Raw genomic sequence first — 55,837 nt, forward strand, 5'->3', positions numbered from 1 at the left:
CCGCATCAGGATTCTGTCCTGGACGGTGGCGATTGCTTTATCCGCAGAACGCCGTAGGAGCCGCTCTAACGGCCGCTGCGGTCCTTGAACGACCGCTTGGCGGCCCAGATGAATCCGATGACGCCTGCGGCCTTCAGGCTGAACTTGGCGGCGCGCTGCCCGGTGCGGAAGTCGTAGACCTGCCAGCCGCGGCGCTTGGCATAGGCACGCAACCGCGCATCCGGATTGATGCAGACTGGATGCCCCACGGCTTCGAGCAGGGGGACATCGTTGTAGGAGTCGGAGTAGGCCCACGACTTGGACAACTTGATCCCGCGCTCCTTGGCCAGGGCGCGGACCGCCTGGGCCTTCTCCGCTGCGTGGAGGATGGGGCTGGCCAGCGCACCGGTATAAACTCCGTCGACGCTGTCCACCACGGTGCCCAGGGCGCCGGACAGCTTGAGCCGGTCGGAGATGACGTTGGCCACTTCCAGCGGCGTGGCGGTGACAAGCCAGACTTCGCGGCCTACCGTCAGGTGCTGGTGGGCGATGGCGACCGTGCCGCGCCACAGCTTGGGTTCGATGTACTCGTCGAAGATCTCGTTGCCGATTTCCTCGATCTCGGAGACCTTGATGCCCTGGGCCATGAGCAGCGCGCGGTCCCGGATCTGGTGGATATCTCCCAGATGCTCGCCGCGGGCGGCGAAGCGCAGTTGCTTGAGCGCGAACCACAGGATTTCCCGCATGCGGAAGAACCGGTGCTCGTGCAGCTTGCGGGCCAGGAGATAGAGGGAGGCCCCACGAACCAAGGTGTTGTCGACGTCGAAGAATGCGGCGACGATTTCGGGATGCTGCTCGGGTTCGGACGCGAAGGCTGAATCGATGGAAGACATTTGCTCCAGTTTATTTCATCGCGAAGTTTAAGACCCGTCGGGGCTCATGAGAATATGAAGGGGTGAGTACATTGCATGAGATTCAGTTGTTGGTGCGCCAGGGATGCCACCTTTGCGAGGCCGCACGGGCGACCGTCAGCAAGGTCACCAATCGACTGGGGATGCAGTTCACCGAGCTGGACATCGACAGCGATCCCGAGCTGCTCGAACGCCACCATGAAGAAGTTCCGGTACTGGTGATCGACGGACAGGTCAGGGATTTCTGGACCATCGACCCTGTCCGTCTTGAACGTCTGCTCAGCAGCTGATGAATACGACTGCGCGCTACCAGCGCGTCTTGGGGAATCGTACCGATCGGGGGACGCAGCATGTCCGAGCTTGAAGCAAAGGTGCTTCCCGAAGCCACGGTTGCACGCTTGACGCAGTATCTGAGGGCGCTGAACGCCCTTGAATCTCGCGGCCTGGAGCGCACCAGCTCCGGGGTGCTGGCCAAGGAAGCCGGCGTGAATCCGGCGATCCTGCGCAAGGACCTGTCGTGGCTGGGCTCCTACGGCACACGAGGCGTGGGCTATGTGGTCCGCGAGCTTTCGGAACACATCAACAACACGCTGGGCCTGAACCGGGACTGGCGAGTACTGATCCTCGGCGCCGGCAACCTCGGCCGCGCGCTCAGCGGTTATGCAGGCTTCACCACCCGCGGCTTCAAGGTCCGGGCGATTCTTGACGTCTCGCCTGAACTGGTCGGCACGGAAGTCGGGAACCTGCGCGTCGAGCCGCGCAACGATCTGGCCGAGGTGGTGCGCCGCGAGGAAATCAACATTGCGGTACTCGCGGTTCCCGGCGATGCGGCCCAGGACCTGGTCTACGAGTTGGGCGAGCTGGATGTGAATTCCGTGTTGTCCTTCGCGCCCAAGCCGCTGGTTGTTCCCCGCGGCATGAATCTGCGCAGGGTCGATTTGTCCACCGAGCTGCAGATCCTGGCCTACCTGGCAGTCCAACCATAATCTTTTCCGACAATGGCAGAGGCGGCCTGATCCCTCGTGGGATCAGGCCGCCTCTGCGCGTTACGCGTCGCTGATTTAGCGGTAGCCGGCCCGGCGCGCCATCCGGCGTGCAAGGATGTACTCCGAGGACGGTCGCAGCCATGCGAAGACGACACCGGCCACTCCGAGACCGGTAGCCAGCACGATCATCGCGTTCAGCGTGCCCGCCTGGGCATCGCCGAACATGGACACCGTGGCGATGGACATGGACAGCCCCAGCAGCGAGAGCACGGCCAGCACGGTGGCGATGATGCGCATGGCGCTCACACCGCGGCCCACGAAGAAGCCCACCAAGAAGTACAAGGCGATGCTGATGACAGCGGAAGTGATCATGAAGCCGGACATCACGGAGTTGAACTCGGCCATGAACGCCTCGGGGCTGCTGAGCATCTGCTCGACAAACGGATCCTCCGCCAGCTGCGGATTGGCCTGCAGGTCGGACCGCATCTGCTCCTGGAGCAACGACCACTGCGACGTGATCATGTTCGCGAACATGTTCGAATTGAACATGAACCAGGTGGCAATGGCATTGGCGATTCCGGAAAGCAGGATCAGGAGGAAAGCCCACTGCAGGGTCTTGGGCCGCTGCGCCGGAGGCTGGACCGGAGCGTATCCGCCCTGCGGCTGGCCGTAGGGGTCGAAAGACGGTGCCGGGGACTGCGGCTGTCCGTACGGATTCTGTCCATAGGGTGCCTGACCGGGCTGGTTCTGGCCATAGGGGTTTTGTCCGTAGGGATTCGGGTTCGAAGCATCGGACCCGGAAGTGGGGTCGTAGGGCTGGCCCGGCTGGTTCGGATCGTAGTTGCTCATCAGTGTCCTCAAAGGTTGAACCGGCAAGGAGCCAAATTGGCTCCCTCTGCTTGATTCCGTGTGCATTCTCGTACTATCCAGACTAGTCGCCGCGCTTTGTGATGCACCCCATCCGAAAGGATGGTTTTTCCATTTGCGAATCCCATGCAAGCCCTGTGAATCGTTGACGGTGAGCACATTATTCATCTTTTAGGTTGATTCTTTGAGACACTGGAAGCATGCCACTTTCGACTGTTCATTTGCTGCGCCACGGGGAAGTTTTCAACCCGGATCGCATTCTTTATGGTCGAATCCCAGGTTTCGGCCTGTCAGAGCTGGGATTCAAGATGGCCGATGGTGCCGGGGACTACTTTGCCAAGCACCAGTCCTCCGGTGGAAACATCGTCCGGATCGTCGCCTCGCCGCTGGTGCGGGCCCAGCAGACCGCAGCCCCCACGGCCCAAGCGCTGGAACTGCCGATTCTCACCGATGACCGGGTCATCGAAGCGGGCAACAAACTGCAGGGGCTTTCCAAGGTCGCGCAGCATCTGAAGAGCCCGCGCTACTGGCCGTTGCTGGTCAACCCCCTTAAGCCGTCCTGGGGCGAACCCTACGCAGAGCAGGTCGCCCGCATGCGAGAGGCCATGGACTTCCACCGCAAGGCCGCGCTCGACGAGCACGGCGACGGTGTCGAAATCGTGATTGTCAGCCATCAGCTTCCGATCTGGGTCACGCGTCGTTCCGCCGAGGGCAAGCCGCTGTGGCATGATCCGCGCAAGCGCGAGTGCACGCTGACCTCAATTACCAGCTTTGAATTTGATGGAGATGAAATCCTCTCCGTGCGTTACACCGAACCGAGCCCCGAGCTTCTTGCGGGCGCGGCAAACATCCCTGGAGCCTGAAGCAAAATGATTGATCCCGTGCAGAATCCTCGTCCGCTGTCTCGGCGCACCATGCTGCGTACCTTGGTGGCGGCGGCGGCAGTGGTTCCGTTGGCGGCATGTTCCCCCACTGAGGATAATCTCACCGCTCAGGCCAATAGCGGAGACGGAAAGAACTACATCGCAGGCGACGGCGCCGTGCAGGAATACACCCCGGATCGGCGCACCGACGCGGTGGAAATCAAAGCCGAAACCTACCAGGGAACCGCCGTTGATCTCGCCGAGTGGCAGGGCCAGCCGGCTGTCTTGAACTTCTGGTACGCAGCGTGCGCACCGTGCCGAATCGAGGCGCCGCACCTGAAGGAACTTGCCGAGGAATTCAAGGGCAAGGTCAATTTCCTCGGAGTCAACGTCCGGGACGAAGCGGAGGCCGCCATGGCCTTTGAACGGACCTTCGAAATTCCCTACGAGTCCGTCCAGGACACCAGCGGCGACATCCAGCTGGCCATGACGAAGTATGTCCCGCTGCAGGCCGTTCCGTCCACGATCATCCTGGACCGCAATGGACGGGTGCGCGCCCGTGTCATCGGCGCCGTCGAGCCAAGCACGCTGAAATCGCTGATCAGTACCGCTCTGACCGAAGAGTTGTGAGCTGAGCATTGACCGATAATCCATTCGCGGACATCGTCCTGGACGGCTCGCTGCTCCTTGCGGCCCCGGTGGCGCTGCTGGCAGGACTGGTCTCCTTCCTCTCTCCCTGCGTGCTCCCGCTGGTTCCCGGCTATCTGGGTTACGTCACCGGCCTGACCGGTGCAGACCTGAAGGACCACCGTCGCGGACGCGTACTGGCAGGTGTGCTGCTGTTCGTCTTGGGCTTCTCGGTGGTCTTCATCGCCGCCGGAGTGCTGTTCAGCCAGGCCACTGCATGGTTGCGTTTCAACGGCGGTTGGGTCACCCAGATCCTGGGCCTGGTGGTGATATTCATGGGCGTCGTGTTCATGGGTGGATTCTCCTTCATGCAGCGGGACCGCAAGATCCACCGCAAGCCGCCGGCAGGATTGTGGGGCGCCCCGGTGCTGGGTCTGACCTTCGGCCTGGGCTGGGCGCCGTGTATCGGCCCGACGCTGAGTGCCGTGCTGATCATGTCCACCGGCGTGGATGCGAATGTGGGTCGCGGTACGCTGCTGACCCTGTTCTACTGCTTGGGCCTGGGCCTTCCGTTCATCCTGATCGCGCTGGGGCTCCAGCGCGGCATGCAGGCATTGAACTTCTTCCGCCGCTATCAGCTGCTGATCATGCGGCTGGGCGGGGGACTCCTGATTCTTTTGGGTCTTGTCATGGTTACCGGCCTGTGGGGCACCTGGGTAACTGAACTGCAAAACTGGTTTGCCAATGAAGTGAGGTTGCCAATCTAATGGCGAAGAACAAGCAGAAAGCCAAGAACCGGGGCGATGCCCCGGCCCTTGGCTTTGTCGGATTCCTGCGGTGGATTTGGACCCAGTTGACGTCGATGCCGACGGCGCTGTTCCTGCTGCTGATGCTGGCGGTCGCCGCCGTGCCGGGATCGATTTTCCCCCAGCGGTCGGTGAACCCCGAACTCGTCACCCAGTACCTGGACCAGCATCCGGTGGCCGGGCCGTGGCTCGACCGCTTCCAGATGTTCGAGGTGTACTCCTCGGCGTGGTTCTCCGCCATCTACATCCTGTTGTTCATCTCGCTGGTAGGGTGCATCACCCCGCGCATCAAGAAACATGCAAAGGCCCTGCGCACCCCTCCTCCGCGCACCCCGGCCAAGCTGGAACGGCTGCCGCAGTACCACTCCATGGAGGTCATGGAGGACCAGCCGGACACCCCAACCGACGACCAGCTGATCGACGATGCCTACAAGATCCTGAAGAAGCGCGGCTACCGCGTGGAACGCCGCGATGACGCAACCGGCCGCTCGGTATCCGCTGAACGCGGTTACACCCGCGAGATCGGCAACCTGCTCTTCCACATCTCGTTGCTGGGCATCCTCGCGACGGCCGGCCTCGGCCAGGCCTACGGCTACGGCGGCCAGCGTGTGGTTGTCGAAGGCGAGACCTTCGTGAACTCGCTGGTCTCCTACGACTCGTTCAGCCCCGGCAGCAACTTCTCCGCCGACAACCTCCAGGGCTACTCGGTGAAGCTGGACAAGTTCGACATCCTCTTCGACCGCGATTCCAAGGACTACTTCGGCCAGCCGCTGGACTTCACCGCCCACGTGCAGGTCCGCGAAAATCCCGACGCCGAGCCGGTCAAGCAGGAACTGAAGGTCAACCACCCGCTGCGCATCGACGGGGCGGACGTCTATCTGGTGGGCAATGGCTACGCGCCGGTGGTCACCGTGCGCGACGGCGAAGGCAACGTGTCCTATTCCGGACCGCTGGTGTCCGTCCCCCAGGACTCCGTGTACACCTCCCTGATGGTCATCAAGGTTCCCGACGCCAAGCCCGAGCAGCTCGGTTTCCAGGGATTCCTGCTGCCTACTGCCCTGGTGGGCGAGGACAACGTGGCATTCTCCGGCGACCCGAACGCCATCAACCCGCAGCTGCAGCTGAACTCCTACTACGGCGATCTGGGGCTGAACTCCGGCGAACCGCAGAACGTGTACGTGCTGGACACCGAGAAGATGACGGAGCTGAACAGCCGGAACCTCGATGCCGGAGGCATCGTGCTCGGTGCGGGGGACACCTACGAGCTGCCCGACAACTTGGGCAGCATCACCTTCGACGACCTCAAGCGCTATATTGCACTGGACGTGAACTACGATCCAGGCAAGTGGCCGATCGCGATCTTCTCCGGGCTGGCGTTGCTGGGCTTGATCATTTCGATGTTCACCCCCCGCCGCCGCGTATGGGTGAAGCTCAAGAATGAGGATGGCAGGCGTAGTATCGAATACGCGCTCTTGGCCCGTGGTGAGGATCCGAGACTTGAACGTGAATCCGACGAATTGCAGAAAATCTTCGATAAGGCTTGGCCACTGGCAAGCCAGGAACAGGACCTAGGAGCCGTAAATGGGTAGCAACGCTGCACTCGAGCCAATCAACGAAACGCTGGGTGTCTACAGCCAGCTGTTCATGTTGCTGGCAGCCATGGTCTACATGGTCGTCTTCATCTTCTTCGCGCTGGATCTGGCCAAGACGAACAAGTCCATCAGCGAGATGGACGCCGCCGCGCTGAAGGAAGACGAGAAACTTCTGGTCTCCGCCGGCGCCGTGGCACGCCCCGGCCGAGGACGCCGCGGCGAAGACAGCCGTGCCGACAACGTCGGCGAGCACATCGTGACCGACAAGATGGAGTACACCAAGCTCTCATCGAGCCGCAAGATGGCCCGCATCGCCGTGGTCCTGATGTGCTTGGCCACCGCGTTGCACGGCTTCGCGGTCTTCGCCCGCGCCTTTGCAGCGAACCGCGTGCCGTGGGGCAACATGTACGAATTCATGTCCACCGGTGCCCTGGTGGTGTCCGTGGTGTACTTGGTCGCGTTGTTCTTCAAGGACCTGCGCTTCATGGGCAGCTTCATCTCCGGCCTGGTAACCCTGATGCTCTGCGGCGCCACTATCGGATTCCCGACCCCGGTCGGCCACCTGGTTCCGGCCTTGCAGTCGCCGTGGATCGTGATCCACGTGTCCATCGCCGTCTTCGCCTCGGCGCTGTTTGCCATCAGCTTCGCCATGAACGTCCTGCAGCTCATGCAGCATGCACGTATGAAGCGCATTGCCGAGGGCCAGCCTGACAAGATGCCGTTCATGCGCGTAGTGCCGGGCGCCGGCGCCCTGGAGAACTTCGCCTACCGGTTGAACACCATCGGCTTTGCCATGTGGACCTTCACCGTGATCGCCGGTGCGATCTGGGCTGAAGCAGCCTGGGGCCGCTACTGGGGCTGGGATCCGAAGGAAGTCTGGTCGTTCGTGATCTGGGTTGTCTACGCAGGCTACCTCCACGCCCGCGCCACCGGCGGTTGGACCGGCCCGCGCTCGGCATGGTTGTCGATCATCGGCTTCCTGTGCGTGGTCTTCAACTTCACCATCGTGAACATCTTCTTCAACGGCCTGCACTCCTACGCCGGCGTCTAAACGCCGCAACGGCAAAAAGGATCCGGCGGCCCACCATTGGTGGGCCGCCGGATCCTTTTTTGGCGCCTGTTCCAGCGCCGGCCGGGACAACCCGCAAGAGCCGGGACCGGCGGGCACCGCGGCACGACCCGGTGCCCGGGCAGGCAAGGTCCTTCCTGGACCGTCTACACCGACAAGCTGGCTGAGGCAAGAAGCAGGACGAACCCCAAAACGGCACAGGCCCATGGCTTCCACCGCCAGGACACGGAATCGGTGATGTCCTTGTGCTCGCCCGGGGGAAGGGAAGACGCCAGCTTCAGGGATATCACGCTGCAGTCCAGTGTGGCGATGGAAATGTAGGTGGCAACTGCCATGAGTGTTTGTCCTGCACCAGGCGAAGACACGCCGGCAATACTGCCTGCCAGGACGATCAGAACACCAGCTCCCAGCGACAGCATGGCCGCAATGAGCAACCAGGTAATACCGCAATGAGCATCCAGGTAATACCCCTGAATATGGAGGCGGATTCGTTCTTCTGCATCAGTTGTCCTCATATCAATAACCACCGTGGGCGCCTCTTGCCAGCGCGGAGCCTCCTGGGAAGGCGGCACGGTGCGTCCTGTTGCTGGCCGACCCGGATTCTGATCGCCTGCCGTAGCGCCGAAAGCGGGGAGATGGGTGTCCCGAATCGCCGCGGCGGGGAAGATAAACAAAACCCCCGCCAGCTGTACTGGCGAGGGAGAAGGCGCTGACGGCTGCCGGTAGCGCAGCGCCGATGCTAGCTATCGGGAGTGGCGGTGCCGTTTCCGTCTGACTTGTTCTTCTGGTCCTTGGCTTCCTTGGCTTCCTTGGCTTCCTTGGCTTCCTTGGAAGGGCGGTCCGTAGACTGGTTCTTTTTCTGCTCGGCTTCGCGGCGCTTGAGTTCTTCCTCACGTGCGGTCAGCTCCGCGTCGCGCTGCTGCTGGCGGCGCCACACCTCCAGCTGGCGCAGGAAGTCCTCGTCGTCATCGGGAGCCTTGGAACCCTGGACGGTGCTCGTCTCGGCGCTCAGCGGGCGGCCCAGCGTGAACCACAATGTGGCTCCGATCAGCGGTAGGAAGAGGATCACTGCAAACCAGGCAGGCTTGGGCAGCGAGCGTACCTGGTGTGCCTCGGAACGTGCGCATTCGATCAGGGTGTAGATCATCAGTGCAACCGAAATCACTGCGGCGAGAATTATGAAGCGGACCATGACTCCAGTCTAGTGACAATTTTCTTCACAGGTTCATCGGTAAACTTTAAACTATGCAGCTTCTGAAATATACCGTGCTTCGACTGGGAATTTTCCTGGTCGTTTTCCTGGGCCTCTGGTGGGGTCTGAAATGGCCGATCTTTGTGGCGGGCCTTGTCGGCCTGGTGATTGCCTTCGCGGTGTCCTACTTGTTCTTCAACAACCTGCGCCTGCGCGCCAACCAGGATGTGGGCAAGGCGTTCAACAAGACAACCGCCAGCAAGTCCGAAAAGCAGTTGGCCGACGAGGCCGCTGAGGATTCCTACGACGAATCACAGCGCCGCCCTCAGGATCCAACCGCGTAATCCGGCACCGCGTCATCCGACGCCGGACCGTTGGGGAAAATGACAACGCTCCATCCGCCAGGAAGCTGGCGGATGGAGCGTTGAATTTTAAGCGGAGGCTGCCGCGCTCAGCGAAGCCACATGGGAACCAGGATGGCGCCGGCGAAGAGCACGGCGTAGACCATGTTCACGATGCCGGTCTGCTTGAGCACGATCACCAGCTTGGACAGCTCGGCCTGGCGCAGCATGGTCAGGCTGGGCGCCGCCGCCGGCAGGAACGTGACGAGGACCAGCCACATCCACGGGAAGGTACCGGTCACCAGCAACGGCAGCAGGATCGCCACTGCGAGCATCAGCACGTAGGCCAATCGGGCGTTGTGCTCGCCCAGGCGCACCGCGAGGGTGATCTTGCCAACCTCGGTGTCCGTGGGGATGTCGCGCACGTTGTTGGCCATCAGCAACGCGCAGCCGATCAGGCCGGTGCCCACCGCGCCGAGCAGCGCCGTCAGGGTGAACGTGCCGCTCTGGGTGAAGGCAGTGCCCAAGGTGGCCACCAGGCCGAAGAAGATGAACACGTAGACATCGCCCCAGCCGCGGTAGCCGTAGGGGTTCTTGCCGCCGGTGTAGCCCCAGGCGGCGAAGATCGCTGCGACGCCGATCAGCAGCAGCGGCCAGGCCTGGGAAAGGACCACCAGGACCAGACCCAGCACGGCGGCCAGGCCGAAGCAGGCGAAGGCCGCGTTGCGCACGTTCTTCGGCTCGGTCAGCTTCGAGCCGGTCAGCCGCAGCGGACCGACGCGCTCGTCATCCGTGCCGCGGATGCCGTCGGAGTAGTCGTTGGAGTAGTTCACGCCGATCTGCAGCAGCAGCCCGACGCACAGCGCCAAAAGGAAGCGGAACCAGTGGAAGAGACCGGTTTCGCCCACTGCTGCGGCTGTTCCGATGACGACCGGGGCAATGACGATGGGAAGGGTGCGCAGGCGCGCGCCGGCAACCCATTGGGAAAGTGTGGCCACTTTCAGTCCTTTCGGGCGAACACAAAAATCCGTACCCTCTAGTTTCCCGCGAATCGGCGGGCAAGGCGAATCGGGCGGCTAGCGGGCATCGGCCAGCCGGGCCGCGACCAGCCGGCGATCGAACTTCCCGTTGGCCAGCAGCGGCAGTCCCTGCGGGTAGTGCAGCACATATTTCGGCACCGCTTCCTTGCCCAGGGTGCGGCGCACCGCCTCGAAGGCGTCCTCGGTCCGGGTAGGCCCTGAATAGGCCAATCCCACGGCCTGGCCCCACTGGGCGTCCGGCACGGCGACCACCAGCGCCTGCGTGAAGAACTCCTCCAGCAGGCCCTCGATCTTGGCTGCGGAGAGTTTCACCCCGCCGGTGTTGATCACGTCGTCGATGCGACCCTCGATGCGCAGCCGGGAGCCGTCCACGCTGCCCAGATCGTCGGTCAGGTACCAGCGTTGCCCGTCGTGCTCCACGAAGTGCTCGGCGGTGGCCTGCGGGTCGTTGGCGTAGCCGTCGGCCAGCATCGGCCCGGAGACCAGGATGCGCCCATCCTGTTCGCGCAGCGCCACCCCGGGCAGGGCGGTGCCGTTGTAGACCAGGCCGCCGGAGGTCTCCGCCGAACCGTAGGTCTGGAAGATCTTCAGCCCGTGGTGGCGGGCGCTGGCCAGCAGGTCCTTGCTGGCGCGCGCCCCGCCCAGCAGGATCGCATCGAAGCGCTTGAGCGCCGCGGCGGTCCGCGGGGTGGGGTGGTCCAGCAGGCGGGCCAGCTGGGTGGGAACCAGCGAGGTCAGCCGCCGGGCGTCCACCATCTGCTCCGCCGCCGCGGTGAAGTCCTCGGCGGAGAAGCTGCCGTTCTGTTTCATGATGACCGGCTTGGTGCCGGCGAACAGCGAACGGGTGAGCACGCTGAGCCCGGCGACGTAGTGCACCGGCAGGGCCAGCAGCCACTGCCCCTCGAAGCCCAGGAACTCGGCGGTGGCCTGCGCGCTGGAGGCCATCGCGGAGACGCTGAGCACCGTGCGCTTGGCGCGGCCGGTGGACCCGGAGGTGCGCACCACCACCATCGGCTCCTCGAAGCCGGAAAGCTGGGCCGGGTCCAGCCGGTTGAGGACCCAGCCCTCCGGGGCCTGCGGATCGGCCACGACCTCCACGGCCGGGCCGTCCTCGTTCACGGTGGCGGCCAGGGCCTCCAACAGTGCCAGATGTGGTGCGTCCAAAGCCGTCTCCTAGCTCGGGGTCGATGGGTGGATCGGATAGGTGGTGGTGCGCTGCGCGGCTAGAAGTAGTAGGGGTAGTTCGACCAGTCCGGGTCGCGCTTGCCCAGGAACGCGTCGCGCCCCTCCACCGCTTCGTCGGTCATGTAGGCCATGCGGGTGGCTTCGCCGGCGAAGACCTGCTGCCCGGCCAGCCCGTCGTCGGCCAGGTTGAAGGCGAACTTCAGCATGCGGATGGCCTGCGGGGACTGGGCGGCGATGTCCGCCGCGTATTCCAGGGCCACCTCTTCCAGGCGCTCGTGCTCCACGGACTCGTTGACCGCGCCCATGCGCACCATGTCGTCGGCCGAGTACTCGCGGGCCAGGAAGAAGATCTCGCGGGCGGTCTTCTGCCCGACCTGGCGGGCCAGCAGCGCGGAGCCGTAGCCGGCATCGAAGGAGCCCACGGTGGCGTCGGTCTGCTTGAACTTGCCGTGCTGCTTGGAAGCGATGGTCAAATCCGAGACCACATGCAGCGAGTGCCCGCCGCCGGCGGCCCAGCCGTTGACCACGCACACCACGACCTTGGGCATGGTGCGCATCAGGCGCTGCACCTCCAGGATGTGCAGGCGCCCGGCGCGGGCCGGGTCGATGCTCTCGCGGGTCTCGCCCTCGGCGTAGCGGTAGCCGTCACGGCCGCGGATGCGCTGGTCGCCGCCCGAGCAGAAGGCATGGCCACCGTCCTTCGGGGAGGGGCCGTTGCCGGTGAGCAGCACGGTGGCCACGTCTCCGGTCATGCGGGCATGGTCCATGGCGCGGTAGAGCTCGTCCACGGTGTGCGGGCGGAATGCGTTGCGCACCTCGGGCCGGTCGAAGGCGATGCGCACGGTGGGCAGGTCGCGCAGGATCGCGCCGGAGGCGTCGCGTTGAACCTGGCGGTGGTAGGTGATGTCGGTGAAGTCGAATCCCTCGACCACCCGCCACCGGGTCGGGTCAAAGATATCGGAAACCTTGTGGGGCAATGCGGAATTATTCTGGCTACTCACCCTATGAATGCTAGCCGTTTGCCGCGCGTTCTTCAGCACTTCGGCCGCCAGGCCAGCTTTGTTGCGCGTTCGGCGCAAACGACGGCGGCGGTGCTGCCCCAACAGGGGAGCACCGCCGCCATGGCCGGACAGTTCGCTCAGGCGCCCGACCGCGAGCTGTCGGCCGCCGGAGGCACCGCAGCCAGGATGCCGGTGTCGTGGGCATCCGGGATCTCGGTGCCGCGCAGCGAGGCCCCGGCGGTCTCCGGCATGAACTTGATGGCGATCAGGCCGATCACGCAGGAGGCCATCATGTACACGGCCGGGAACAGCAGGAACCCGGTGGAGTTGATGGCCGCCTCGTTGACCATGGCCGCGGTGCCGCCGAACAGCGCCGTGGCCACGTTGTAGGTGACGGCGAACCCCGCGAAGCGCACCTGCGAGGGGAACATCGCCGGGAACGTCGCGGTGATCGTTGCCAGCTGCGGGATGTACAGCAGGCCCAGCACCGCGAAGCCCACGATGGCCCAGGCGAAGGAGCGGCCCATGAGCCAGAACATCGGCAGGGCCAGGACGAACAGGCCGATCACCGAGAAGTACCACATGGGCTTGCGCCCGATGCGGTCCGAGAGCGAGCCGGCAAACGGGATGACGGCCATCATGGCCACCTCGCCGATCAGGATGGTCGCCAGGGAAGCTGTCGAATCCAGGCCCAGCTGGGTTTCCAGGTAGGTCGGCATGTAGCTGAGCAGGGTGTAGTTCACCACGTTCAGCGCGATCACCAGCCCGCCCATGGTCAGGATCGGGCGCCAGTAGGCGGTGAACAGGTCCTTCAGGGAGCCGCCCTGCTCGGTTGCGCCGGATTCCTCCAGTTCCTGGAAGACCGGGGTGTCCTCCAGCTTGCTTCGCAGGTACAGGCCGATCAGGCCCATGGGCAGCGCCAGGAAGAACGGGATGCGCCAGCCGTAGGCCATCATGGCTTCCTCGCCCAGTCCCAGCTGCAGGAGCAGCATGACCGCGGTACCCAGCGCGAAACCGCCCAAGGTGCCGAATTCAAGGAAGGAGCCGAAGAACCCGCGCTTGCGGTCCGGGGCGTACTCGGCCATGAAGGTCGCTGCGCCGCCGTACTCGCCGCCGGTGGAGAATCCCTGGATCATGCGAAGCAGCACCAGCAGCACCGGGGCCAGCACGCCGACCATCTGATAGGTCGGCAGCACGCCGATCAGGAACGTCGCGCCGGACATCAAGAGGATGGTCAGGGCCAGGATCTTCTTGCGTCCGAGCTTGTCGCCCAGCGGACCCCAGACGAATCCGCCCAGGGGACGGACCAGGAAGGAGAGGGCGAAGGTGGCCAAGGCCATCACGGTGCCGCCTTCGGTGGGGAAGAAATGCGCGGTGATGTAGGTGACGGCGACCGCGTAAACGCCGTAGTCGAACCATTCGGTCATGTTGCCCATGGCCGAAGCGGCGGTGGCCTTGCGGACCTCCTTGCGCCCTTCCGCGGTGGACATGTCCGGCCCGATGTCCTTGGTCAGGTCCGGCGAGAATGACGAGTTATCCGTGTTGTCTTGTGGTTGGCTGTTTTCCGGTTGCATTACTGCTCCGATGCGTCTCAGCTTTCCGTCGACCGGATGCCCGGGCAGCCGCTGGAAAACTTTGGCGTCCCGGTTACGGTCCACGATCCGGGCAGGCCCGGAGTCGGTCAAGTAACCGAGGTTACGCCACGTGATCATGTAATTCAACGGTTGACATGGAATTCATTGGATCCTCTCACGGATATATTCGATTGGGTATCACGTGATCAATGGGCAGAGCTCCTAAACAGCAGGGGGTTTCACGTAATGTTTGTGGCGAGCCGAGCTTGTATTATTGAACGAATGGTCAGTAAGTTAGAGTGCTGAGCATCACTACTTTTCTGTCGCAAGGAGCAATCATGGCCGAGGCATTTCTCGTAGGCGGAGCACGTACCCCGGTAGGACGGTACGGCGGAGCGCTAAGCAGCGTGCGCCCGGACGATCTGGCGGCGTTGACCATCCGCCGCGTCATCGACGACGCAGGCATCGACCCGGCGCTGGTGGACGAGGTCATTTTCGGCAACGCCAATGGGGCCGGCGAAGAGAACCGCAACGTAGCGCGCATGGCCTGGCTGCTGGCCGGCCTGCCGAACACCGTTCCGGGCATCACCGTGAACCGCCTGTGCGCTTCGGGCATGAGCGCCATCACCATGGCCAGCCACATGGTCAAATCGGGCGCCGCGGACATCGTGGTGGCCGGCGGCGTGGAATCCATGTCCCGCGCCCCATGGGTCATGGAAAAGCCTGCCAAGGCCTTCGCCAAGCCGGGGGCGACCTTCGACACCTCCATCGGCTGGCGCTTCACCAACCCCGCATTCCTCTCCGGCGAGCTGTCACGCGACGGCAAGGCCACCTACTCGATGCCCGAGACGGCCGAGGAAGTCGCCCGCGTCTACAACATCTCCCGCGAGGACGCCGACCAGTTCGCCGTGGATTCCCACGCCAAGTCCATCGCAGCGATCGAGGCCGGACGCTTCAAGGACGAGATCGTCCCGGTGACCGTCAAGGGCCGCAAGGGCGATACCGTCGTGGACACCGACGAGGGCCCGCGCCCCGGCACCACCGCAGAGGTCCTGGCCGGGCTGCGCCCGGTCGTCAAGGGCGGCTCGGTGGTCACCGCCGGCAACGCCTCGACGCTGAACGACGGAGCCTCGGCCATCCTGGTGGTCTCCGAGCGCGCCATCGAGAAGTACGGCCTGACCCCGCGCGCCCGCATCGTCGACGGGCAGGCCGCCGGCCTGGCCCAGGAGATCATGGGCATGGGCCCGGTTCCGGCCACCAACAAGGTGCTCGCCCGCGCCGGGCTGTCCATCGGGGACATCGGCGCCATGGAAATCAACGAGGCCTTCGCCAGCCAGTCGCTGGCCAGCATGAACGAGCTGGGCGTGGACCCGTCCATCGTGAACCGCGACGGCGGCGCCATCGCGCTGGGCCACCCGCTGGGCTCCTCCGGCTCGCGCATCGTGATCACCCTGCTGGGCCGCATGGAACGCGAACTGGCCGGAGCACAGCGCAAGCTCGGCGTGGCCACCATGTGCGTGGGCGTCGGCCAGGGCACCGCCCTGCTGGTGGAGGGTGTCTAAGCCCATGAGCCTGACCCCCGAAGACTTCACCACCCTGCAGCTCACCGAGACCGCGGACCGCGTGTGGGTGCGCCTGCACCGACCCGAGGTCCGCAACGCCATCGACCAGGTCATGGTCGACGAGCTGCACGCGGTCTGCGCCTACCTGGAACGCACCCCGAAGATCATGATCCTGGCCGGCACCCCGTCCCAGGCTCCAACCGAGGACAAGCCGCGCGGCTCCAAGGGGATCTTCGCCTCCGGCGCGGACATCGCCCAGCTGCGCGAGCGCCGCCGCGACGACGCGCTGGCCGGCATCAACTCCGGCATCTTCGACCGCATCGCCAAGCTGCCGATGCCCGTGGTGGCGGCGCTGGACGGCTTCGCTCTGGGCGGCGGCGCGGAACTGGCCTACGCGGCCGACTTCCGCATCGGCACCGAGGACCTGCGCATGGGCAACCCGGAAACCAACCTGGGCATCATGGCCGCCGCCGGCGCCACCTGGCGCCTGAAGGAACTGGTCGGCGAGCCGCTGGCCAAGGAAATCCTGCTGGCCGGCAAGGTGCTCACCGGGGCGCAGTGCCTGGAGGTCCAGCTGATCACCGAGCTGCACCCGGCCGCCGAGCTGGACGCCGCCGCGGATGCGCTGGCGGACCGCATCGCCGCGCAGGACCCGCTGGCCGTGCGCATCAGCAAGTCGGTATTCCACGCTCCGCGCGAAGTTCACCCGATCATCGACAACCTGGCCCAGGGCATGCTCTTCGAGTCCCAGGCCAAGTTCGACCGCATGCAGGCATTCCTAGACCGAAAGAAGAAGTAAGCATGAGTGAAGCGACAAACTTTATCGACGGCGCACTGCCTGCGAAAATGGGCGTGCTGGGCGGCGGGCGCATGGGCGCCGGCATCGCCCACGCCTTCCTGATCAAGGGCTGCGACGTGTTGGTCGTGGAACGCGACGAGGCTTCCGCCATCGCCGCGCGCGAGCGCGTTGAAGCTGCCGCCGCCAAGTCCATCGAACGCGGTGCCACCGATGCAAACCTCGGTGAGATGACCTCGCGCCTGAGCGTTTCGGTCGACTACGCGGCGTTCGCCGACCGCCAGCTGGTCATCGAAGCTGTCCCGGAAATCTGGGACCTGAAGGTCTCCTCGCTGCAGGCGGTGGAGGAATCGCTTGCGCAGGATGCGGTGCTCGCCTCGAACACCTCCTCGCTGTCGGTCTCTGGCCTGGCGGAGAAGCTCGCACGCCCGGAGAACTTCCTGGGCCTGCACTTCTTCAACCCGGTCCCGGCCTCCACGCTGATCGAGGTCGTCATCGGCAAGCAGACCAGCCCGCAGCTGGTCGACGCCTCGCGCGGCTGGGTTGAAGCCCTGGGCAAGACCGCCGTGGTGGTCAACGACGCCCCGGGCTTCGCCTCCTCCCGGCTGGGCGTCGCCATCGCGCTGGAAGCCATGCGCATGGTCGAAGAGGGCGTGGCCAGCGCCGAGGACATCGACAACGCCATGGTGCTGGGCTACAAGCACCCGACCGGCCCGCTGAAGACCACCGACATCGTGGGCCTGGACGTGCGCCTGGGCATTGCCGAATACCTTCATGAGACCTTGGGCGACCGTTTCGCCCCGCCGCAGATCCTCAAGGACCTGGTGGCGGAGGGGAAGCTCGGCCGCAAGACCGGGCAGGGCTTCTACACCTGGTAGGAACATGATGGAAAGGGCTGCGAAAGCAGCCCTTTTCGCGTTTCCGGCGGGTGGTTCAGGGAATCAGACCGCGGCTTCGGGCCCGCAGCACCAGGTCGAACCGGTTGTCCGCCTCCAGCTTGCGCATGGCCGAGGCGATATAGCTCTTGACGGTGCTTTCGGCCAGGTCAAGGTGCGCGCCGATCAGCGCATTGCGCTTGCCCAGGGCCAGGTGCGTGACCACATCCAATTCCCGTGTCGACAACGGTCCCGGCCCGCCCAGCTCGCGCCGCTGCCCGGCGCGCAGCATGGATCCCGCGGTGCTCAGCCGCTGCGCCAGCTGCGGGTCCTCGACCAGCCGGGCGATATCCCGCAGTTCGGTGTACAGCACCGTCAGGTCCTCCTGGCTCAGCGCCAGGTCCGAGACGTGCGTGGCATGCGCCTCCGACGCAGACAGCACCGCCAGGCGGCGCTCGGTCTCCTCGTGGACCGACAGCTCCCAAGCCAGGCGCCGCGCCTCGCCGGCGGCCGTGGCCAGCATTTCGTCGGTCAGCTGCGAGCGGTCGCGCAGCCCCGCGTAGATCAGCGCCCGCACCTGGTTGTCGACCACCACGGGAATCGCCAGCAGCGTGATGATCCCTTCCACGCCGATCTCGCGGTCGTAGCTGTGGATGATGTCGGGGGACTGGTGGTAGGAGCCGGTGGCGGTGAGTTCCCGCCGGGCCAGCGCCAGCCCGCCCAGACCCTGCCCGGGCTGGATCACCAGCCCGCGCAACACGCCGGTGCGGGTTCCGGAGAAGCTGGTCAGCACGGTGCCCCCGGGGTCCGCGAAGCCGCCGAAGGCCACGGGGAAGCCGGTGCGGGCGGCCAGGGTGTTCAGCGTACGCTCCAGCAGAGCCACCTGGGGTGAAGAATCGGTGGTCAACTGCTACCTCCTTTAGATGGTAGTGATGCGCCTCACTGTCTCTCTAGGATACCTGCAGGAGACTTGGTGACGAAGGTCACCGGCCGACGATCACCTTGTACCGCTACACACATCGGAGTGTGCCCCATGACTGCAACACTGACCCGCCCCGACCTCGATCTGCCGCTGCGCGAAGAGCCTGCCGCCAAGACCGTCATCGCCGATCCGGCAGCCCTCGGCCTGGGTGCCTTCGCCATGACCACGTTCGTGCTGAGCCTGGCCAATGCGGGACTGATTCCCGAAGCCGGCAGCGCGGTCCTGGCGCTGGCATTCTTCTACGGAGGCATCGCGCAGGTCATTGCCGGCGTCATCGAATTCTTCAAGGGCAATGTCTTCGGCGCCACCGCCTTCACCTCCTACGGGATGTTCTGGATGGGCTTCTGGTGGATCGAAACCACCCCGGAAATCGCCGCGGCCGTGGGATCCGTCGGCATGGGCGTCTACCTGCTGGGATGGACCCTCTTCACCATCTACATGACCATCGCCTCGCTGAAAACCAACGGGGTCCTGGTCACCGTGTTCACCGTGCTGTGCACCGCGTTCATCGCCCTGACCATCGGCGCGTTCACCGGCAACCAGCTGATCCACGAGCTCGGCGGCTGGCTGGGCCTTCTCGCCGCGGCGCTGGCCGCGTACGGTTCCTTCGCCGTCGTCACCAACGCCACCTGGAAGCGCGAGGTGCTGCCAATGTGGGCCAAGTAGCCCGCAGCAGCGCAGAACGCTGCCAACGGCAGCCCGCCGTCCCGGATATTCCCGGGGCGGCGGGCTGCCGTCCGACTAGGCGAACATGCTGGCCAGCAGCGAGGTGAACAGTGCCTCGGCATCGCGCGGCAGGCCCTTGGCGGTGAACCAGTCGCACATGTTGACGCAGTCGCGGTGCAGGAAATCCAGGCCCTGCACGTTGCCGGCCAGATCCACGCATTGCGGCACGTCGATAACCACCAGGCGATCGCCAGCCACCAGCAGATTGTAGGCCGAGAGGTCGCCGTGCGCGATGCCCAGCAGGGCAAATTTCTCCATGGCGTCGGCCAGCTGGTCCCAGAGGGCCGGCAGCCGCGGATCGTTGCGGGAGAGCTGCTGCAGGCGGGGCGCGGCGGCCCGCGGGATCTGCGGATCCGCAATGAACTCCATGAGGATTTCGGTGCCGTCGATCTGTACCGGATAGGGGACCGGGATCCCCGCTTCGTGGCAGCGGCGCAGATACGTCCATTCGGCGCTTGCCCATTGCAGGGCGGCCACCTCGCGGCCGTAGCTGGAATTGTTTTTCACCGCACGGTTATCGCGCGAGCGCCGCGCGGAGCGGCCCTCGCTGTAGGCCTGGGAGCGGCTGAACTGCAGATGCTCCCGGCCGCGGTAGCGCTTGGCCGCCAGCAACGCGCTGCGCGCCTGGGTGGCCCGCTCCACGAGGAAGACATCCCCTTCCTTGCCGGTCTTGAGGATCCCGAGCTCGGTATCCAGGGCCGCGGCATCCTCGATGAGCCATGACGGGTAGGGCTTGGGTCCGCGGCAGCCCTTTTCGATGGACGGCCACGTGGAGTAGCGCTGCCCGTCGGCCAGCTCATCCTGGGCGGTTTCGTTCCAGGCGGGGCGTCCGCGGCGGGTTTTCAGTCGGGTGTCGGCCTCGTCGAAGCCGTTGAACGCTAGGGGTGTTGCGGCGGTGTCGCCGCCAGGGTAGTAAGACACAATAAGTCCTTGGTGAGGAGGGGAGATGGCGTTGCAAGGTAACGGACATTCATCGGTATCCCTCCTCGGGTAGACTCATTGGCATTTACCAATGACTAAGACTCTACAGCAGATTGCGAATGTGTTGCAATGGAGACATGAGCCACGCCCCCGAGTACCGCAAGCAGTCGATGGACGTCCACTGGGACGGTGCGATCAACGCCCGCCGCATCTGCGGAGCCTTCTACCGCATGGGACGCCACGAATGGCTCACCGAGCGGGGCTGGCGGCAGCTGCGGGCGGACGGCATCGACAGGGTCATCGACCTGCGCAACCCCGGGGAGATCCGCCGCCGCGAACACGACCCGGTGGTGCAGGAGCCGAGCCTGCGGGGCATCGAGCTGTTCAACCTTCCGCTGGAAGCCCCGGGCAACGAGCGCTTCGAGGCGATCGCCGTCCCGTACATGAACCACACCGGGATGTACCGGCTGGTCTGCGAGGAATTCGGCGGGCATCTGGCCGCGGTCTTCGAGAACCTGGCCGCAACCCGCAGCGGCGCGGTGATCCACTGCTCCGCCGGACGGGACCGTTCGGGCCTGGTGGCGACGCTGCTGCTGGATTTGGCCGGGCGGCGCGAGGAAGTCCTGGCCCACGACGAAGCTGCGGTGCGCGGCATCAACGAATGGCATCGGGTTTCTCCGCGCAAGCACCCCTACGAGTCCCACCAGCCGGCCGGCGAGCTGGACTCGATCATCCGCGGCCGCGCCGAGGAGCTGGAGAAGTTCCTCGACTGGCTCGGCACCGCCGAGGGCTACCTGCTCGGCCAAGGCCTGGGCGAAAACAGGCTTGCCGCCGTGCGGGAGCTGGCGCGCCGCGAAGACCCCTGACAGGGCCGCAGCGGAACTGTAGGCTCGGGGCATGGATGGAAAGCTGCGGCATCATGCCTTGAACTATGTTGAACTGACCGTCACCGACCTGAAAGCAGCCAAGGACTTCTACTCGGCCGCCTTCGGGTGGAAGTTCGTCGACTACGGCGGGCAGTACGCCGGCATCCTCATGCCGGAGGCGGGCACGGAGGAATCCGGGGGACTGCTGCTGGCCGACAAGCCGCGGCCCGTCGGAGGGCCCTTCGTGCTGCTGTATTCCGAGGACCTGGACGCCACGGCCCGCGCCATCGAAGCGGCCGGAGGCTGGATCGACCAGCCGGCCTATTCGTTCCCCGGCGGCCGACGGCTGCATTTCACCGACCCCTCCGGAAACGAGCTGGGCGTCTGGGCTTCCGACTAGAAGCGGGCCCGCCGACGGCGAGCCCGCGTGTTCATGAGATTCAGCATCCCGGGTCAGCCGCTCGCTTCTGCCTTGTCGCGGCGTAACCCGAGCATGGAACATGGAAGCCTAGCGCTTGGGCTTGTCCACCACCAGATTGGTGATGCGCAGGGTGCAGATGCGGCGCTGCTGCGCATCGGTGATGAGCACTTCGTGGCTGGTCATGCGGCGGCCCAGCTTGATCGGGGTGGCGGTGATGGTCACCAGGCCCTCGGTGGCCGAGCGGTGGTGCGTCGCGTTGACGTCGACTCCCACCACGACCTTGCCGAAGGTGGACGCGAACTTCACGGCGGCCCAGGAGCCCACCGCCTCGCCCACGGCCAGCGAGGCGCCGCCGTGCAGCAGCCCGAAGGACTGGGTGTTGCCTTCCACCGGCATGGTGGCCACCACCTTGTCCACGGACTCCTCGATGATGCGCACGCCCATCTTGCGGTCCAATTCGCCCAGCTCAATCGTCCACGGTTCGAGGTTCTGGGCCGGGTGCTGTACTTCGGTCATTTTCACGGTCCTTTACGGGTGTCGTCGATCACGTCATTGCTGTTATGGTTAACACTAATACTGACCGACCGTTCAGGAAGGAATTGCGTCGATGACGACAGCCCAGATTGGTGTAGTCCCAAGTTTCATTGCCGGTCAATGGCAGACCCCAGCAGCTGAGGGAGGCACCGAAGTACTTGATGCCAACACCGGCGAACTGCTCGCCACCGTCACCAAGGACCGCCTCGATGTGGCCGGCGCCGTAGCTTACGGCCGCACCACCGGCCAGCGCGAACTGGCCAAGCTCTCGCTGCATGAGCGTGCGCTGAAGCTCAAGGAGCTGGCCCTGCACCTCAACGAGCACCGCAAGGAGCTCTATGAAATCTCCTACAAGACCGGCGCAACCAAGATCGATTCCATGGTGGACATCGACGGCGGCATCGGCGTGCTGTTCACCTTCTCCGGCAAGGGCCGCCGCGAACTGCCCAACTCCAACGTCATCCTCGACGGCCCGACCGAGTCGCTGAGCAAGGACGGCTCGTTCCTGGGAACCCACATCTACACCGCGCTGACCGGTGTCGTGGTCCAGGTCAACGCCTTCAACTTCCCGGTCTGGGGCATGCTGGAGAAGTTCGCCCCGGCCTTCATCGCCGGCGTGCCGACCATCGTCAAGCCCGCCACCCCGACCGGCTATCTGACCGAAGCGGTGGTGCGCCTGATGCTCGACTCCGGCCTGCTGCCGGACGGCTCGCTGCAGCTGCTCTCCGGCTCGGCCCGCGACCTGATGGACCACCTGGACTACCGCGACATGTTCGCGTTCACCGGCTCGGCGGCCACCGCCAGCAAGCTGAAGGCCCATCCGAACGTCATCGACGGCGGCGTGCGCTTCAGCGCCGAGACCGACTCGCTGAACGCTGCCATCCTGGGCCCGGACGCCGTGGAGGGCACCCCGGAGTTCGACGCCTTCATCAAGGTCGTCGTCAACGAGATGACCACCAAGGCCGGCCAGAAGTGCACCGCCATCCGCCGCAACATCGTGCCGGCAAGCCAGGTGGATGCGGTCATCGCAGCCATCGGCAAGCGCATCGACGAGCGCGTGGTCGTCGGCGACCCGCGCGTCGAGGGCGTGACCATGGGCGCGCTGGCCTCCCTGGAGCAGCTGCGCGACGTGCGCGCCGCGGTGCAGGACATGCTGGACGCCGGCGGCGAGCTGGCCTACGGCGCGCTGGACGCGCCGAAGGTCCGCGTGGCCCCGGACACCGACGCAGTGGCCGAGCAGGGCGCCTTCATGGCCCCGATGGTGCTGCGCTGGGACGACGCCCGCAACCCGATCCTGCACTCCCGCGAAGCCTTCGGCCCGGTCAGCTCCGTGGTCGGCTACGACACCGTGGACGAGGCAGTGGCCCTGGCCGCGCTGGGCGCCGGCTCGCTGGTCGCCACGGTCTGCACCAACGACGCGCAGGCCATGCGCCAGCTGTCGCTGGGCATCGCCGGCCACCACGGCCGCGTGCACATCCTGAACCGCGAAACCGCGCGCAGCACCACGGGCCACGGCTCGCCGGTGCCGCACCTGGTCCACGGCGGCCCGGGCCGCGCCGGCGGCGGCGAGGAACTGGGCGGCGTCCGCTCGGTCAAGCACCACATGCAGCGCACCGCGGTGCAGGGTTCCCCGAACATGCTCACCGCCCTGACCGGCGTGTGGCACACCGGAGCCGCCCAGTCGCTGGCCGGCAGCGGGAAGTTCGGAGGCCAGGCCTCCAACGTGCACCCGTTCCGCAAGTCGCTGGCCGAGCTGAAGATCGGCGACGGCTTCGTCTCGGACCTGCGCGAGGTCTCGCTGCAGGAGATCACCGATTTCGCGAACGAAACCGGCGACACCTTCTACGCGCACACCGATGCGAAGGCCGCCGAAGCCAACCCGTTCTTCCCGGGCATCGTGGCCCACGGCTACCTGCTGGTCTCCTGGGCCGCCGGCCTGTTCGTGGAGCCGGCTCCGGGACCGGTGCTGGCCAACTACGGCTTGGAGAACCTGCGCTTCATCACCCCGGTGGGCGCGGGGGACTCGATCCGCGTGACCCTGACCGCCAAGAAGATCACCCCGCGCGTGACCGACGAGTACGGGGAGGTCGCCTGGGACGCCGTGCTGCACAACCAGAACGACGAGATCGTGGCGACCTACGACGTGCTGACCCTGGTGGAGAAGACCGACTCCACCTACGCCAACTGGCAGGGCTAAGCCCCGTGCGGCGGTAGCGCCTTAAACACAACGCCGGCCTTCGAGAATTCTCGAAGGCCGGCGTTGTGTTGTGCCGAGAAATATCTACTTGTCGTCTGCGGAGTTCAACTTGTCCAGGGCGGCCTTGGCGGCGGCTTCTAGGGCGATCTCTTCCTCGCTCGGCTCGGGCTGCGCCGGGGCGGGCAGCGCGCGCCACTGGTACCAGCCGTACAGCGCGGCCAGCGCGGTGAACACGTACAGGCCCAGCATGCCCAGCATCGGGCTGACCATGAAGTAGACCACGACATAGGAGATCGCTCCGGCGGCCAGCAGGAGCCAGCCGCTGCGCACGCCGCGGGCGATCAGCACGAAGGACGCGAAGATCACCGCGTCGGAAACGTACATGGCCCAGACTTCCGGGGTGGCGCTGAGGTAGCTGCCGTTGAACAGGAAGACATTGAAGTGCAGGGCCACCAGCAGGATGACGCCCGCCAGCAGGCCGACCACGGAGGTCGCGGTCAGCGGGGTGCGGGTCACCATGCGGATGAACTTGCCCTTGAGCTCGAAGCGCGAGAAGCGCCACAGGCCGAAGATCGCCAGCAGAAGCAGCGGGACGCCGTAGAACAGCGCGTAGAGGTCGTATTTCATGGCGCTGATGATCGGTCCGGAGAACACCGCCATGATCAGGGCCCACCAGCCCAGGTCGTTGCGGTGCGCCAGCAGCAGCGCGGCGATGACCACGAACAGGGCGCTGATCGCGAACAGCAGGATCTGCACGCCAGAGCTGGTGCTCAAGGACAGCTGGAAGAGACTATCAATAATTGAATCCACGGTGCTTCTTTGTGTTGAGTTGTATACGGCTCAGCGGGCGCAAAACGCACCCCTACGATGTTAGCCGTGAATCCTGTGAGGAGCACAAGCGCAGGGGAGCCTGCGGGTTCCGCAGCGCCGCGCACTGCCCGCTGCGCGCCGAAGGCCCCGGCCCGCCCGAAAGGGGCGAACCGGGGCCTTCGCCACTCGGGTTCAGGAGGTCTGGTTCTTGGGCAACGCATGCAGGCCGTTGAACAGCAGCGAAATCGCCTGGTTCTCCAAGGTCACCGCATCGATCACGCCGTCCAGCCGGTACCAGTCCACCACGGAGTTGATCATGCCGAACAGCAGGCGGGCCGTTGCGCGGGGCTCTAGGTCCTCGCGCAGCCGTCCCTCGCGCTGTGCCACGGTCACCAGCTCGGAGAGCTCGCGGTCCATCTGGCGCCGGCGCTCCAACGCGGTGCGCTCCAGCTCCGTGTTGCCGCGCAGGCGCAGCAGCAGGGTCACGTAGGAACGCTTGGCGATCAGGATGCGCACCGTGGAGCGCAGGAAGAATTCCAGGCGCTCGTCGGCGGTTCCCTCGTGCCGGCGCACCTGCTCGATCATGGACTCCAGCGGAATGAGCGCCTCGTCCAGCGCCAGGCGCAGCAGATCCTCCTTGGAGGGGACGTGGTGGTAGATCGCCGACTTGCTGATGCCCAGCCGGTCGGCCAGCTTGCCCATCGAGGTTGCATCGTAGCCGTACTCGTTGAACGCCTCGACGGCGATCTGGAGCACGGTTTCCTGGTCGTAACCGGGACGGCCGCGTTTGACCGGTGGGGTCACTGCTTGGGTTGATTGCATAATGCCTCGATTATTTCACGTCTCCGTGGAGGCTAGCTGTTGCGCAGGTCGAAGATGCGCTTGAGCTTGCCCATGGAGCGTTCCAAGGTCTCCGGATCCACCACGTCGATGGCGCAGGAGGAGCCCACATGGATCTTGATCAGCTTGGCCAGGGTCTTGGCGGCATTGGCCACGTCCTCGGCCGAGGCGTCCGGACGGCGCTCGACCTTGACGGCCAGCTGGTCCATGCGGTCCGGGCGGGTGAGCACCAGCTGGAAGTGCGCGGACAGGGCCGGCACCTTCAAGATCAGTTCCTCGATCTGGCTCGGGAACAGGTTCACGCCGCGCAGGATGATCATGTCGTCGCTGCGGCCGGTGATGCGGCCCATGCGTCGATGGCCCGGACGCGCGGTGCCCGGCATCAGGCGGGTCAAGTCGTGGGTGCGGTAGCGGATGATCGGCAGCGCCTGCTTGGTCAGCGAGGTGAAGACCAGCTCGCCATGCTCGCCGTCCGGCAGCACCTTCGTCTCGTCGTAGGCGTCGAGGATCTCCGGGCGGAAGTGGTCCTCCCAGATGTGGCTGCCGTCCTTGCGCTCGCGCGATTCGCCGGCCACGCCAGGGCCCATGACCTCGGACAGCCCGTAGATGTCGCAGGCGTCGATGCCGAACATCTCCTCCAGCTCATGGCGCATCTCCTCGGTCCACGGCTCGGCCCCGAGCACGGCGACCTTCAGCGAGGTGTCGCGCGGGTCCAGTCCCTGGCGCTGCATGGCATCGCCGATGGTCAGCAGGTAGGTCGGGGTGCACAGGATGGCGTCCGGGGCGAAGTCCTTGATCAGGGTGATCTGCTTCTCGGTCTGGCCGCCGGACATCGGGATCACGGTGGTGCCCAGGCGCTCGGCCGCCGCGTGGGCGCCCATGCCGCCGGTGAACAGGCCGTAGCCGTAGGCGTTGTGGACCTTCCAGCCCGGCTTCACGCCGGACAGCCGCAGGCAGCGGGCGCCGAGCTTGGCCCAGTCGTCCAGGTCCTGCTGGGTGTAGCCCACCACGGTGGCGCGGCCGGTGGTGCCCGAGGAGGCGTGGATGCGGGCGACCTCGTGCTGCGGCACGGCGAACATGCCGAACGGGTAGGTCTTGCGCAGGTCTTCCTTTTCGGTGAACGGGAAGATCTTCAGATCATCCAGTTCCTTCAGGTCGTTCGGGTGCACCCCCGCCGCGTCGTACTTTTCCTTGTAGTACGGCACCTTGTCATAGGCCAGGTGCAGGGTTTCCTTCAGGCGGGTGAGCTGGATCGATTCGATCTGGTCGCGGCTCATGGTCTCTTCTGCATCCAGCGGATTCGGCAGGCTGTCGCGGTCGATGTTCTGTGACATGCTCGTACTTTCGTGTGGTGGTGGCGGAAAGGGCTAGCGGCTCTTGGGCTTCGGGACGGTTCGTGATCGTCCGCGGAACTCGGCCACGGTTTCGGTGGCTCCGTCGCGGCCTGGCTGGGTGACGGTGATGTCGTAGAGTCCGCTGCGGCCCTGCTGGGAGACCCGGCGCGCGGATGCGGTCAACAGGCGTCCGGGCATGCCCGGCTTGAGGAAGTTGATGTCCACTCCGGAAGCGACGGTGATGGTGTCTTCCGAACCCTCGGGAGGGTTGCAGCTCAGGGCAAAAGCGGTGTCGGCAAGAGCGAAGATCATCCCGCCGTGGGCGATGCCGAAGCCGTTGAGCATCTCCTGCTTCAGCTCCATGGTGATGACGGCCTTGCCGTCGGAGACCTCGACAACCTCGATGCCCATCCACTGCGTGGCATAGTCATTCTCGAGAATTGCGTGCGGAAGAGGCTTCTCGACCTGTGTTTCGCTCATGGACTTCCTTCGCCGAATTATTTACCGAACGATCATTAGGTAATAACAAAATGTGAGGCAAGTCAAGTTCTGGCGGTGATTCGTCTGCGAAAGGCTGGCTATCGCGGGGAAAAGTCTTAGCGGCTGAAAATCCGTCGGTGCAGGTCAAGGATGAATGGTTCCTTGATCCGGTTGTAATCCATCACCAGCCCCTGCGCCCCGCGCAGGGCGGCCAGCTGTTGCGCCGCCTCGCGCTTGACCTCGGCGTACGCGTCGCGATCCGCCGGATGGCTGCGCAGATGGTCGCGGAAAAGGACCATGCGCAGGAACTCGGGGCTTCCGGCGCTGAAGACGTGGATGTTGCCGTTCGCCAGCCCGGTGCCGGCTCCGGGCTTGAACATGCGGTGCTTGTACCACCCCGGTTCGCGGTGCCAGAAGACCATCCCCGCGGCGCGCAGCTGCGGGACGTAGCGCTCTTCGTCATCGGCGTCCGGCACCAGCAAGGCAATATCGATCAGCGGCTTCGCCGGCAGCCCCGGCACCGAGGTGGAGCCGGTGTGCTCGATGGCCAGGGCCCGGGCGCCCAGGGCGGCGGCCAGCGCCGCGCGGATCTTCTCGAAGTCATCGGGCCATCGGCCATCGGCCGGGGCCAGGTCGATGATGCCGCGCGAGGGGCGGCCGTCGACCTGCTCGTACGCAGGGTCGGTGTCCGGCTGCCGGGCGAGCAGGGGAGCATGGGGCAGCGTGCACAGGTAGCGCCGGGCGCCCGGCCAGCGCGGATCCGCGGCGCTGTCGCTGATGACGCAGCCCAGCGCGCGGTAGAAGTCCACCGCATCGTCATCGGTGGTGGCCCAGAGGCAGCGGCCGTGCAGCTTCTGCAGCCGACGCAGCAGCGCCGAGGCCAGGCCCCGGCGCTGCTGCGTCCCCAGCACCGCGAGGTACTCGACGCACAGGCTGTATTTGTCGTGCAGCCGATAGGCGGCCAGCGCCGCCGGGGTGCCGTCTTTGCCGAAGGCGGCGAGGACCTGCAGCCGCTCGCAGTCATCGAGCAGTTCCTGCAGGGCTGCCTCGTCCACCGGGTCGGCGGCCAGCGCCAGCAGCTCGCGCACGGCGGGATGCTGACGGTACTCGGAGATCTGGATGTGGCGCATGGCCGCCTTTCTGGTGGTGCGCGGCTAGTCCACGATCTCGCGGCAGCCCAGCGCGTCCAGAATGAACGCGTAGTCCCAGGCGCGGGACTTCCAGGACTCGTAGCGGCCCGAGGCGCCGCCGTGGCCGCCCTCCATTTCGGTTTTCAGCAGGATCGGCTGCTCCCCGGTAGTCAGTTCGCGCAGCTTGGCCACCCATTTGGCCGGCTCCACGTAGAGCACGCGGGTGTCGTTCAAGGAGGTGACCGCGGCGATCTTCGGGTAGGCCTGGGCGGTGACGTTCTCGTAGGGGGAGTAGGACTTCATGTAGTCGTAGACTTCCTTGTCCTCGATCGGGTTGCCCCATTCCTCCCACTCCAGTGCGGACAGCGGCAGCTCTGGATCAAGGATGGAGGTCAGCGCGTCCACGAACGGCACCTGCGCCACGATCGCGGTGTACAGCTGCGGGGCCATGTTCGCAATGGCGCCCATCAGCAGGCCGCCGGCCGAGCCGCCCAAGGCCACCAATCGCTGCGGGTCCGCCCAGCCGGTGTCCAGCAGGTAGCGGGTGGCGTCGATGAAATCGGTGAAGGTGTTCTTCTTGTGCAGCTTCTTGCCCTGCAGGTACCACTCGCGGCCCAGCTCGCCGCCGCCGCGCACATGGGCGATGACGAACACCACCCCGCGGTCCAGCACGCTCAGCCGGGGGATGCCGAAGCCCGGATCCATGGACGCCTCGTAGGAGCCGTAGCCGTAGACCAGCACCGGGTTGGGCACGGAGGTGTCCAGATCCGCCCGGCGCATGATGGTCAGCGGGATGCGCGTGCCGTCCGCCGCTACGGCCCATTCGCGGGTGGAGAGGTAGTCCTCGGCGTTGTAGTTGTTCACCGGGGTCTGCTTGCGCAGCACCAGCGACTGGTCCTCCAGCCACAGGTCGTAAACGCGGGCCGGGGTGAAGTCCGCGGTGTAGCCGATGCGGATCAGCGGCGCTTCCAGCGAGGCGAAGGTCGGGGAAGCGGTGAACAGCTCGTCCTCGAACGCCGGTTCCAGGGCCGCCTGCTGCGCGTCGGTCCCCAGGCCGTCCAGGGCGATGAGCTGGACGCGTTCGCAGGTGTCGCGGCGCACCGAGAGCACCAGATGCGTCCCGGTCAGCACGGTGCCCTCGATCTTCACGGTCTGCTGATGCTCGACGACCGTGCGCCACTGCGCGGGTTGGGTCTGCCCGCCGAGCTGGTCGAGCCCGGCCAGCGACACCATGTTGTTCGGCGACTGGTAATCGTGGGTGATGACGGCCGCCCCGTCGGCTCCGGGCAGCAGGTCCACCCCGTGCAGCAGGCGCAGCGAGCGCGGCACGAGCAGCCGGACCTGGGCGGCCGGCGCCGTCAGGTCCAGCACGCTGGTTTCGGCGTATTCGGAGTTGCCGCTGGAGATCAGCAGTTTGGTGCGGTCAGTGCTCAAATCGAAGCCCAGCCACATCCCCGGGTCGTCCTCCTGGTAGACCACGGTGTCCTCGGCGGGATCGGTGCCCAGCACGTGGGCCTTGATCTGGTGCGGGCGCCAGGTCTCGTCCACTACGACGTAGAAGACGGTCGAGGAATCCGGGGAGAAAGCCAGCCCGTAGAACACGCCCTCGATGACGTCGGGCAGCAGGAGGCCGGTGTCCAGGTCCTTGACGTAGAGGGTGAAGCGTTCGTCGCCGGCGGTGTCGATGCAGTAGGCCAGCAGGTTGCTTTCCTCGTTCAGGGCCATGCCGCCCAGGGCGAAGAAGGTCTGCCCCTGCGCCAGCTGGTTGCCGTCCAGCAGCACTTGTTCGGCCTCCAGCGCGGTTTCCGGGTCGATGACCGGCGGGGTCCAGTCGGCGCGCAGGTCGCCGGTCTGCCGGGCCTTGACGCGGCACTGGATGGTGTAGGGCTTGCCCTCGACCGAGCGGGTGAAGTACCACCAGCCGCGGCGCCGCGTGGGCACCGACAGGTCGGTCTCCACGGTGCGGGCCTTGATCTCATCGAAGATGGCCTGGCGCAGCGGTTCCTGGCCGGCGGTCACCGCGTCGGTGTAGGCGTTCTCCGCCTTGAGGTGGTCCAGGACCTGCGGGCTGGTCTTCTCGCGCATCCATTCGTAGTCATCGGTGAAGGTGTCCCCATGGAAGGTGCGGGTGATGGGATTCTTCGCGGCGATCGGCGCGCTGGCGGTAAGCGGTTCTGGAGTCATACACCTATTCAATCCCACCGCTGCGGTCTTTGGCAGGCCGCTAAGCTCAGCGCGGACATTCCACCGGCCCTGCCTCGCTGACTCGCGCTAATGGGTGGAAAAGGTTCCGACATGCGCGCATTGGTCATAGGCTAGCAAGCAGAGTGAATCAATCTGCCCCATGGGTTACTCGCCCCTACATCATGAGAAAGCGATTGAGATAAGTGAAAAACAACCACACCCCGACCCGGACAGGTCGCCTTACCCGGTGGATCGCCGGCGCGGCCATCGGTCTGATGGCGTTGGTCGTCGGAGCCCCGGCGTCCATGGCGCAGGGGGCCGAGAGCGTCGAGGGCCAGACCTACGTCATCGGCACCGACACCACTTTCGCCCCGTTCGAGTTCCGCCAGAACGGCGAGCTGACGGGCATCGACATGGACATCCTGCATGCCATCGCCGAGGATGAGGGCTTCAAGGTCGAAGTCCGCTCGCTGGGCTTCAGCGCAGCGCTGGCGGCGCTGTCCGCCAACCAGGTCGACGGCGTCATCGCCGGCATGTCGATTACCGACGAGCGCAAGCAGATCTACGACTTCTCCGAGCCGTACTTCGAATCCGGCGTCCAGATGGCAGTGGCCAAGGACGACGAGGACATCAAGGGCTACGAGGACCTCAAGGGCAAGACCGTTGTCGCCAAGACCGGTTCCGAGGGTGAAACCTACGCCAAGTCGATTGCTAAGCAGTACGACTTCACCGTCAAGTCCCTGGACCAGTCCGCCACCATGTACGAGTCGGTCAAGGCCGGCTCCGCCGTCGCCGTCTTCGACGACTACCCTGTGCTGGCCTACGGCATCGCCCAGGGCAACGGCCTGAAGACCGTCACCGACAAGGTTCCCGGAGGCTCCTACGGCTTCGCGGTGAACAAGGGCCAGAACACCGCGCTGCTGGCGGCCTTCAACGACGGACTGGCCGAGCTGAAGGCCAACGGCGAGTACCAGCAGATCCTGGACAAGTACCTGGCCGACCCCACCGTCAACACCCCGGGCAACTTTTTCGACCTGGCGGTCAAGTCCTTCCCGGCCTTGATGACCGGTCTGGGCAACACGCTGGGCGTCACCGCGATCTCCTTCGCGATCGCCATGGCGCTGGGCCTGCTCTTCGGCTTCTTCAAGATCTCCGGCAACATCGTGTTGCGCGGCATCGCCACCACCTTCGTGAACATCTTCCGCGGCACCCCGCTGCTGCTGTGGGCGTTCATGTTCTACTTTGGCCTGCCGCAGCTGACCGGATGGGACATCAGCGTCTGGACTGCCGGCATTCTGACCCTGTCGCTGAACGCCGGCGCCTACGTGGCCGAGATCGTGCGCGGCGGCATCCAGTCGGTGGATCCGGGACAGCTGGAAGCTGCCCGTTCGCTGGGCCTGGGCTACGGCAAGTCCATGCAGAAGGTCGTGATTCCGCAGGCCTTCAAGATGATGACCCCGTCGTTGATCAACCAGCTAATCATCAGCCTGAAGGACTCCTCGCTGCTGCTGGCCATCGGCTTCGCCGAGCTGCTCTACCAGGGCCAGCAGATTTACGCGGCGAACTTCCGCGTCACCGAGACGCTGCTGATCGTGGGCGTCATCTACTTCATCGCCATCATGGCCCTGACCAAGTTGGCCAACTATGCCGATAAGAGGTTCAACAAGTGAGTACCGCAAGCGAGATGAACTCGCAGGTAAAGATCCAGGTCACCGACCTGCACAAGTCCTTCGGTTCCAACAACGTGCTCCAGGGCATCGACCTGGAGATCCGCGAGGGCGAGGTGTTGTGCGTGATCGGGCCTTCGGGCTCGGGCAAGTCCACGCTGCTGCGCTGCCTGAACAAGCTGGAGGACATCACCTCCGGCACGGTGGTTGTCGACGGTTTCGACGTGACCGACCCGAAGGTGGACATCAACGAGGTGCGCCGCCACGTGGGCATGGTGTTCCAGCACTTCAACCTCTTCCCGCACATGTCGGTGGCTGAGAACATCATGCTGGCCCCGGTGGAGCTGAAGAAGATGAACCGCACCGAGGCCCGTGCCAAGGCGCTGGAGCTGCTGGAGCGCGTGGGGCTGAAGGAGAAGGCCGACGCCCGCCCGGCATCGTTGTCCGGCGGCCAGAAGCAGCGTGTGGCCATCGCCCGCGCACTGGCCATGTCCCCGGGGATCATGCTCTTCGACGAGGCTACCAGCGCGCTGGACCCGGAAATGGTCGGGGAGGTGCTCCAGGTGATCAAGGAGCTGGCCGACTCGGGCATGACCATGGTGCTGGTGACCCACGAGATGGGCTTCGCCCGCGAAGTCGCCGACCGCGTGGTTTTCATGGCCGACGGAGTGGTGTGCGAGCAGGGCAAGCCCGAGGACCTCTTTGGCAACCCGCAGCAGGCCCGCACTCAGGACTTCCTGTCCAAGGTGCTGTAGGCGCCTGAGATTGGATGCGGCATCGTGCCGCAGCGCAAGCCGCCCGGAAACGAACAAAAATCTTGTTCATTCCCGGGCGGCTTTGCCATGTGCGGAACAGATCACAGGAACGACATGGAAAATTATCATTGAAGCTTCAAGTTTTAAGGCTAGAGTCGAACCCGAGTTGTTGCGAAGCCGCTCATTCCCGTAGATCCACTGATGGAGATTGAAATGACCACCCGAAACAACCCGACGATGACCTCTGTCGCGCTGCTGGTGCTGCGCGTCGTGCTCGGCTTCATCCTGGCCGCCCATGGCTGGCAGAAGTTCTTCCAATACACCCTGGACGGCGCCACGGCCTCGTTCGAGCAAATGGGCGTCCCGCTGGCTTCGGTGGTCGCTCCGGCCGTGGCCACCCTTGAACTTGCCGGCGGCATTGCCCTGGTCCTCGGTGTGTTGACCCGCGTCGCCGCGGCGCTGCTGGCCGTGGAGATGCTCGGGGCGTTGTTCCTGGTCCACCTTTCGTCCGGAATTTTTGTCGACAACGGGGGATATGAGCTGGTGGCCATCCTGGCGGCCGCGGCGGCGGCCCTGGTGCTGGCCGGTCCGGGGGCGTACTCGGTTGACCGCTTCCTCTTCGCCCGAAAGGCCGCTGTGGCGGTGCCGAGCGTCTAAAGGGTAGTGAACCTCGGCGCCCGAAAGAGCATCTTTCGGGCGCCGGTTTGTTTAAGCGGGCGGCCGGTTGGACGGAGCGGTTGTGCGACGTCGGTTTTGGTGGTGATGTTGACGTGACCGAACCCACTCTGACATACTGAACGAACGGTCAGTATGTAAATATCTTTCAGTGAGGTGAACCCATGGCCCCGACCACACCGCAGGAGCCGGGACTGAGTGCCGTCCCAAGCTACGAAGAAGAGCAGGCACAGGCGCGCTTTGACGCCCTGATCGGCAAGGACTCGCGCATTGAGCCGCGCGACTGGATGCCGGATGCCTACCGCAAGACCTTGACCCGACAGGTTTCCCAGCACGCGCACTCCGAGATCATCGGCATGCAGCCTGAGGCCAACTGGATCACCCGCGCTCCATCGCTGAAGCGCAAGTCGATCCTCATGGCCAAGGTCCAGGACGAGGCAGGCCACGGCCTGTACCTGTACTCCGCAGCGGAAACCCTGGGCACCGGACGCGACGAGCTGAACGACCAGCTGCTGACCGGTCGAGCCAAGTACTCCTCGATCTTCAACTACCCGGCACGCTCCTGGGCGGACATGGGTGCCATCGGCTGGCTCGTGGACGGTGCGGCAATCGCCAACCAGGTCCCGCTGTGCCGCGCATCCTACGGCCCGTACGGACGCGCCATGGTCCGCGTGTGCAAGGAAGAATCCTTCCACCAGCGCCAGGGCTTCGAAATCCTGCTCTCGCTTTCTCGCGGCAGCGAGGCGCAGAAGAAGATGGCCCAGGATGCCATCGACCGCTTCTACGAGCCGGCGCTGATGATGTTCGGCCCGCCGGACGAGCAGTCCCCGAACTCCAAGCAGTCCATGGCCTGGAACATCAAGCGTTTCTCCAATGACGAACTGCGCCAGCGCTTCGTCGGCATGATCGCCGAGCAGGTCAAGGTCCTCGGACTGACCCTGCCGGATCCCGAACTGCGTTACGACGAAGAGACCAAGCAGTGGATCCACAAGGATCTGAACTGGGATGAATTCATGGCAGTAATCAAGGGCAACGGCCCAGTCAACGCGCAGCGCATGGAACGCCGCCGCGAAGCCCACCGCGAAGGTGCTTGGGTTCGCGAAGCCGCCGCCGCATACGCCGCCAAGCAAGTACAAAGTGAGGTTGCCTAACATGAGCCAACAGAGCAATTGGCCCCTGTGGGAAGTATTCGTCCGTTCCTCCCGTGGACTCTCGCACGTCCACGCAGGTTCGCTGCACGCACCGGACGCCCAGATGGCAGTGCGCAACGCCCGCGACCTGTACACCCGCCGCAATGAGGGCGTGTCCCTGTGGGTTGTGAAGTCCGAGGACATCATCAGCTCCGATCCGGATGAGAAGGATGCCTTCTTCGAATCCCCACAGGGCAAGGACTACCGCCACGCGACCTATTACAAGGCCAGCGAGGGAGTGAAGCACCTGTGAACCACGACGAACTGGATGCCGAGCTCGACAGCTTCGGCGACGCGCTCGCTTCGGCCACCCGCGTCACTCCGGGCAACGCACTGCGCCCGGAGGACATCGCCGTGGGCGGTGCCAAGCCGAGCGAGGACGTGGCACGCTACGCACTGACCTTGGGCGACGACGCACTGATCCTCGCCCAGCGCCTGTCGCACTGGATCTCTCGTGCACCTGAGCTCGAAGAAGACATCGCCCTGGGCAACATCGCTCTGGACGTGCTCGGACACGCCCGTTCGTTCCTGACCTACGCCGGCCTGGCATGGGACAAGACCGAAGACGACCTGGCCTACTGGCGCGAAGAAGACGACTTCACCTCGCTGTGGATCGTCGAACAGCCTAACGGCCACTTCGGCGTGACCATCATCCGCCAGCTGATCGTCTCGATCTTCCAGCACCTGCTGTACTCCAAGCTGACCGAATCCGCCGACGAAACCCTGGCCGCGATCTGCGCCAAGGCCGTCAAGGAAGTCGACTACCACCGCGACCACGCCATCCAGTGGACCGTCCGCCTGGGCCTGGGCACCGAGGAATCGGCCGCCAAGATGCGCCATGCGCTGGAAATCCTCTGGCCGTACGTGGACGAGATGTTCCAGGATCAGGAACTGCACCGCAAGCTGGACGGCATCGCAGTGCTTCCGTCCTCGCTGCGCGAAGACTGGGACAAGGAAATCACCGCTGTCCTGGCCGACTCCGGCCTGGAAATCCCGAAGACCGGTCAGGCCATGGCCAACGGCCGCGGCGGAGAGCACTCCGAGCACCTCGGATTCATCCTGGCCGAAATGCAAGTCCTTGCCCGCAAGCACCCCGGTGCGAGCTGGTAGCCACCACACCAACCCTTTCGCCCGCTAAGGGGGGAGCAGTCTTGAGCAACCTGATCACCAACACCGAAGATCTGTTCGCCATCGCCTCGAAGGTCACGGATCCAGAGATTCCCGTGCTGACCATTGCGGACCTCGGCATCCTGCGCGACGTCCTGCAGGACGAGGATGGCGCAGTCCATGTCGTCATCACCCCGACCTATTCGGGGTGCCCGGCCATGGACGTCATCACCGAGGACCTGTACCGGGTCTTCCACGAGGCCGGCCACGAACAGGTCGACGTCCGTTTGGTGCTCACCCCCGCCTGGTCAACCGACTGGATGACCGAGAGCGGCAAGGCCAAGCTGGAAGCCTACGGCATCGCCCCGCCCACCGGGCGGGGCCATGCCGGACGCGTGACGCTCGGCATGAGCGTCAAGTGCCCGCGCTGCCATTCGCTGAACACCCGCGAGCTGGCGCGCTTCGGCTCGACTTCCTGCAAGGCGCTCTACACCTGCAAAGACTGCCTGGAACCCTTCGACTACTTCAAGGTGCTCTCATGACCGACCAAACCACATCAACTCGTCGCCGGGCGTCCTTCCACCGGTTGACCGTCTCCAACGTCCGCCGGCTGACCAAGGACTCCATCGAAGTCACCTTCGCCATTCCCGAGGAACTGAGCGCGGAGTACGACTACGTTGCAGGCCAGTACGTGGCGCTGCGCAAGGAAATCCCGAACGCCGAGGGCGAGCTGCAGGAACTGCGCCGCTCCTACTCGATTTGCGCCGAGCCGACCGGCAGCGAGATCAAGGTGGCCATCAAGCGCGACCTTGGCGGCCTGTTCTCCACCTGGGCCAATGAAAACCTGACCGCAGGCGACCAGATGGACGTGATGAGCCCGGCTGGTGCCTTCATTTCCAAGCATCGCCTGACCGAGATCAACGATCCGTCCAAGATCGACACCGAGGCCCAGGACCGCTTCGTAGCCGTGGCCGCCGGCTCGGGCATCACCCCGGTGCTGGCCATCGCCCGCACCATCCTGGCCGCGAACGAGAACACCCGCTTCGACCTGATCTACGCGAACAAGGCAGCCATGGACGTGATGTTCCTGGAGGAACTGGCGGACCTGAAGGACCGCTACCCGTCCCGTCTGGCCCTGCACCATGTGCTCAGCCGCGAACAGCGCATCTCGCCGCTGCTTTCCGGACGCATCGATTCGGAGAAGCTCTCCACGCTGCTTGACACCGTGGTCCAGGCCCCGAACGTCGACGAGTGGTTCCTGTGCGGCCCGTTCGAGCTGGTGCAGCTGGTCCGCGACCAGCTGACCGGCATGGACATTCCGGCCGAGAAGGTCCGCTTCGAACTGTTCTCCACCGGCGAGCCGAGCAAGCCCCAGGGCCACATCGGCCGCCCGGTCAAGGTCGAGGAGGACGAGGACAGCTACGAGATCAGCTTCACCCTCGACGGCCTGCAGGGCGAGGTCAAGTCCCCGGTGCGCGCCAACGAGACCGTGCTGAACGCCGCCCTGCGCGTCCGCCCGGACGTTCCCTTCGCCTGCGCCGGCGGCGTATGCGGCACCTGCCGTGCCAAGGTCACCAGCGGCACCGTCACCATGGCTGAGAACTACGCCCTGGAGCCTGACGAGGTGGAGGCCGGCTACGTGCTGACCTGCCAGTCGCACCCGACGACCGAAAAGCTCAGCGTCGACTTCGACGCCTAGAAACGGCAGGATGACTTCATGATCGAACTGACGATTGCCGACTCCATCGCCCGCGTGGTGCTGAACGCGCCAAAGAAGATGAACTCGCTGGACGAGGCGGCGCTCGCCGAATTGTCCGAGGCCTATGACCAGGCTGCGGCGGCCGTGGAAACCGGAGAGGTCCGCGCCCTGGTGCTTTCTGGCGAAGGCCGCGGCTTCTGCGCCGGACGCGACATCTCCGGGGTCAACCCGGCCGATGACGACGTCATCGGCTACCTCGAAGGCAAGGTGCAGCCGCTGCTGGAGAAAATGTCCAGCTTCCCGGCTCCCACCTTCGCCCTGGTGCAGGGCGCCTGCCTGGGTGTTGGGCTTGGCCTGGCAGTCGCCACCGACGTGGTGTACGTGGCCGAGAACGCGAAGATCGGTTCGCCGTTCGCCAACCTGGGCGCAACCCTGGACTCCGGGGGACACTGGCTGTTCACCGAACGCCTGGGTGCCCACCGCACCCTTGACATGATCTACACCGCCGAGCTGATTTCCGGCGCCGAAGCGGTGCGCTCGGGCCTGTTCTCCCGCGCCTTCCCGGCCGAGGAACTGGCTGAGCGAGGCGAGGAGATCATCGCCAAGGTCGCCCAGGGTGCAACCCAGGCCTTCGTCGCCTCCAAACAGCTGGTGGCGGAAATCCGCGACCAGCGTGTGGGCCTGTGGAACTCCATGCGCACCGAGAACCGTGCGCAGGCAGCGCTGTGCGACACCACGGACTACGCGGAGGGCTTCAAGTCCTTCCAGGAAAAGCGTCCGCCGGTGTTCACCGGCAAGAAGTAAACACCTGTTGCCAAGCGCCCGCCAGAATCAATCTGGCGGGCGCTTGGTGTATCCAGATCGGCTTGAACATACGTCCACGGCGAAAAGCCATGGACGTTTTTGCGATCTGTCCAAGATCAAGGCGCATTCGCCACAGATTGGTCGAGCAGACTTCCGGACGGTGGCTGCAGCAACGGCCTCCGAATGAGTTTTTTGAACGCAGTCTGCGCGTTGGATATGCATCCTTCAGCCCCGTAGTAGTAGATAACGAACCAAATGGTTCGTTAGTATGTGTGGGTGAATTCAATTTCCTCTGCCCCGCTGCGTGCCGGACGCAAAGAGTGGTCCGCACTGGTCGTACTGATCCTCGCAGTAACGCTGCTGGCCATTGACGGTACCGTCCTCTACATGGCAGTGCCCGCCCTTACCGCCGATCTCGCGCCAACAGCGACACAAATCCTGTGGATCGGCGATATCTATTCCTTCGTATTGGCCGGCTTCCTGGTCACCATGGGCAACGTGGCTGACCGGATTGGGCGCAAGAAACTTCTGATGATCGGCAGCGTGTGCTTCGGGCTCGCTTCGGTTCTCGCGGCATTTGCGCCTAGCCCCGAAATCCTCATTGCAGCCCGCGCGCTGCTGGGCATCGCCGGAGCGACGATCATGCCCTCCACCTTGTCGATCATCCGCAACCTATTCCATGATCCGATCCAGCGCTCCCGCGCTATCGCCATCTGGTCGGCCGGAGCCATGGCAGGCGGCGCTGTAGGCCCGCTGGTCGGGGGCGCCTTGCTTGAACACTTCTGGTGGGGCTCGGTCTTCCTCATTAATGTCCCGGTCATAATCCTGATCGTCGTTCTGGGTGCCATGCTGCTGCCCGAGTCCAAGAATCCCGATGCAGTGCGGATCGACCTCGTCTCGGCGGTCCTCTCGGTCTGTTCCATCGTGCCGGTGGTCTACGCCATCAAGCATGTAATCAGCGACGGGTTTGACTATCTGGTGCTGGGTACCTTGCTGTTCGGATTGGCCGCGGGCTTCCTGTTCATTCGCCGGCAGCGGGGTCTCACCACACCCTTGGTGGATATTTCCCTGTTCAAGATTCCTGCCTTCAGCGGCGCAGTGGCTTCCAATGCGTTGGCAATTTTCGCTTTCTTCGGGCTACTGTTCTTCTTCTCGCAATACCTGCAGTTGGTGCGCGGTTATTCGCCATTATGGGCAGGCATGGCTGAAATGCCAGCCACCATTGCCTCATTGGCAGTCGTGCTGCTGGTCGGGGTAGTGCTATCCCGACTGGGTCTGGGCCGCGCTATCGCCGCAGGTTTGCTGATCGGTGCACTCGGTCTGGCGGCGCTGGGCCTGAGCGAAGGGATGCCGGGCTACATGGGTCTGGGCATTTCACTGGCTATCATCGGCTTAGGCACCGGGCTGGCCATGACCCTCTCGACAGATGCAGTGGTATCGGCGGCGCCGCCGGCACGCGCTGGTGCTGCATCCTCGATTTCCGAGACCGCGTATGAAATGGGTATCGCCTTGGGTATCGGCGTGCTCGGGTCGCTTCAGACGGCGATCTACCGAGCGAACCTACAGATACCAGAGGGCACTCCGGACCCGCTTGCCGAAGCCATGAACGAGTCCTTGGCAAGCGCCGCAGGAGCGCTGGGCTCGTCCGACGCCGAGCTGTTGGCAGTGGCCCAAGGCGCTTTCACCCACGGTATGCAGATCACCGCCTACATCGCATCGCTGCTGCTGGTCATTGCAGCTTTCATCGCCTGGCGGCTCATCCCCTCAACGCCGATCTCCAAGGAGGAAACCCGTGCCGAGCACTGAACCAGTCACCGGGCGTGATGCTACCCGGGATAAGGAACGCACACGACGGGCGCTCATCGATGCGGCCACCGCACTTTTTTCTACTCACGGCGCCGGAGTGAGCTTGGCTGACATCGCAGCCCGGGCCGGGGTGTCCAAAGGTGCATTGACCCACCACTTTGCCAGCCGCAGCGCGCTTGAAGAGGCAGTGATGACTGACGGCGCGCAGCAATTCTGGGATGAGGTTCACGCGCATATCGACCTCGCGGAAAACCGCCCCGGAATGCTTATGCGTGGATATATCAGGGCGCTGACAGGGAACAGCGCGATCATGAGGCAGATCTTCTCGCCAACTTACCTGCTCCAAATCATGGGCAATGAGCAGGTGGCCCAGAATCTCATGGAGCAAGATGCCGCGTCTTGGCGTGAAGCATTTGCCGCGGACGGACTGAGCCAGCCCGCCTCGCTCATGTTGCGTTTTGCCGCGGAAGGGATAGCCATGTCAATGAACTCTCCATACATAACCGCCGAGGAGTTGGACGTAACGCGTCAGTATTTGCTGGGGCTGGCTGAGAGCGGCAGACCCAGCCTATTGGATCCTTCTCGGCCGCCAGCGGATACGGTGTGAACTGACAGTCTCCAGCCTGCATCCCACTGAACGCCAACGGCGATGATTGAACCTGGAAATGCTGGGTCGCGTCGAACCAGCTGGTAACGGTTTAGCCACGATTGCGCCGGAGGCGCCGCCTTAGAATCGATGCAGGGGCCAAGTGGACCCGCAGTCCAGTGCGAACCGTTCATTTTGATCCCGCACCCGGTCGCCGATCTCCGAGATTTCGTGAACAACCGGGACAACCACCTGAGGAGCAAGTTCGGCGAACCCGAGCGCGAGGCCGAGATGTGGCGCCATAGGCCAAAATGCAACTCCGCGGCAGCGCAGGTTTCTCCTCTCTGCCGTATGACTGGCATGACTTCGTCCCCGCGAACCTCTGGGACGAAGCCTCGGGAATTCAGTTTGAACTGGCTGAAGAGCTCATGCTCCCGGAGGAGGCGGACCGGGTGTTTCCAGACATGCCCACCCTGCTATGCATGCGCGGCAAGACACGCCCGACGCTCTTTGCTGCCGAGGCCCAAACCGTCATCGTTGATCCCAAGGAGTTCATTCCGGGCATACTCGAAGAGGCGAACTCTACTATTCAGTGGGTTGAAGCCAACAGAGGAAAGGACGAATCTGGGAATCTCCAGCGTATCCATTCAATTCGCGAAGATTTTCGTGACTGTGCGCCATACCTCTGGGGAGTTCAGGCGCGCTGGCCGCGTTGCACCGATAGCAGGCGCTTTTTGGCAACGACAAAATGTCCGCTGGATCTGATCCGGCGGACGTTTTGTCTTCGGGTGGTTTGCCCGCTTAGCGGGTGTCGGTGTCCTCGAAAATCAGCAGCGTCTGGGTATCCAGCACCGTGGGAAGTGCCTGCAGCTCCTCGAACACCACCCGGCGCAGATCAAGATTGTCCTTGGCGCGTACCAGCAGGATCACATCGAAGTTTCCGCCGACCAGACCGATGTGGTGCACCTCCGGGATCGACGCCAGATGGTCGCGCAGTTCCCGCCAGGAGTGCTGGCGCAGCTTCAATGTCACGTAGGCACTAGCCTTGAGGCCTGTTTTCACCGGGTCGATGACCACCGTGTAGCGGGTGATCACCCCGGCATCCTGGAGCTTGGCGATTCGCGAGTACGCGTGGGCTCGGGAGACATGGACTTTCTGCGCGACGGTGGTGACCGACTGCCGGCCGTCGCTGGTGAGTTCGGCCAGGATTGCGCGGTCGACATCATCCAGTTTCAGTTCCGCATCAGCGGCCATCTGTACTCCTTGCAAGCGGGTCGGACGAGTCATCGTCAAACTCATTTTCTTGATACGAATCGTCTACGAGTATACGTATCCCATGCTCAACTTTCCATGATTAGCGCCGGGAGTGGATACAGATTGCCACTGATACGCATAATTGGTTGCAAATGATGTTTTGGTGAAGCCAGTCACAGGTATGGGTGACGCAGGACCTTCGCAGTACTACGAAAGGTGGGAGAACATGAGCACCGACGCACACGCGGATCGCATGACTGAAGTCAGCGACAAATTCGGGATCACCCCGGAAGACTACATGCTGCCGGCGCGGCACATGATCAACCTTCTGGATCCGGATGGAACCCTCCGTCCGCAGGACAAGCAGGGCACCGAACCGGGCCACGAGTACCCGCTGCCGAGCCCCGCCCGGCTCATGGAAGCCTATTCCGCGCTGGTCACCGGCCGCCGCGTCAACGACCAGAACTCCGCCCTGGTGCGTCAGGGCCGCATGGCCGTCTACCCGTCCAGCCACGGCCAGGAAGCCTGCCAGGTTGCCGCCGCACTGTGCCTTGAAGAGGGCGACTGGCTGTTCCCGACCTACCGCGACACCGTGGCCGTGCTGACCAAGGGCGTCGCGCCGATGGAAGTCATGACCAGCTTCCGCGGCGAATGGCACTGCGGCTACGACCCGAAGGCCTACAACTGCGCCCCGATGGCCACCCCGCTGACCACCCAGCTGCTGCACGCGGTGGGCGTCGCCCACGCGGCCAAGTTGCGCGGGGAAAACACCGTTGTGGTCGCCATGTGCGGCGACGGCGCCACCAGCGAGGGCGACTTCCACGAAGCGCTGAACTTCGCCGCGGTGTTCAACCTCCCGGTGATCTTCTTCGTGCAGAACAACAAGTACGCGATCTCCGTGCCGTTCTCCCAGCAGTCCGCCGCCCCGTCCTTGGCCCACAAGGCCGTGGGCTACGGCATGGCCGGCGAGCGCGTGGACGGCAACGACCTGATGGCGCTGATGTCGGTCATGACCCGCGCCGTGCGCCTGGCCCGCGAGGGCAACGGCCCGCTGCTGGTCGAGGCCCACACCTACCGCATGCAGGCCCACACCAACGCGGACGACGACAAGCGCTACCGCGAGGACTCGGAGGTCGCTGAGTGGAAGGCCAAGGACCCGGTCATCCGCATCCAGTCCTACCTGGATGACGCCGGGCTGCTGACCGAGCAGGCCGCCGCCGATATCTCGCAGAAGGCGGAGGCCGTGGCCAAGACCCTGCGCGACGGCATGAACCAGGACGCGGACACCGATCCGCTGGAACTGTTTGAGCACGTCTACTCTTCCAAGACCCCGCAGATGGCCGAGCAGCAGGCGCTGCTCGCCGACGAACTAGCCCGTGAGGAGGCCTAGCATGACTACCACCACTTCGCGGGTGAACCCGAACGTCTCCGATGCGACCGCCCGTGCAGCGGCCAAGGCCGCCAACGAGAACCAGCCGGTCACCTTCGGCAAGGCATTGAATACCGCGCTGGCCGATGCCCTGACCGCCGAGCAGTCGGTGGTCATCTTCGGCGAGGACGTGGGAACGCTCGGCGGCGTTTTCCGCATCACCGACGGGTTGACCGCCCGCTTCGGCTCCGAGCGCTGCTTCGACACCCCGCTGGCCGAATCCGGCATCGTGGGCATGGCCATCGGCATGGCGATGAACGGGATGCGCCCGGTCATCGAAATGCAGTTCGACGCGTTCGCCTACCCGGCCTTCGAGCAAATCGCCTCGCACGTGGCCAAGATGCGCAACCGCACCCAGGGCCGCCTGCCGCTGCCGATGGTCATCCGCATCCCTTACGCCGGCGGCGTGGGCGGCGTGGAACACCACTGCGATTCCTCCGAGGCCTACTACGCCCACACCCCGGGCCTGAAGGTCTTCACCCCGGCCACCGTGGCCGACGCCTACCTGATGCTGCGCGAAGCCATCGATTCCGAGGACCCGGTGGTCTTCTTCGAGCCGAAGAAGCTGTACTGGTCCAAGGAACAGGTCAACCTCGAAGAGCTGGCCCAACAGTACGAGTCCGGCAAGGCGGCGCGAACCGAGGGCAAGGCGCGTATTGCGCGCGCCGGATCCGACGCCACGCTGATCACCTATGGGCCGAGCGTGTCCACCTGCATGCAGGCCGCCAAGGTCGCAGCGGAGGAGGGCATCAGCCTGGAAGTCATCGACATCCGCACCATCGTTCCGTTCGACGACGAATCGATGGCAGCTTCGGTGCGCAAGACCGGTCGTGCCATCGTGGTGGCTGAAGCCCAGGGCTTCGCCTCCGTGGCCAGCGAAATCGTTGCCCGCGTGCAGGAGCGCTGCTTCCATTCGCTGGCGGCCCCGGTGCTGCGTGTGACCGGCTTTGACATCCCGTTCCCGGCGCCAACGCTGGAGAAGTACAACCTGCCAAGCGTCGAGCGCATCCTGGATACGGTCGACCAGCTCCAGTGGGAGGCCTAAATTGAGCATTAAGACGTTCCTGCTGCCCGACCTGGGTGAAGGGTTGACCGAGGCGGAACTGGTGCGCTGGATGATCGCCGAAGGCGATTCGGTCATCGTCGACCAGCCCATCGCCGAGGTGGAGACCGCCAAGTCGCTGGTGGAGATCCCGTGCCCGTTCGAAGGCGTGGTCTCGACGCTGCACGGCGACGCCGGTCAGATGATGCTGGTGGACGAGCCGTTCATTTCGGTGAACACCGCAGGCGACGAGCCGGAAGCCGCGGCCCCTGCGGCCACCGAGCCCGCCGCTGAACCGTCCTCCGAGGGCGCGCTGTCCTACCGCGAAGAGGAAATGGCCGGCGCCCAGGCGCCGGAGGAAGCCGACGCCGACGAGGCCAGCGGCAACGTGCTGATCGGCTACGGCACCGGTGCCTCCAAGCCGAGCACCAGTCGCCGTCGCCGCCCGCGTGCCGGCATCACCACCGCGGCCGCGTCCAGCGAGACCTCCACCCAGGCCGTGCGGGTCATCAACCCGCTGGTGCGCAAGCTGGCCCGCGAGAACTCCATCGACATCCACGCCGTGAGCGGCACGGGCCCCGAGGGCCTGGTCCTGCGTGCCGATGTCCAGGCGCTGATCGTCCAGGGGCAGCCAGCCGCAGCTATTGCCGCTGCACCGGCAGCCCCGGTGGCCGCTCCTGCGTCGGCCGCTGCACCGGCACCGGCCACACCGGCCAAGGCCGCTGCTGCCACTGCCGCTGGAGAAGACAAGCGCACCGGCCTGCCGGTGGCTTCCAGCCAGGTGCTCGCCGGCGTGCGCAAGACCATTGCCGCCGCCATGAGCACCTCGCGCCGGGAAATCCCGGAAGCGACCGTGTGGGTGGACGTGGATGTCACCAAACTGCTGAAGCTGCGTGGAAAGATCAAGGAATCCGAGGGGCAGGCGCCGAGCATCATGGCGCTGATCTCCCGCTTCGCCGTGGCCGGCCTGCAACGCTTCCCCGAGCTGAACAGCCGCATCGACGTGGAGTCCGACGGCTCGCTGCGACACACCATCTTCGACGGGGTCAACCTGGGTTTCGCGGCCCAGACCGACCGCGGCCTGGTGGTTCCGAACGTGCGCGATGCCCACAAGTTGAACGCCAACGAGCTGTCGGCCGAGTTCGCCCGCCTGGCCGGGGTAGCCCGCGAAGGCAAGGCCGGGGTCTCCGACCTGTCGGGCAGCACCTTCACTATCAACAACTACGGGGTGTTCAACGTGGACGGCTCCGCGGCGATCATCAACTACCCGGAAGCGGCCATCCTCGGCCTGGGCCGGATCGTTGAGAAGCCATGGGTGGTCAACGGAAAAATCAAGGTCCGTTCCATCTGCGAACTGACCCTGAGCTTCGACCACCGCGTTTGCGACGGCGGCACCGCTGCCGGCTTCCTGCGCTACGTGGCCGACGCGATGACCGATCCGAAGAAGGCCCTGTCTACCCTGTAGACGGCCTGGCGCGGGCCCCGCTGCCTGGGAACATTTCCCTGGCGGCGGGGCCTTTTCCGTCTCCTCCGGCCGAGCGTGCGTTTCGGGGGATTAATTGGCAAGTCAAGGGACATTTCCTAGACTTGAACATGACTTATCCGGCGGACGGCCCGACAACGGGCGGCCCGTCGATGCCGAAAGGGGCAGATCATTTCCAGCGAACGCGTTGAGGCCAGAAACCGCACAGCATTGCTTATCCTGCTATTCCTGCCCATCGCGGTGATCGCGTTGACCCGGACGCTGCTGGGGGATTCCCTGCCCAGCATTACCGCAACCCACTGGTCGGACAGTGCCTTGCCGGACGGGTTCACCGACAGCGCGGTGTTCTTTACCGCCTCCATGACCTTCGCAATCCTCGGAAGCCTGGTCGGGTGGGTTTCGCTGTATCTGACCCGTAAGCCCATGGTGCTGCTGGGGCTGCTCTTCGTGGGAAGCCTGACCACCTGGACCAGTGCAGGGGTCTACGTTTCCAGTTCGGTGCCTACCGCGCTCGCCGGGGACCCGACGCAAGCCGTGGCAGGACCATGGATCTTTGCCAGCATCGCTGCGACCCTGGTCAGCCTCGTGCCGCTGTGGATCTGCGGAGTCTTCCAGCAATACCAGCTCAACCGCCAGAACAAACGCCGCGACCGCCTGGCCCAAGCCCGCGGGAAGCAGCCGGCGACCGCGGTCGAGACCTCACCGGTGGTTCCGGTCGAACCCGGGCAGGAGTTCAGCGAAACCATGAATGCCCCGGGCTGGTTGTGGTTGCTGGGGATTTTCATGGCGGGAATGGGCGTTTTCATGATCGCCATGAACGCCAGTGGAGGAGGCGACACCGTCAGCCTGGTCATGGGCATCGCCTTCATTGTTCTGCTCACCCCGCTGGTCTTCGGATTGGCCAGGATCCGTGTGACGATTGCCGGCGGCAGGCTGCGCGTTTCCAGTGCCGTATTCGCTTTCCCGCTGCGCACCATCGATGTCAAGGACATGGAATCGGTGCTCGCCGAGGAAATCCAGCCCATGGAATGGGGTGGCTGGGGATGGCGTTTCTTTCCCGGCGGGTCAGCCGTGGTGATGCGCCGTCATGAGGGCCTGGCGGTTGAATTGAAGGACAAACGCCGCTTCGCGGTCACGATCCCGCGTGCCGGACAGGCCGCCGCACAGCTGAACGCATTGATCAACCAAGGACGCTAACCGGTATCGCGGCGAGTCAGCTGCGGGCCGGGCCGATGACGGCGGAACGCAGCACCAGTCCGGAGACCAGTGACGCGGCCACCACATGCACAATGCCGAGCACCGCGTAGGCCACCAGCAGCTCCTGCGGCACCTTCTGGATATGCGGGTGGGGGAGCAAGTAGGACAAGACCAGCACCAGCGCCCAGACGGCGAGGCTCATGATGCCAAGGCTGCGCGACCAGCTGGTGGTGCTGACTTCGCCGCTCAGCGGCTGGATTCGTTGCAGCACCGCGCTTGCGAGGACCATCCAGAACGCTGCGACCATGAAGCCTGCGGCGATGTCGCTGGGACGGTGCCAACCGCACACCAAGGTGGCCACACCGGCGGCCGTGGCGAAAATCCACGCGATGGGCTGGACCACGGGCCGCAGCTTGGGTGGAGAGACCAGATACATCAGTCCCATGGCTGCGGCTGCTGCCGTGGTGTGCCCTGAGGGGAAGGAGTTTCCCGACGTGCCGAAGTTGAAATCCGGGCGGACCAGGATCAGGTGCTTCAGGATTTGTGTTGTGGCCATGGCGGCACCGGCCGCAGCCACCGCAATCAGCGCCCGGAGGAATCTCCGGTCGCGGATGACCCGGTAGAGCAGGAACACCGTGGCGATGGCCCCGCAGATCAGCGGCAGGAAATCCAGGAACCGGCGGACCGGGTTGCCCGAATTGGTGGACGGCCACCACTGGGACCACACGGTGAAACCCACCTGGTCCGCCCACTGCCCGGCGCGCAGCTGGACAAAAAAGACGTACTCGACAATGAACAACGCCAGCAACAGCAACCCGCCTGACCACCACTGCACGTGGCGCGGCTTCAGGGTGGCGGAATGGCGGCTCATGTATCTAGCCTGTCATAACTCACGTGCTCCACGGCATGCTTTGGGCATGTAACTATCGCCACCTTGGCTAGGCTGGGAATATGAACTTTCCCCTGCCTGCCTTGGAAGAAATCCTCGCCCACAGCCACGTAGTCCAGCTGCCGATGCAGGTGAAATTCCGCGGTGTGACCCGGCGCGAAGCGCTGCTGATCGAAGGGCCTGCAGGCTGGGGGGAATTTTCCGCCTTCCTGGAATACGGTCCGCAGGAGGCATCCCGCTGGCTGGCGGCCGCGATCGAGGCCGCCTACCAGCCGTTCCCGCAGCCGTTGCGGACCAGCATCCCGGTCAATGCCACGCTGCCCGCCGTACCAGCCAACGAGGTCGGGCGCGTGCTTGAACGCTACGATGCCCCGCATACCATCAAGATCAAGGTGGCCGAGCAAGGGCAGAGCCTCGACGAGGACCTGGCCCGCGTGGCCGAAACCCGGCGCTTGTACCCGCAGGCTGCGCTGCGCGTGGACGCGAACACGGGATGGGACATCCCTACCGCGGTCGCGGCACTGGCCCGGCTCAGCGACTTCGACCTGCAGTATGCGGAACAGCCGGTGCCCGGCATCACGGGACTGGCCGAGGTGCGCGCGCAGCTGCGGTCCGCAGGAATCCCCTTGAAGATCGCCGCGGACGAGGCAGTGCGAAAGCACACCGACCCGCTGGAAGTCTCCCGACTGGGCGCCGCCGACCTGATGGTCATCAAGGCCCAGCCGCTGGGAGGCATCCAGGCCGTACTGGACATCGCCGCACAGGCCGAGCTGGATGTCGTGGTCTCCAGCGCCTTGGATACCTCCGTGGGCCTGGCCCAGGCCGCCGCGCTGGCCAGCGCCCTGCCCGAGCTTCCCTACGCCTGCGGGCTGTCCACCGGGACGCTTTTCGCGGACGACGTGACCGACGAGCCGTTGCTGGCCACGGCCGGGTACCTGCCGGTGCGCCGCGTGAAGCCGCAGGCGCACAAGCTGGCCAAGCTGCATCCGGGGCAAGAACGTGAAGCCTGGTGGCACCAGCGGGTTCGGGACTGCTACGCGCAGCTGCAGGCGGAGTAGGGACGCCACCCCGGGAATTATTCCTGCGTTAACCTTCCGTACGGCTTTTGACCACTTCCGGATGAAAACCTCGAATCGCTTCACCCCCTGAAAAGCGAGCCATACCGAGGAAGTGACGGATCAATGAATCCCACCCGTACCCTGCTGCCGATGCTTGGCCATACCCGCGGCGGGCGTTCCGCGGCGACCTGCCACTTCAAATGCGGGGATGCCTGCGTCAAGCCGGATTGCAACAACTCATCCAACGCCTACTTCCGCGACATCGCCGATTCCGCGCTCTCACGCCGCCAGATGCTTGGCCTGGGCGCCATCGGGGCCTCCGCACTGGTTGTCGGCCCGCAGCTGTTCGGCACCCCCTCGGCCGTTGCGGCGGAAGTGGCCGTCGCCGGAAAACACGGTTCCAACGGCGGGAAGCTCGGTTTCCAGGCCATCGCGCCTGTCTCGCGTTCGGTGGACTCCATGACCGTGCCCGAAGGCTACGACTGGCACAGCATCATCCGCTGGGGCGACCCGCTGTTCAAGCGCTCACCGGAATTCGACGCGCAGAAGCAGACCGCACGCAAGCAGGCCGAGCAGTTCGGCTATAACTGCGACTACCTGGACATCATCGTCGACAAGTACTCCGGCCGCACCGGCGTGCTGGTCGCCAACCATGAATACACGAACGAAGACATGATGTTCCAGGCCGACTGGTTCGAGGCGAACAAGGACGAGGCCCGCCGCATCGCCATGAACGCCCACGGCTTCAGCGTCGTTGAGGTTTCGCGCAAGAAGAACAACAAGAAGTGGACCTACGTCCAGGGCGGCGAACGCAACCGCCGCATCACCGCGCAGACCGAGTTCACCGTTGACGGGCCGGCGGCAGGCAGCGACCTGCTCAAGACCGCAGCGGACCGCACGGGCACCAAGGTCCTGGGTACCTTGAACAACTGCGCCGGCGGCACCACTCCATGGGGCACAGTGCTCTCCGGGGAGGAGAACATCGACCAGTACTTCCGCGGCCGGGGCACCGCAGAGGAAGCCCGCTACGGCATTGCGGCCAAGGCCACCGAGCGCGGCTGGGAGGACACCGACCCGCGCTTCGGCCTGCACCACGAAGGCTTCGAGAACGAGGCGAACCGCTTCGGTTGGGTTGTGGAAATTGATCCGCAGAATCCCAAGTCCACCCCGGTCAAGCACACCGCCCTGGGGCGTTTCAAACATGAGGGCGCTAACGTGCGCATTGCCAAGAACGGCAAGGCCGTGGCCTACTCGGGCGACGATTCGCGCTTCGAATACATCTACAAGTTCGTTTCCTCGGCGACCTACCGGAAGAACGACCGCCGCCACAACATGACCCTGCTCTCGGACGGCGACCTGTACGTGGCGAAGTTCGCCGGCAACTCGCCGATTGCTCAAATCGACGGCAGCGGCGCACTGCCATCGGACGGCGCATTCGACGGCACCGGCACCTGGCTTCCGCTGGTGCGCGGCGGCAAGTCGATGGTCGAGGGCATGAATGTGGCAGAGGTGCTGGTGTACACCCGGCTGGCCGCCGACAAGGTCGGCGCCACCAAGATGGACCGTCCCGAAGATGTGGAGCCGAGCCCGGTCTCCGGCAAGCTGTACGTGGCGCTGACCAACAACTCCGATCGAGGCAAGGCCGGGAAGGAAGGCGCCACGGAGCAGAACCCGCGCGTGGCAAACCGCGACGGGCACGTCCTGGAACTGACCGAAGCGGGCAACGACGCGACGGCCACGAAGTTCACCTGGAACATCCTGCTGGTGGCAGGCGACCCGAAGGTCAACTCCTCCACCTACTTCTCCGGCTACCCGGCGCAGAAGGTCTCCCCGATTTCCTGCCCGGACAACCTGGCCTTCGACTCGGCCGGCAATCTGTGGATCTCCACCGATGGGGCCCCTGGCACCATCGGCTACTCCGACGCGCTGCACAAGGTGACGTTGACCGGCAAGGACCGCGGACGCGTGGAGCAGTTCCTCGCGGTGCCCACCGGGGCCGAGACCTGCGGCCCGGTCATCCATGACAAGGACGGTTCGGTGTTTGTTGCGGTGCAGCATCCGGGCGAGGGCGGCAGCTTCGCCCAGCCGGCGTCGTTGTTCCCCGACTTCGTTGCTGCTCCGGGCAAGGTGAAGAAGGGCCAGTTCTACGGTCCGCGGCCCAGCGTCGTCCAGGTCTTCAAGGACCACAAGGGCAACAACGGAAATGGCCATGGGCATGGCCGCGGGAACGGCAAGCACTAGCCGTAGCCAGTGACTGGCGGGCAGCGGCGGGAAGCACCGGGCTTCCAGCCGCTGCCCGCCTCCCGGCACGGCTCCTGCATTCCAGACAGCCGCCGACTCGATAGACTTGGAAGGATGCTTTCCGGCCAAGACTAGAGGTGACTGAACGCGTGAGTGCGCAGCAGGATGGACAGCGTGCCATCACCACGGCCCGCGAGGTGCTCTCGGCGCTGATTGCCGCAGGAATCAGGGACCTGGTGATCTCTCCCGGTTCACGCAGCGCACCGCTGGCCTACGCCGCGGCCGAAGCAGAAGCCGCCCGGAAGCTTCGGGTGCATGTGCGCATCGACGAACGCTCGGCCGCGTTCATGGCGCTGGGCCTGACCCAGGCCACCGTCGCACCCACGGCCATCGCCGCCACCAGCGGCTCGGCCATCGGCCAGATGCTGCCCGCCGTCATGGAAGCCAACCACACCGGCACACCGCTGCTGGTCCTATCGGCTGACCGGCCGGACGAGCTGCACGGAACCGGCGCCAGCCAGAGCACCCGGCAGAAAACATTGTTCGGCGAACACGTCCGTGCGGCGCTGAACGTCCCCGCCGGGAACAGCCCTGCAGCTGCACTGGATGCGGCCCTGGCCGCTCTGCGCGGCAATGCGCAGGCACCTGCCGGCCCGGTGCAGCTGAACCTGCAATTCCGCGACCCGCTGACGCCGGAAGACGACTCCCGAGTGGAGACGCAGGCCTGGACCGGCATCGAGCCGGGGGACTGGACGGGCGCAGGGGCCCAGCTGTCCGGAACCGCTTGGCCGCAGCCCGGCGAGGCCGCCGCGCGGCGCACAGTGGTTGTCGCGGGCCACGCTGCGGGACCCGAGGCGCAAGCTTTCGCCCAGCAACTGGGGCTGCCGCTCTTTGCCGAGCCGTCCTCCAACGCGCGCTTCTCGGCCCACGCCATCCGCCACTACCGCCCGCTGATAACGGTAGGGCTTGAGCGCATCGACCGCGTGGTGCTGTTCGGGCGCCCCACGCTCAGCCGCCCGGTCGGCCGCCTGCTCGCCGCAGCGCACATCGAATCGGTGATCTGGGAACCAGCCCCGGCCCCGTGGTACGAGTCCGGGCGCCGGGGCGAAACACCGGTGGCAGATCCCCAACAGCTCGTCGACTTCGCCGGCACCGCGCCGGCAGGCTGGCTGGAAGGCTGGCAGCAGCTGGATGCGCAGGCCCAGCCGATCCGCGCAGCACTGCAGGAGCCCGGAACACTGGACGGGGCCGGCGTGGCGGAGGAAATCTGGAACGCAGGCATCCCGCAGCTGCTGCTGGGGTCCTCGAACATCGTGCGCGACTTCGACCTTGCGGCGGATCCCGGCGCCGCGGGAGCCGGCACGTGCCATGCGAACCGCGGATTGGCCGGTATCGACGGGACCATCTCCACGGCCCTGGGCCTGGCGGCGGGCAGCGGGCAGCGCACCCTGGCGGTCATGGGAGACATTACCTTCGCCCATGACGCCGGATCGATGCTGTGGAGCACCGGCGAGCAGAAGCCCACCGTGGACGTCGTCGTCTACAACGACGGGGGAGGAGCGATCTTCTCCACCCTGGAGCACGGCCAGGTGGACGAGTCCCGGCGCTACGGCAGCAGCGTGGAGCGGCTGTTCGCCACGCCCCAGCAGATGGACCTGAGGGCGCTCGCCGAAGGCTACGGCTGGAGCTACCACCGGGTGTCAACCCGCGCCGACCTCGGCTCGCTGCTGTCAGCCGGCACCCGCGGGGAATTGCGGCTGATCGAGATCCCGGCGAGCCGCCAGGCACTGCGTGCGCACCACCAGGAACTGAACCAGCGCCTTGGCGAGTTGCCCTGGCCGCTGGACTGATCCCGGCCACAGGCCCGGATACGACGAAGCCCCGGCAGGCGAACTGGCTGATGGCCAGGATGCCTGCCGGGGCTTCGGCAATGCTCGAACCTCGGACTAGATATCCACGTGGGTCGGGTCCAGCACGCGGCGCAGGAAGTCCTGGGTACGCGGCTGCTGCGGATTGCCGATGACCTCGGCCGCACGTCCTTCCTCCACCACGACGCCGCCGTCCATGAAGACCACCCGGTCGGCGACCTCCTTGGCGAAGGCCATCTCGTGGGTCACCACCAGCATGGTCATGCCCTCGCTGGCCAGCTTCTTCATGATGGCCAGCACTTCGCCCACGGTCTCCGGGTCCAGCGCGCTGGTCGGCTCGTCGAAGAGCATCAGGGTCGGTTCCATGGACAGCGCGCGGGCGATGGCCACGCGCTGCTGCTGGCCGCCCGAGAGCTCGTCCGGGTAGCGCGCGCCGAAGTCGCCCAGGCCCACGCGTTCCAGGTTCAGCTTCGCGGTGGCCTGCGCCGTGGCCTTGTCGCGCTTGAGCACCTTGATCTGGGCCACGGTGCAGTTCTCCAGCACGGTCAGGTGCGGGAACAGGTTGAACTGCTGGAACACCATGCCTACGTTCTGGCGCATCTTGTCGAGGTTGACCTCGGGGTCGGTAGCCTCGAAGCCGCCCACGTGGATGGTGCCGCCGTTGGGCTGCTCCAGCAGGTTCACGCAGCGCAGCAGGGTCGACTTGCCCGAGCCCGAAGGACCGATCAGGCAGACGACCTCGCCGGGCTTCACATCCAGGCTGATGCCCTTGAGCACCTCGTTGCTGCCGTAGGACTTGCGCAGGTCCGTGATCTCCACGCCGGCGGCGCGTTCTGCCATCGAGTTGTGTGTCGTGGTCATTGTCGGTCCTTTCTAGCGCTTGGTCCGAGCCGAGCGGGATTCAAACTTCCGGGCTACCAGGCTCAACGGGATCGTGATGACCAGGTAGAACATGCCCGCGACGACGAGAGGAGTGAGCCCGGCGTCCAGGGACTGGATGCCGTCGCGCCCGAACTTCGTCAATTCGTATTGGGTGATGGACATGCCCAGGATGAATGCCAGCGAAGAGTCCTTGGTCAGCAGAATCACTTCGTTGGTCATCGGAGGCAGGACGATCTTGAACGCCTGCGGAATCACGATGGTGACCATGGCGCGCCAGGCCGGCATGCCCAGCGAACGCGCTGCCTCGGTCTGCCCTTTGGGCACGGCCTGCAGGCCGGCTCGCAGGGTTTCCGCGATGTAGGCAGAGGAGACCAGACCCAAGGCCAGCATGATGTTCACCGGTTGCGGCCACAGAGTGCCAAAAGCCTGGGGCAGGCCGAAGCCGAAGGCCAGCAACACGAGGATGGCTGGGATCCCGCGGAAGAATTCGACGAAGGCGGTGGCGAACCAGCGGTAGGGGGCGAAGGACGCCATCTTCATCAATGCCAGCAGCAAGCCGGCGACCAGGCCGAAGGCGAAGGAGATGACGGTGTAGAAGATCGTGTTTTTGAGTCCGACGATGATCATGTCCGGGAACATCGGTCCCAGTTCTTCGAAGGAGAAGAAGGCATAACGCGTCTTGTCCCAGTCCAGTGCCAAAACCAGTGCAACGATGATCGCGATGAACAGCACGATCTGGATGGTCTTGCTCAGGCGGGCGCGCTGACTTGTGGTCATTGCCATGGTGTACCTCTCATAAAGGTCGCGGGGGCCGTAGCGGCGCTGCTTGAGCGCATCAGCTGGGCCCCCGCGGAGAAATGGTGCATTAGCGTCGCGGGCTTACTGCTCGCCGAACCACTTTGCCTTCAGCTTGTCCATCTCGCCCGAGTCAGCCAGGCGCTTCAGGGTGCCGTCGACCAGGGTCAGGGTAGCGTCCTTCTCCAGCGGCACGCCGATGCCCAGCTGCTCTCCGGTCTTGAACTCGGCAACCACTGCGAAATCCTTGTGGTCCTTGATGGAGTAGCGCATCACAGACTGGTTGCCCAGCAGCCCGGAGACCTGTCCGGCCAGCAGTGCCTGGGTCTGAAGGCCTGCATCCTCGTAGCCTACAACCTGGGTCAGGCCCTGTTCCTTGGCGTACTTCTCGCCGGTGGTGGCCTGCTGGACGCCGACCTTCTTGTCCTTGGAGGTCTCCAGGTCGGTGATGCCCGAACCGTTCTTGGCGACCAGCACCAGGTCGTCATCCAGGTAAGGAGTGGAGAAGTTCATCTTCTTGGCGCGGGCCTCGGTGATGGACAGCGAGGAGATGGCGATATCGCACTGGGACTTGAACAGGCCTGATTCGATGGAGTCGAAGCTAGCGTCGATGACATTCAGCTCGGCCTTGGCATCCTTGGCGATCTCGGCGGCGATATCCATGTCGAAGCCGACGATCTTGTCGCTGTCCTTTTCCTTGAACTCGAAAGGAACGTAGG

55 protein-coding genes (1 of these 55 cut by a window edge) are annotated in these 55,837 nt (G+C 64.9%); 33 read left to right on the plus strand and 22 right to left on the minus strand.

What is annotated here, in order from left to right; translation table 11 throughout:
* Positions 1–65: 65 nt before the first annotated feature.
* On the minus strand, positions 66–872 hold the full coding sequence (locus IEY43_RS11695; protein WP_188948769.1) for an HAD family hydrolase: 807 nt from the start codon (positions 870–872) through the stop codon (positions 66–68).
* A gap of 62 nt (positions 873–934) precedes the next feature.
* On the opposite strand from IEY43_RS11695, the gene IEY43_RS11700 reads away from it, so the two are divergent.
* Together IEY43_RS11700 and IEY43_RS11705 are read left to right on the plus strand one after the other, a co-directional pair.
* The gene (locus IEY43_RS11700) at positions 935–1,180 is read left to right on the plus strand and encodes a glutaredoxin family protein (RefSeq protein ID WP_308425059.1); all 246 of its coding nucleotides are present in this window, start codon (positions 935–937) and stop codon (positions 1,178–1,180) included.
* A gap of 60 nt (positions 1,181–1,240) precedes the next feature.
* Entirely contained in the window at positions 1,241–1,876 is a 636-nt protein-coding gene (locus IEY43_RS11705) for a redox-sensing transcriptional repressor Rex (RefSeq protein ID WP_188948771.1), read from the plus strand.
* A gap of 75 nt (positions 1,877–1,951) precedes the next feature.
* Here the strand turns inward: IEY43_RS11705 and IEY43_RS11710 are convergent, their stop codons facing one another.
* Positions 1,952–2,725, minus strand: coding sequence for a hypothetical protein (locus IEY43_RS11710; RefSeq protein WP_188948838.1), 774 nt, complete (start codon positions 2,723–2,725; stop codon positions 1,952–1,954).
* 218 nt (positions 2,726–2,943) lie between these two features.
* On the opposite strand from IEY43_RS11710, the gene IEY43_RS11715 reads away from it, so the two are divergent.
* From IEY43_RS11715 to ccsB, 5 genes are read left to right on the plus strand one after another with little or no spacing between them, the layout of a single operon-like run.
* Positions 2,944–3,606 carry a histidine phosphatase family protein gene (locus tag IEY43_RS11715; RefSeq protein WP_188948772.1) on the plus strand — a complete coding sequence of 221 codons (663 nt, stop codon included), beginning with the start codon at positions 2,944–2,946 and terminating at the stop codon, positions 3,604–3,606.
* A 6-nt stretch (positions 3,607–3,612) separates the two neighbouring features.
* Entirely contained in the window at positions 3,613–4,236 is a 624-nt protein-coding gene (locus IEY43_RS11720) for a TlpA family protein disulfide reductase (RefSeq protein ID WP_188948773.1), read from the plus strand.
* A gap of 8 nt (positions 4,237–4,244) precedes the next feature.
* Entirely contained in the window at positions 4,245–5,000 is a 756-nt protein-coding gene (locus IEY43_RS11725; protein WP_188948774.1) for a cytochrome c biogenesis CcdA family protein, read from the plus strand.
* Positions 5,000–6,628 (plus strand): cytochrome c biogenesis protein ResB, encoded by a 1,629-nt coding sequence (resB, locus tag IEY43_RS11730; protein WP_188948775.1) that lies wholly within the window; start codon positions 5,000–5,002, stop codon positions 6,626–6,628. The genes IEY43_RS11725 and resB overlap by 1 nt, the downstream gene beginning before the upstream one ends.
* Positions 6,621–7,682, plus strand: coding sequence for a c-type cytochrome biogenesis protein CcsB (gene ccsB, locus IEY43_RS11735; protein WP_188948776.1), 1,062 nt, complete (start codon positions 6,621–6,623; stop codon positions 7,680–7,682). Before resB ends, ccsB begins: the two co-directional genes overlap by 8 nt.
* Before the next feature lie 164 nt (positions 7,683–7,846).
* On the opposite strand, the gene IEY43_RS11740 is transcribed toward ccsB, so the two are convergent.
* Positions 7,847–8,227, minus strand: coding sequence for a hypothetical protein (locus IEY43_RS11740; protein WP_188948777.1), 381 nt, complete (start codon positions 8,225–8,227; stop codon positions 7,847–7,849).
* Between the two features lie 212 nt (positions 8,228–8,439).
* Positions 8,440–8,892 carry a PLD nuclease N-terminal domain-containing protein gene (locus tag IEY43_RS11745; RefSeq protein ID WP_188948778.1) on the minus strand — a complete coding sequence of 151 codons (453 nt, stop codon included), beginning with the start codon at positions 8,890–8,892 and terminating at the stop codon, positions 8,440–8,442.
* Between the two features lie 53 nt (positions 8,893–8,945).
* On the opposite strand from IEY43_RS11745, the gene IEY43_RS11750 reads away from it, so the two are divergent.
* Positions 8,946–9,236, plus strand: a complete 291-nt coding sequence (locus tag IEY43_RS11750; RefSeq protein WP_188948779.1) for a DUF4229 domain-containing protein — start codon at positions 8,946–8,948, stop codon at positions 9,234–9,236.
* A gap of 107 nt (positions 9,237–9,343) precedes the next feature.
* Here the strand turns inward: IEY43_RS11750 and IEY43_RS11755 are convergent, their stop codons facing one another.
* From IEY43_RS11755 to IEY43_RS11770, 4 genes are all read right to left on the minus strand, one after another.
* Positions 9,344–10,231, minus strand: coding sequence for a 1,4-dihydroxy-2-naphthoate polyprenyltransferase (locus IEY43_RS11755; RefSeq protein ID WP_188948780.1), 888 nt, complete (start codon positions 10,229–10,231; stop codon positions 9,344–9,346).
* Between the two features lie 78 nt (positions 10,232–10,309).
* Positions 10,310–11,437: an AMP-binding protein gene (locus IEY43_RS11760; protein ID WP_188948781.1), complete on the minus strand. Its 1,128-nt coding sequence runs from the start codon at positions 11,435–11,437 to the stop codon at positions 10,310–10,312.
* 59 nt (positions 11,438–11,496) lie between these two features.
* Positions 11,497–12,459 (minus strand): 1,4-dihydroxy-2-naphthoyl-CoA synthase, encoded by a 963-nt coding sequence (locus tag IEY43_RS11765; protein WP_188948782.1) that lies wholly within the window; start codon positions 12,457–12,459, stop codon positions 11,497–11,499.
* A gap of 137 nt (positions 12,460–12,596) precedes the next feature.
* Positions 12,597–14,033, minus strand: coding sequence for an MFS transporter (locus tag IEY43_RS11770; RefSeq protein ID WP_188948783.1), 1,437 nt, complete (start codon positions 14,031–14,033; stop codon positions 12,597–12,599).
* Between the two features lie 338 nt (positions 14,034–14,371).
* Here IEY43_RS11770 and IEY43_RS11775 point away from each other — a divergent pair, with 338 nt between their 5' ends.
* From IEY43_RS11775 to IEY43_RS11785, 3 genes are read left to right on the plus strand one after another with little or no spacing between them, the layout of a single operon-like run.
* Complete coding sequence (locus IEY43_RS11775; RefSeq protein WP_188948784.1) at positions 14,372–15,595, plus strand: thiolase family protein; 1,224 nt, start codon at positions 14,372–14,374, stop codon at positions 15,593–15,595.
* Positions 15,596–15,599: 4 nt separating this feature from the next.
* On the plus strand, positions 15,600–16,394 hold the full coding sequence (locus tag IEY43_RS11780) for an enoyl-CoA hydratase/isomerase family protein (protein WP_188948785.1): 795 nt from the start codon (positions 15,600–15,602) through the stop codon (positions 16,392–16,394).
* A 2-nt stretch (positions 16,395–16,396) separates the two neighbouring features.
* Positions 16,397–17,269 (plus strand): 3-hydroxyacyl-CoA dehydrogenase family protein, encoded by an 873-nt coding sequence (locus IEY43_RS11785; protein WP_188948786.1) that lies wholly within the window; start codon positions 16,397–16,399, stop codon positions 17,267–17,269.
* A gap of 55 nt (positions 17,270–17,324) precedes the next feature.
* Here IEY43_RS11785 and IEY43_RS11790 read toward each other — a convergent pair whose 3' ends face one another.
* The gene (locus tag IEY43_RS11790) at positions 17,325–18,173 is read right to left on the minus strand and encodes a helix-turn-helix transcriptional regulator (RefSeq protein ID WP_188948787.1); all 849 of its coding nucleotides are present in this window, start codon (positions 18,171–18,173) and stop codon (positions 17,325–17,327) included.
* Positions 18,174–18,299: 126 nt separating this feature from the next.
* On the opposite strand from IEY43_RS11790, the gene IEY43_RS11795 reads away from it, so the two are divergent.
* Positions 18,300–18,914 (plus strand): acetate uptake transporter, encoded by a 615-nt coding sequence (locus tag IEY43_RS11795; RefSeq protein WP_188948788.1) that lies wholly within the window; start codon positions 18,300–18,302, stop codon positions 18,912–18,914.
* A 75-nt stretch (positions 18,915–18,989) separates the two neighbouring features.
* Here IEY43_RS11795 and IEY43_RS11800 read toward each other — a convergent pair whose 3' ends face one another.
* Positions 18,990–19,895 carry a serine protein kinase RIO gene (locus IEY43_RS11800; protein WP_188948789.1) on the minus strand — a complete coding sequence of 302 codons (906 nt, stop codon included), beginning with the start codon at positions 19,893–19,895 and terminating at the stop codon, positions 18,990–18,992.
* A gap of 137 nt (positions 19,896–20,032) precedes the next feature.
* Between IEY43_RS11800 and IEY43_RS11805 the strand changes: the two genes are divergently transcribed.
* Both IEY43_RS11805 and IEY43_RS11810 read left to right on the plus strand, forming a co-directional pair.
* Positions 20,033–20,761, plus strand: coding sequence for a tyrosine-protein phosphatase (locus tag IEY43_RS11805; RefSeq protein WP_188948790.1), 729 nt, complete (start codon positions 20,033–20,035; stop codon positions 20,759–20,761).
* Between the two features lie 31 nt (positions 20,762–20,792).
* Positions 20,793–21,161: a VOC family protein gene (locus tag IEY43_RS11810; protein WP_188948791.1), complete on the plus strand. Its 369-nt coding sequence runs from the start codon at positions 20,793–20,795 to the stop codon at positions 21,159–21,161.
* A 108-nt stretch (positions 21,162–21,269) separates the two neighbouring features.
* Here IEY43_RS11810 and IEY43_RS11815 read toward each other — a convergent pair whose 3' ends face one another.
* Positions 21,270–21,698, minus strand: a complete 429-nt coding sequence (locus tag IEY43_RS11815) for a hotdog fold thioesterase (protein ID WP_188948792.1) — start codon at positions 21,696–21,698, stop codon at positions 21,270–21,272.
* Between the two features lie 91 nt (positions 21,699–21,789).
* Here IEY43_RS11815 and paaZ point away from each other — a divergent pair, with 91 nt between their 5' ends.
* Positions 21,790–23,913 (plus strand): phenylacetic acid degradation bifunctional protein PaaZ, encoded by a 2,124-nt coding sequence (gene paaZ, locus IEY43_RS11820; protein WP_188948793.1) that lies wholly within the window; start codon positions 21,790–21,792, stop codon positions 23,911–23,913.
* Positions 23,914–23,997: 84 nt separating this feature from the next.
* On the opposite strand, the gene IEY43_RS11825 is transcribed toward paaZ, so the two are convergent.
* The 6 genes from IEY43_RS11825 to IEY43_RS11850 all read right to left on the minus strand — a co-directional run bounded on the left by IEY43_RS11825 (position 23,998) and on the right by IEY43_RS11850 (position 30,691).
* Positions 23,998–24,723 (minus strand): nicotinamide mononucleotide transporter, encoded by a 726-nt coding sequence (locus IEY43_RS11825; protein ID WP_188948794.1) that lies wholly within the window; start codon positions 24,721–24,723, stop codon positions 23,998–24,000.
* A 192-nt stretch (positions 24,724–24,915) separates the two neighbouring features.
* On the minus strand, positions 24,916–25,545 hold the full coding sequence (locus tag IEY43_RS11830; RefSeq protein WP_188948795.1) for a TetR/AcrR family transcriptional regulator: 630 nt from the start codon (positions 25,543–25,545) through the stop codon (positions 24,916–24,918).
* 32 nt (positions 25,546–25,577) lie between these two features.
* Positions 25,578–26,897: a phenylacetate--CoA ligase family protein gene (locus IEY43_RS11835; RefSeq protein ID WP_188948796.1), complete on the minus strand. Its 1,320-nt coding sequence runs from the start codon at positions 26,895–26,897 to the stop codon at positions 25,578–25,580.
* A 33-nt stretch (positions 26,898–26,930) separates the two neighbouring features.
* Complete coding sequence (paaI, locus tag IEY43_RS11840; RefSeq protein ID WP_188948797.1) at positions 26,931–27,377, minus strand: hydroxyphenylacetyl-CoA thioesterase PaaI; 447 nt, start codon at positions 27,375–27,377, stop codon at positions 26,931–26,933.
* A 116-nt stretch (positions 27,378–27,493) separates the two neighbouring features.
* Positions 27,494–28,507: a bifunctional GNAT family N-acetyltransferase/GrpB family protein gene (locus IEY43_RS11845; RefSeq protein ID WP_188948798.1), complete on the minus strand. Its 1,014-nt coding sequence runs from the start codon at positions 28,505–28,507 to the stop codon at positions 27,494–27,496.
* A gap of 24 nt (positions 28,508–28,531) precedes the next feature.
* Positions 28,532–30,691, minus strand: coding sequence for a S9 family peptidase (locus IEY43_RS11850; RefSeq protein ID WP_188948799.1), 2,160 nt, complete (start codon positions 30,689–30,691; stop codon positions 28,532–28,534).
* Positions 30,692–30,966: 275 nt separating this feature from the next.
* Here IEY43_RS11850 and IEY43_RS11855 point away from each other — a divergent pair, with 275 nt between their 5' ends.
* From IEY43_RS11855 to IEY43_RS11905, 11 genes are all read left to right on the plus strand, one after another.
* On the plus strand, positions 30,967–32,361 hold the full coding sequence (locus IEY43_RS11855) for an amino acid ABC transporter substrate-binding protein/permease (protein ID WP_188948836.1): 1,395 nt from the start codon (positions 30,967–30,969) through the stop codon (positions 32,359–32,361).
* 14 nt (positions 32,362–32,375) lie between these two features.
* Positions 32,376–33,113 (plus strand): amino acid ABC transporter ATP-binding protein, encoded by a 738-nt coding sequence (locus IEY43_RS11860; RefSeq protein WP_047120861.1) that lies wholly within the window; start codon positions 32,376–32,378, stop codon positions 33,111–33,113.
* Between the two features lie 213 nt (positions 33,114–33,326).
* Positions 33,327–33,770: a DoxX family protein gene (locus tag IEY43_RS11865; protein ID WP_188948800.1), complete on the plus strand. Its 444-nt coding sequence runs from the start codon at positions 33,327–33,329 to the stop codon at positions 33,768–33,770.
* Positions 33,771–33,952: 182 nt separating this feature from the next.
* Positions 33,953–34,939 carry a 1,2-phenylacetyl-CoA epoxidase subunit PaaA gene (paaA, locus tag IEY43_RS11870; RefSeq protein WP_188948801.1) on the plus strand — a complete coding sequence of 329 codons (987 nt, stop codon included), beginning with the start codon at positions 33,953–33,955 and terminating at the stop codon, positions 34,937–34,939.
* 1 nt (position 34,940) lies between these two features.
* On the plus strand, positions 34,941–35,231 hold the full coding sequence (paaB, locus tag IEY43_RS11875) for a 1,2-phenylacetyl-CoA epoxidase subunit PaaB (protein ID WP_188948802.1): 291 nt from the start codon (positions 34,941–34,943) through the stop codon (positions 35,229–35,231).
* Entirely contained in the window at positions 35,228–36,088 is an 861-nt protein-coding gene (gene paaC / locus IEY43_RS11880) for a 1,2-phenylacetyl-CoA epoxidase subunit PaaC (RefSeq protein WP_188948803.1), read from the plus strand. Before paaB ends, paaC begins: the two co-directional genes overlap by 4 nt.
* A 41-nt stretch (positions 36,089–36,129) precedes the next feature.
* Positions 36,130–36,627: a 1,2-phenylacetyl-CoA epoxidase subunit PaaD gene (paaD, locus tag IEY43_RS11885; RefSeq protein ID WP_188948804.1), complete on the plus strand. Its 498-nt coding sequence runs from the start codon at positions 36,130–36,132 to the stop codon at positions 36,625–36,627.
* Positions 36,624–37,784: a 1,2-phenylacetyl-CoA epoxidase subunit PaaE gene (paaE, locus tag IEY43_RS11890; RefSeq protein ID WP_188948805.1), complete on the plus strand. Its 1,161-nt coding sequence runs from the start codon at positions 36,624–36,626 to the stop codon at positions 37,782–37,784. The genes paaD and paaE overlap by 4 nt, the downstream gene beginning before the upstream one ends.
* An 18-nt stretch (positions 37,785–37,802) precedes the next feature.
* Entirely contained in the window at positions 37,803–38,588 is a 786-nt protein-coding gene (locus tag IEY43_RS11895; RefSeq protein ID WP_188948806.1) for an enoyl-CoA hydratase/isomerase family protein, read from the plus strand.
* Positions 38,589–38,864: 276 nt separating this feature from the next.
* Positions 38,865–40,394 (plus strand): MFS transporter, encoded by a 1,530-nt coding sequence (locus IEY43_RS11900; RefSeq protein WP_209550415.1) that lies wholly within the window; start codon positions 38,865–38,867, stop codon positions 40,392–40,394.
* Entirely contained in the window at positions 40,381–41,001 is a 621-nt protein-coding gene (locus tag IEY43_RS11905) for a TetR/AcrR family transcriptional regulator (RefSeq protein WP_188948808.1), read from the plus strand. Before IEY43_RS11900 ends, IEY43_RS11905 begins: the two co-directional genes overlap by 14 nt.
* A 780-nt stretch (positions 41,002–41,781) precedes the next feature.
* Here IEY43_RS11905 and IEY43_RS11910 read toward each other — a convergent pair.
* Positions 41,782–42,234 carry an Lrp/AsnC family transcriptional regulator gene (locus IEY43_RS11910; protein ID WP_188948809.1) on the minus strand — a complete coding sequence of 151 codons (453 nt, stop codon included), beginning with the start codon at positions 42,232–42,234 and terminating at the stop codon, positions 41,782–41,784.
* A 226-nt stretch (positions 42,235–42,460) separates the two neighbouring features.
* On the opposite strand from IEY43_RS11910, the gene pdhA reads away from it, so the two are divergent.
* The 4 genes from pdhA (at position 42,461) to IEY43_RS11930 (ending at position 47,385) form a co-directional block, all read left to right on the plus strand.
* Positions 42,461–43,624 (plus strand): pyruvate dehydrogenase (acetyl-transferring) E1 component subunit alpha, encoded by a 1,164-nt coding sequence (gene pdhA / locus IEY43_RS11915; RefSeq protein WP_188948810.1) that lies wholly within the window; start codon positions 42,461–42,463, stop codon positions 43,622–43,624.
* 1 nt (position 43,625) lies between these two features.
* Entirely contained in the window at positions 43,626–44,708 is a 1,083-nt protein-coding gene (locus IEY43_RS11920; protein WP_188948811.1) for an alpha-ketoacid dehydrogenase subunit beta, read from the plus strand.
* A 1-nt stretch (position 44,709) separates the two neighbouring features.
* Positions 44,710–46,170 (plus strand): dihydrolipoamide acetyltransferase family protein, encoded by a 1,461-nt coding sequence (locus IEY43_RS11925; protein WP_188948812.1) that lies wholly within the window; start codon positions 44,710–44,712, stop codon positions 46,168–46,170.
* A 228-nt stretch (positions 46,171–46,398) separates the two neighbouring features.
* Positions 46,399–47,385: a DUF3093 family protein gene (locus tag IEY43_RS11930; RefSeq protein WP_188948813.1), complete on the plus strand. Its 987-nt coding sequence runs from the start codon at positions 46,399–46,401 to the stop codon at positions 47,383–47,385.
* Between the two features lie 16 nt (positions 47,386–47,401).
* On the opposite strand, the gene IEY43_RS11935 is transcribed toward IEY43_RS11930, so the two are convergent.
* On the minus strand, positions 47,402–48,256 hold the full coding sequence (locus IEY43_RS11935) for a phosphatase PAP2 family protein (protein ID WP_188948814.1): 855 nt from the start codon (positions 48,254–48,256) through the stop codon (positions 47,402–47,404).
* An 80-nt stretch (positions 48,257–48,336) separates the two neighbouring features.
* Between IEY43_RS11935 and IEY43_RS11940 the strand changes: the two genes are divergently transcribed.
* The 3 genes from IEY43_RS11940 to menD all read left to right on the plus strand — a co-directional run bounded on the left by IEY43_RS11940 (position 48,337) and on the right by menD (position 53,423).
* Complete coding sequence (locus IEY43_RS11940) at positions 48,337–49,332, plus strand: o-succinylbenzoate synthase (RefSeq protein ID WP_188948815.1); 996 nt, start codon at positions 48,337–48,339, stop codon at positions 49,330–49,332.
* Positions 49,333–49,455: 123 nt separating this feature from the next.
* Complete coding sequence (locus IEY43_RS11945) at positions 49,456–51,573, plus strand: PhoX family protein (RefSeq protein ID WP_188948816.1); 2,118 nt, start codon at positions 49,456–49,458, stop codon at positions 51,571–51,573.
* A gap of 149 nt (positions 51,574–51,722) precedes the next feature.
* Positions 51,723–53,423 carry a 2-succinyl-5-enolpyruvyl-6-hydroxy-3-cyclohexene-1-carboxylic-acid synthase gene (gene menD, locus IEY43_RS11950; RefSeq protein ID WP_188948817.1) on the plus strand — a complete coding sequence of 567 codons (1,701 nt, stop codon included), beginning with the start codon at positions 51,723–51,725 and terminating at the stop codon, positions 53,421–53,423.
* Between the two features lie 96 nt (positions 53,424–53,519).
* Here menD and IEY43_RS11955 read toward each other — a convergent pair whose 3' ends face one another.
* The 3 genes from IEY43_RS11955 to IEY43_RS11965 form a co-directional block, all read right to left on the minus strand.
* Complete coding sequence (locus tag IEY43_RS11955) at positions 53,520–54,302, minus strand: amino acid ABC transporter ATP-binding protein (RefSeq protein ID WP_275439030.1); 783 nt, start codon at positions 54,300–54,302, stop codon at positions 53,520–53,522.
* 12 nt (positions 54,303–54,314) lie between these two features.
* Positions 54,315–55,106: an amino acid ABC transporter permease gene (locus tag IEY43_RS11960; RefSeq protein ID WP_188948818.1), complete on the minus strand. Its 792-nt coding sequence runs from the start codon at positions 55,104–55,106 to the stop codon at positions 54,315–54,317.
* Between the two features lie 96 nt (positions 55,107–55,202).
* Positions 55,203–55,837 carry the 3' portion of an ABC transporter substrate-binding protein gene (locus IEY43_RS11965; RefSeq protein ID WP_188948819.1) on the minus strand. Its footprint extends 169 nt past the window's final position, so the window shows 635 of its 804 coding nt (coding positions 170–804); its start codon lies beyond the right edge, outside the window — the gene reads right to left on this strand; its stop codon occupies positions 55,203–55,205.

Source organism: Glutamicibacter protophormiae, assembly GCF_014647495.1.
GTDB classification, from domain to species: Bacteria; Actinomycetota; Actinomycetes; order Actinomycetales; family Micrococcaceae; genus Glutamicibacter; species Glutamicibacter protophormiae.

Excerpts from the sequence above, each read along its gene's own strand:
- paaE (WP_188948805.1), top strand. The coding sequence starts at position 36,624 with ATGACCGACCAAACCACATCAACTCGTCGCCGGGCGTCCTTCCACCGG.
- paaA (WP_188948801.1), top strand. The coding sequence starts at position 33,953 with ATGGCCCCGACCACACCGCAGGAGCCGGGACTGAGTGCCGTCCCAAGC.
- IEY43_RS11945 (WP_188948816.1), top strand. The coding sequence starts at position 49,456 with ATGAATCCCACCCGTACCCTGCTGCCGATGCTTGGCCATACCCGCGGC.
- IEY43_RS11720 (WP_188948773.1), top strand. The coding sequence starts at position 3,613 with ATGATTGATCCCGTGCAGAATCCTCGTCCGCTGTCTCGGCGCACCATG.
- IEY43_RS11705 (WP_188948771.1), top strand. The coding sequence starts at position 1,241 with ATGTCCGAGCTTGAAGCAAAGGTGCTTCCCGAAGCCACGGTTGCACGC.
- IEY43_RS11895 (WP_188948806.1), top strand. The coding sequence starts at position 37,803 with ATGATCGAACTGACGATTGCCGACTCCATCGCCCGCGTGGTGCTGAAC.
- IEY43_RS11770 (WP_188948783.1), bottom strand. The coding sequence starts at position 14,033 with ATGCAACCGGAAAACAGCCAACCACAAGACAACACGGATAACTCGTCA.
- ccsB (WP_188948776.1), top strand. The coding sequence starts at position 6,621 with ATGGGTAGCAACGCTGCACTCGAGCCAATCAACGAAACGCTGGGTGTC.
- IEY43_RS11750 (WP_188948779.1), top strand. The coding sequence starts at position 8,946 with ATGCAGCTTCTGAAATATACCGTGCTTCGACTGGGAATTTTCCTGGTC.
- IEY43_RS11960 (WP_188948818.1), bottom strand. The coding sequence starts at position 55,106 with ATGGCAATGACCACAAGTCAGCGCGCCCGCCTGAGCAAGACCATCCAG.
- resB (WP_188948775.1), top strand. The coding sequence starts at position 5,000 with ATGGCGAAGAACAAGCAGAAAGCCAAGAACCGGGGCGATGCCCCGGCC.
- IEY43_RS11850 (WP_188948799.1), bottom strand. The coding sequence starts at position 30,691 with ATGACTCCAGAACCGCTTACCGCCAGCGCGCCGATCGCCGCGAAGAAT.
- IEY43_RS11845 (WP_188948798.1), bottom strand. The coding sequence starts at position 28,507 with ATGCGCCACATCCAGATCTCCGAGTACCGTCAGCATCCCGCCGTGCGC.
- IEY43_RS11715 (WP_188948772.1), top strand. The coding sequence starts at position 2,944 with ATGCCACTTTCGACTGTTCATTTGCTGCGCCACGGGGAAGTTTTCAAC.
- IEY43_RS11955 (WP_275439030.1), bottom strand. The coding sequence starts at position 54,302 with ATGACCACGACACACAACTCGATGGCAGAACGCGCCGCCGGCGTGGAG.
- paaZ (WP_188948793.1), top strand. The coding sequence starts at position 21,790 with ATGACGACAGCCCAGATTGGTGTAGTCCCAAGTTTCATTGCCGGTCAA.
- IEY43_RS11695 (WP_188948769.1), bottom strand. The coding sequence starts at position 872 with ATGTCTTCCATCGATTCAGCCTTCGCGTCCGAACCCGAGCAGCATCCC.
- paaB (WP_188948802.1), top strand. The coding sequence starts at position 34,941 with ATGAGCCAACAGAGCAATTGGCCCCTGTGGGAAGTATTCGTCCGTTCC.
- IEY43_RS11865 (WP_188948800.1), top strand. The coding sequence starts at position 33,327 with ATGACCACCCGAAACAACCCGACGATGACCTCTGTCGCGCTGCTGGTG.
- IEY43_RS11815 (WP_188948792.1), bottom strand. The coding sequence starts at position 21,698 with ATGACCGAAGTACAGCACCCGGCCCAGAACCTCGAACCGTGGACGATT.
- IEY43_RS11810 (WP_188948791.1), top strand. The coding sequence starts at position 20,793 with ATGGATGGAAAGCTGCGGCATCATGCCTTGAACTATGTTGAACTGACC.
- IEY43_RS11855 (WP_188948836.1), top strand. The coding sequence starts at position 30,967 with ATGGCGTTGGTCGTCGGAGCCCCGGCGTCCATGGCGCAGGGGGCCGAG.
- IEY43_RS11860 (WP_047120861.1), top strand. The coding sequence starts at position 32,376 with ATGAACTCGCAGGTAAAGATCCAGGTCACCGACCTGCACAAGTCCTTC.
- IEY43_RS11785 (WP_188948786.1), top strand. The coding sequence starts at position 16,397 with ATGAGTGAAGCGACAAACTTTATCGACGGCGCACTGCCTGCGAAAATG.
- IEY43_RS11940 (WP_188948815.1), top strand. The coding sequence starts at position 48,337 with ATGAACTTTCCCCTGCCTGCCTTGGAAGAAATCCTCGCCCACAGCCAC.
- IEY43_RS11795 (WP_188948788.1), top strand. The coding sequence starts at position 18,300 with ATGACTGCAACACTGACCCGCCCCGACCTCGATCTGCCGCTGCGCGAA.
- IEY43_RS11745 (WP_188948778.1), bottom strand. The coding sequence starts at position 8,892 with ATGGTCCGCTTCATAATTCTCGCCGCAGTGATTTCGGTTGCACTGATG.
- IEY43_RS11835 (WP_188948796.1), bottom strand. The coding sequence starts at position 26,897 with ATGTCACAGAACATCGACCGCGACAGCCTGCCGAATCCGCTGGATGCA.
- IEY43_RS11935 (WP_188948814.1), bottom strand. The coding sequence starts at position 48,256 with ATGAGCCGCCATTCCGCCACCCTGAAGCCGCGCCACGTGCAGTGGTGG.
- IEY43_RS11920 (WP_188948811.1), top strand. The coding sequence starts at position 43,626 with ATGACTACCACCACTTCGCGGGTGAACCCGAACGTCTCCGATGCGACC.
- IEY43_RS11775 (WP_188948784.1), top strand. The coding sequence starts at position 14,372 with ATGGCCGAGGCATTTCTCGTAGGCGGAGCACGTACCCCGGTAGGACGG.
- paaI (WP_188948797.1), bottom strand. The coding sequence starts at position 27,377 with ATGAGCGAAACACAGGTCGAGAAGCCTCTTCCGCACGCAATTCTCGAG.
- IEY43_RS11830 (WP_188948795.1), bottom strand. The coding sequence starts at position 25,545 with ATGCAATCAACCCAAGCAGTGACCCCACCGGTCAAACGCGGCCGTCCC.
- pdhA (WP_188948810.1), top strand. The coding sequence starts at position 42,461 with ATGAGCACCGACGCACACGCGGATCGCATGACTGAAGTCAGCGACAAA.
- IEY43_RS11805 (WP_188948790.1), top strand. The coding sequence starts at position 20,033 with ATGAGCCACGCCCCCGAGTACCGCAAGCAGTCGATGGACGTCCACTGG.
- IEY43_RS11780 (WP_188948785.1), top strand. The coding sequence starts at position 15,600 with ATGAGCCTGACCCCCGAAGACTTCACCACCCTGCAGCTCACCGAGACC.
- IEY43_RS11710 (WP_188948838.1), bottom strand. The coding sequence starts at position 2,725 with ATGAGCAACTACGATCCGAACCAGCCGGGCCAGCCCTACGACCCCACT.
- IEY43_RS11910 (WP_188948809.1), bottom strand. The coding sequence starts at position 42,234 with ATGGCCGCTGATGCGGAACTGAAACTGGATGATGTCGACCGCGCAATC.